A 56214-nucleotide genomic window follows, 5' to 3' on the forward strand; every position below is an offset into this window, starting at 1 on the left:
CGCGACCCGGCGCGAGGACCGGCCGCCGCTGCGCTACGCGGTCTCGGGAGGCGCCGCCCTGCCCGTCGCCGTGATCGAGCGCTTCCGCGAGGTGTTCGGTGATGCTCATCAAGGCTCCAGTCGTCGTTGACCGCCGCGGCGGATGCCGGGTGCTTCACCGTAGATCCGCCGGGCGGCCGCGTCGAGCGATCCGCACCGGATGTTCAGCACGGACGGGCGGGGAGTGCGCATCCCGGCGCCGAGCGGAAGGGGGTGCGGGAGGCGCGGGCGGCTGCCTACAGTCGGACTGCTGCGGCCCGGTTCCGCGGGTCGGACGACGGGAGGCGCGATGCGCGGCGAGGCGACGCTCTACACGGACGCGGTGGTGACGGCTCCGTTCGCCCTCGCGGTGATCGCAGAGGCGACCGGCTCGCGAGTGGTCGGCGCGCGGACCGCGGACGCGCACGTCCCGCTCTACAGCGGTCCGACGAGCGCGCGGGTCGAGATCGCGGGGTTCGGCGACAGCGTGCCGGTCACCGTCGACGTGCGCGACGAGCGCGGGATCGACGAGGCGCGCGCGGCCGCGCAGGCGCTCGGGCTGGAGCTCGCCGCCTACGCGGGCTGGGAGGTCGTGGCCGGCTTCTGAGCGTCGCGACGGACCAGGGCGAGGTAGTAGCGGCTGGGCGCCGTCCTCACGATCGCGGGCAGCAGGCGGTAGACGGCGAAGGTGCGCGAGAGCGCCCGCTCGAACCGCGCCTCCTGCCGTGCGGTCCAGTGGAAGCCGAAGGGCTCGCGGAGCGCCGCGGGGAGCAGGCCGGCGGTGATCAGGCGGAGGTAGGGGCCGAGCGGGCGCAGGTACCAGGCGGCGATGCTCGGGCCCAGCAGGTCGTGGGCGACGCGGCGGGCCGCGGGCGTGACCTCCAGGCGCTCCAGCTCCCGCTCCCAGTAGGCGTCGAACGCGGTGCGGGAGTCGGGCCAGAGGTCCGCGGGCATCTGCAGGGCCGCGCCGACGACGACGGAGCGGCGCACGATGTCGTCCGCCTCCTCCTCGCTCAGCGCGCCGAAGGCGCCCTCGTAGAGCTGCAGCATCGACTGGGTGAGCGTCGCCGCGACCCAGCGCTGCAGCTCCGGGTCGAAGGCCGTGTAGCCGGGGCCGCGCACGGGCACGTGCGCCCTGTTCACCCGGCGGCGTACGGCGCGGACGTCCTCGGGAGTGCCGTAGTGCAGGACGTAGAGGTAGGAGAGCGTCCCGTGCAGGCGGTTCACGGCCCGGTGCACGAAGTCGGAGTGGTCGGCGACGCCCTGCCCGACCGCCGGGTGCGCGATCTGGAGGAGGATCGCGCGCGCGCCCGCCAGCAGGAACACGCCCTCGCGGAAGACGTCCGGGGTGCGGGAGGCCGACGACATGGCTCCACGCTACGCGGGAGCGGCTGGCGGAGGAGGGGCCGGTGCCCCGGCGGGCGTCCGCACGGGAAGCCCGCGGCGGGTGCGGAGTAGACTCGGCGCGGCCCAGGGACAGTGCCGAGACTCCGGCGTCGTCCGGGCCACCTCGAACTCGAAACGCAAGCGCGCTCGGCGCGGAATGGGAATGCAGCGTGGATCTCTTCGAATACCAGGCCCGTGATCTGTTCGAGAAGTACGGCGTCCCCGTGCTCCCGGGCATCGTCGCCGACACGCCGGAGGAGGTGCGCGCCGCGGCGGAGAAGCTGGGCGGCGTCACCGTCGTCAAGGCGCAGGTCAAGATCGGCGGCCGCGGCAAGGCGGGCGGCGTGAAGGTCGCGAAGACCCCCGAGGACGCGTTCGCCGCGGCGCAGTCGATCCTCGGCCTCGACATCAAGGGCCACGTCGTCAAGCGCGTCATGGTCGCCGGCGGTGCGCGCATCGACCGCGAGTTCTACTTCTCGGTGCTGCTGGACCGGGCCAACCGCTCCTACCTCTCGCTCACCTCCTACGAGGGCGGCATGGAGATCGAGCAGCTCGCCGTCGAGCGCCCCGACGCCCTCGCGCGCGTCGAGGTCGTCCCCGGCCGGGGCATCGACCAGGCCAAGGCCGAGGAGATCGCCCGCGCGGCGAAGTTCCCGGAGGAGCTGATCGCCAAGGTCGCGCCCGTCCTGGTGAAGCTCTACGACGTCTACACCGGCGAGGACGCCACGCTCGTCGAGGTGAACCCGCTCGTGCTCACCGAGGAGGGCGACATCGTCGCGCTCGACGGCAAGGTCTCGCTCGACGAGAACGCCGGCTTCCGCCACGCGGACCACGCCGCGCTCGAGGACAAGGACGCCGCCGACCCGCTCGAGGCGAAGGCCAAGGAGAACGACCTCAACTACGTGAAGCTCGACGGCGAGGTCGGCATCATCGGCAACGGCGCGGGCCTGGTCATGTCGACCCTCGACGTCGTCGCCTACGCCGGAGAGAGGCACAACGGCGTGAAGCCGGCCAACTTCCTCGACATCGGCGGCGGAGCCTCCGCCCAGGTGATGGCGAACGGCCTCGACGTGATCCTCGGCGACGAGCAGGTCAAGAGCGTCTTCGTCAACGTCTTCGGAGGCATCACCGCGTGCGACGCGGTCGCCAACGGCATCCTCCAGGCGCTCGAGATCCTCGGCGACTCGGCCACGAAGCCGCTCGTCGTCCGCCTCGACGGCAACAAGGTCGAGGAGGGCCGCGCGATCCTCCAGGCCGCCGCCAACCCGCTCATCACGCTCGCCGCGACCATGGACGAGGGCGCCGACAAGGCCGCCGAACTCGCCGCCGCGTAACGGACCCGACGACTCAAGGAATCAGAGAACAAGCATGTCGATCTTCCTCACCAAGGACTCCAAGGTCATCGTCCAGGGCATCACCGGCGGCGAGGGCACCAAGCACACCGCGCTGATGCTCAAGGCCGGCACGAACGTGGTCGGCGGCGTCAACGCCCGCAAGGCCGGCACGACCGTCACCCACGGCGACGTCGAGCTCCCCGTCTTCGGCACCGTGAAGGAGGCGATGGAGGCCACCGGCGCCGACGTCTCCATCGCGTTCGTGCCGCCCGCCTTCTCGAAGGACGCCGTCATCGAGGCGATCGACGCCGAGATCGGCCTCCTCGTCGTCATCACCGAGGGCATCCCGGTGCAGGACTCCGCGGAGTTCTGGGCGTACGCGCAGGAGAAGGGGAACAAGACGCGGATCATCGGCCCGAACTGCCCCGGCATCATCACGCCGGGCGAGTCGCTCGTGGGCATCACCCCCGCGACGATCACCGGCAAGGGCCCGATCGGCCTCGTCTCGAAGTCGGGCACCCTGACCTACCAGATGATGTACGAGCTGCGCGACCTGGGCTTCTCGACCGCGATCGGCATCGGCGGCGACCCGATCATCGGCACGACCCACATCGACGCGCTCGCCGCGTTCGAGGCCGACCCCGAGACGAAGGCGATCGTGATGATCGGCGAGATCGGCGGCGACGCCGAGGAGCGCGCCGCGGACTTCATCAAGGCGAACGTCACGAAGCCCGTCGTCGGCTACGTCGCGGGCTTCACCGCCCCCGAGGGCAAGACGATGGGCCACGCCGGCGCCATCGTCTCCGGCTCGGCCGGGACCGCGCAGGCCAAGAAGGAGGCCCTCGAGGCCGCGGGCGTGAAGGTCGGCAAGACGCCGTCCGAGACGGCCGCCCTGCTCCGCGAGGTCTACGCGGCGCTCTAGCGCCCGTCCTCCCCGCACCACCGTCGGAACGGACGGTGCCCCTGCTCCGGCGGGCGGCGCCGTCCGTTCCGTCGTCGGGGCGGGCCTGACCGGAGTAGCGTCGCAGCGTGACCCGCCGCCTCGGACTCGACCTGCTGACCTTCGTGCCGTACCCGGAGGGCCCCGAGCAGCCCGGCGACGCCGCGCGGAGCCTCGAGGACGGGCTCGCTCTGCTCGAGCTCGCCGAGGAGCTCGGCTACGGCACCGGCTGGGTCCGCGTGCGGCACTTCGAGCGCTACCTCGCGTCTCCGATGACCTTCTTCGCGGCCGCCTCCCAGCGGACCCGCCGCCTCCGCCTCGGTACCGCGGTCATCGGCGCCCGCTACGAGTCGCCCGTGCGCCTCGCCGAGGATGCCGCGACCGTGGACCTGCTCTCGGGCGGACGCCTCGACCTCGGCGTCAGCAGCGGCTTCGCGCATCTCGCCTCCGTCTTCGACGGGGTGTTCGGGCAGGCCGAGCGCGACTTCCGCGAGGAGGCGCAGGAGCGCATCGCGCGACTCCGCGAGGCGCTCTCGGGCGCCGTGCTCGGCGTCGCGGAATCGGCCCTGATGTCGGTCCCGGTCGGCGCTCCGCTCGTGCAGCAGCCGCACGCGCCCGGCCTCGCCGACCGGCTCTGGTACGGGGCGGGAACGGTGTCCTCCGCGGTCCGGGCGGGCGAGCAGGGCATGCACCTGCAGGTGTCCACGCTCAACACGGAGGAGACGGGCCTGCCGTTCGCCGAGCAGCAGGCGGTGCAGATCCGCGCCTACCGCGAGGCCTTCGCCGCAGCGCACCCGGGGCGCACATCGAGGGTGACGGCGGGCCGGATCGTGCTGCCGCTGCTCGACGCCGCCGACGAGGAGGCGCACCGCCCCTTCATCGAGGGCTACCTCGCGCGGATGGACGACGAGGGCCGCCCCCGCACGGCCGACCGGTCGATCATCGCCGCCCCGATGTGCTTCAGCCCCCTCCATGTCGGGAGCCCGGAGCGGATCGTCGCATCGCTCGCCGCGGATCCGGCGCTCGCGGAGGCGGACGCGCTCACGGTGACGCTCCCGGCGGTCGGCGGGGTGGAGTCGCACCGGCGCATCCTGCGCGCCGTCGCCGAGCGCATCGCCCCGCAGCTGGGCTGGACGCCCGGCGCCTGAGGATCAGCGCCGCGCGAGCAGTGCCCGGACGGGCCGCTGCAGCAGGAGCAGGAGCAGCCACCAGAGCCCGACCGACGGGACCAGCAGCGCCAGCGCCAGTGCGACGAGGAGCAGCGCGAAGGGCAGCAGGGCTGGCGCGAGCGGCAGGGGCCCTGCGCCGGGCCGCCTGAGCTCCGGGTGCCGGGAGAGGCGCAGCTCGATCAGGACCAGCGCCCCGCTCATCGCGGCCATCGTGCCGATGTAGAGCCCGATCGTCGCCCGGGAGTCCGGGAACAGCGCCAGCGCGCTCGTCGAGAACGGGAAGAACGCCAGCGCGGCCAGCCAGAGCAGGTCCAGCCGCACCAGGGCGCCGTCGTAGTCCCCGGCGATCTCGAAGACGCGGTGGTGGGGGATCCAGAAGACGGCGATGACCGCGAAGGAGAGCGCGAAGGCGAGGACCGAGTCCAGGTGCTCCGCGAGCAGCGCCGGGACTCCGCCGCCCTCCCGGGCGACCTCGGGAGCCAGCTGCACCAGCGGCAGGACGAGGACGGTGATGGCGATGGCGGCGGTCGCGTCCGAGAAGTTGACGAGCCGGTCGAGCCCGCGCTCCGTCCGGCGGTGGGCCGCGTGTCCCCCGGGGCGCCCGCGGTGCACCAGGCGCTCGATCGGACCCGAGAGCAGGAGCAGCAGGAGCGCGAACATGTTGACGGCCGGCACCGCGACGGCGAGCACGAGGGCCGCGAGGAGGACGCTGATCACGATCAGCGACCTCGAGAGGGAGCGCCGCGGCTCCGCCCCCGGGGCCAGGAGATCCGGATCGCGGCGCACGATGAGCTGCATCGCGAGGGTCGCCGCGCTCGCCGCGATCATCGTGCCGATGTAGAGCGCGATGACGCTGCCGTCGGTGTCGAGCACGTTCGAGATCAGGTTCGCCGCGAAGGGGAGCAGGACGACCGCGGCCAGCCAGACGAAGTTCGCGACGACGAGCGCGGGCGAGTACCGGGCCACGCCCTCGAAGACGGAGTGGTGGACCGCCCAGAGCCGTCCGATCACGGCGAACGTGATGAAGAAGGCGGAGAGGGTGCCGTAGTGACCGGTGAGGAGGGACCCCAGATCGGCCGCGCGGCTCTCCTCGACCACGTCGACGAGGGGGAGGACGAGGAACGTGATGGCGATGGCGACGACGGCGTCGGAGAAGTTCACGAGGCGGTCCAGGCCGCGCTCCGTCCGTGCGTCCGAGGTCCCCGTCATGGCTCCGACACTAGAGGGCCGGGCGGCGCGCCCCTGACCCGCCTCCGAGCGCGCCGCCGCTAGGCTCGTCAGGCCCATGAACCGGATCACCGTCGCCCTCCTCGCCGCCTTCGACGCCGCGCTGTCGGCGCTGATCGGGATCGCGATCCCGCTCGTCCCGCTGACCGTCCTCTGGGCCGTGCAGTACGACACGACGGTCGACTTCGGCGTGTTCTGGCGGGTCGCCGCCGACGCCTGGCTGCTCGGCCACGGGGCCGACCTGCAGGCGGCGCTGGCCCCCGACTCCGCCCTCGCCGTCGCGCTGCCCGGAGGCGCGGACGCCTTCCCGGTGACGATCGCTCCGCTGGCCTTCGCGCTCCTCACCGTGCTGCTGGGCGCGCGCACCGGCCGCCGCGCCCAGGAGTCGCCGTTCCGGGCCATCGGCGTCCTCGTCGCGATCGCGACCTACCTGGCGATCGCGCTCCTGGTCTCGCTCGGATCCGCGGACCCGGCCGCCACCGTCGATCCCCTGCAGGGGACGCTGCTGCCGCCGCTCGTCTTCGCGCTGGGGGTGCTCGTCGGAGCAGCGCTCCACTCCGCCCGCAGCGACGAGGCCGACCCCCTCGGCGAGCTGGCCGCCTCCGCGCTCGACCGCGTCCCCGCGCCGGGGCCCGGGCTCGTCCTGGCGTCGCTGCGCGGGGGAGCGCTCGCCGCGGCGGGCGTGGTCGGCGTCGCGGCGGTGCTCGTCGCCGTGCTGCTGGTCGTGCACTACACCTCGGTCGTCGCGCTCTACGAGAGCCTGGGCGCCGAGGCGCTCGGCGGCCTGGCCCTCACTCTCGGGCAGCTGGCGTTCCTCCCGAACCTGGTGATCTGGGCGGCGAGCTGGCTGATCGGCCCGGGCTTCGCCCTCGGCACCGGCTCCTCCGTGAGCGCGGCCGGGACGCTGCTCGGACCGATCCCGTCGATCCCGGTCCTCGCCGCACTGCCCGCAGGGGACTCGGCCTTCGGATTCCTCGGGCTGCTCGTGCCGCTGCTCGCCGGGTTCGCCGCGGGATGGCGGCTGCGGCGCGGCGTGATCGAGGCGCTCGACGGACGCTCGCTTCTGCGCTGGGGCGCGGCCGCGGCCGGCGGGATCGGCGTGGTCGGCGGCCTGCTGCTCGGGCTCCTCGCCTGGTTCTCGGCGGGCGCCGCCGGGCCCGGGCGGCTCGCCCAGGTGGGCCCGGACCCGCTCGTCGTCGGGGCGGTCGCCGCCCTCGAGCTCGCGCTGGCCGCGTGCCTGGGCCTCGCCGCGGGCCGCAGCCGACGCGGCTGACGCCGGCGGAGGCGTCCCCCTAGACTTGCGCAGTGCTGAAGTTGGTCGTGCTCCTCTCCGGCGGCGGATCGAACCTCCGCGCCCTGCTGGACGCCACCGGCGACGAGGGCTTCCCCGCCCGCATCGTCGCGGTCGGCAGCGACACCGACGCCGAGGGCTTCCGTCACGCGGAGGAGCGCGGAGTCCCCGCCTTCACGGTCGCGCCGCGCGACTTCCCCTCGCGTGACGAGTGGGGCGCCGCCCTGCTCGGGTGCATCCGGGAGTGGGAGCCCGACCTCGTCGTCTGCGCGGGCTTCATGCGCATACTGCCGCCCGTGGTGGTGGACGCGCTCAGCCCGCGGATGATCAACACGCATCCCGCCCTGCTGCCGCTCTTCCCCGGCGCTCACGCCGTCCGCGACGCCCTCGCCGCCGGCGCGACCGAGACCGGCGTCACCGTGCACGTGATCGACACAGGCGTCGACACGGGCCCCGTCATCGCCCAGGAGAGCCTCGCCGTGCTCCCCGGCGAGAGCGAGGACGCGCTGCACGAGCGCATCAAGACCATCGAGCGTCGCCTGCTGGTGCAGACGGTGCTCGACATCGCCCACGGAACCGTCGACCTCGAGGAGCTCGCCCGCGCATGAGCATCACCGCCCACGACCCCAGCAGCTACGACGACCGCGACCGGGTCCCCGTCCGCCGGGCGCTGATCTCGGTCAGCGACAAGACCGGCCTGCTCGAGCTCGGAGCGGCGCTCGCCGCGGCCGGCGTCGAGCTCGTCTCCACCGGCTCGACCGCAGCGACCCTCCGCGGAGCCGGCCACGACGTCACCGACGTCTCGGCCGTCACCGGGTTCCCGGAGTCGCTCGACGGCCGCGTGAAGACGCTGCACCCGGCCGTGCACGCGGGCATCCTCGCCGATCTGAGGCTCGCCTCGCACCGCGAGCAGCTGGAGCAGCTCGACATCGCCGCGTTCGAGCTGGTCGTGGTGAACCTGTACCCGTTCCGCGAGACCGTCGCCGGCGGCGCCGACGCGGCGACCGTGGTCGAGAACATCGACATCGGGGGCCCGGCCCTCGTCCGCGCCTCCGCGAAGAACCACGCGAACGTCGCGATCGTCGTCGATCCGGCCGACTACTCCGGGATCGCGACCGCCCTCGCCGACGGCGGCACGACGCTCGCCGCGCGCCGCACCCTGGCGGCCCGCGCCTTCGCGCACACCGCCTCCTACGACTCCGCCGTCGCCGCCTGGTTCGCCGGGCAGGAGGCGGCCGAGGGCGTCGAGGGCTCGGTCGAGATCCGCGGGACCCTGCAGCAGGTCCTCCGCTACGGCGAGAACTCGCACCAGAAGGCGGCCCTCTACGTCTCGCCCGACGGCACCGGCATCGCGCAGGCGACGCAGCTGCACGGCAAGGAGATGTCCTACAACAACTACGTCGACGCCGACGCGGCCGTCCGCGCGGCCTACGACTTCGTGCTGCCCGCCGTCGCGATCATCAAGCACGCGAACCCGTGCGGCATCGCGATCGCGAGCTCGAAGGCGATCGACCCCATCGCCTCCGCCCACCGCCGCGCCCACGAGTGCGACCCGGTGTCGGCCTTCGGCGGCGTCATCGCCGCGAACCGGCCCGTCACCCTCGCCATGGCCGAGACGGTGAAGGAGATCTTCACCGAGGTGCTCGTCGCCCCCGGCTTCGAGCCCGAGGCGCTCGAGGTGCTGAAGACCAAGAAGAACCTGCGCCTGCTGCAGCTCCCCGACTTCTACGCCCCCGTCGAGCGCGAGTTCAAGCAGATCTCCGGCGGCCTGCTGCTGCAGGAGCCGGACCGCTTCATCGGCGGCCCCGGCGAGGTCAGCTCCGGCTGGCAGCTCGTCGCCGGCGAGCCCGCCGACGCCGACACGATGCTCGACCTCGAGTTCGCGTGGAAGGCCTGCCGCGCCGTCAAGTCGAACGCGATCCTCCTCGCCAAGGGCGGCGCCTCCGTCGGCGTCGGCATGGGCCAGGTCAACCGCGTCGACTCCTGCCACCTCGCCGTCACCCGCGCCGGCGACCGCGCCCCCGGCTCCGTCGCCGCCTCCGACGCGTTCTTCCCCTTCGCTGACGGCCTCGAGGTGCTCCTCGCCGCCGGCGTGAAGGCCGTCGTCCAGCCCGGCGGGTCCGTCCGCGACGCCGAGGTCATCGACGCGGCCGCCCGCGCCGGCGTCACGATGTACACGACGGGGGAGCGGCACTTCTTCCACTGAGTGACGGGCGCGGAGCGCCCGCCACTCAGGTGCTTGTCTTCCCCGCCGCTCCTTGCGCGGCGGGGCGCGGTCGGCTCGGCGACGGGGTGCGTTCCGTAGAGCGGGGTGCGTCGCCGGTCGCGGGAATCGCTTGGCACGCGATTCCCGCTGAACCGGCTCTGCCTTGCGGTGCTCGTCTTCCCCGCCGCTCCCTGCGCGGCGGGGCGCGGTCGGCTTCGCGACACTGAGCGTTCCGTGGAGCGGGTCGCGTCGCCGGTCGCGGGAATCGCTTGGCACGCGATTCCCGCTGAACCGGCTCTGCCTTGCGGTGCTCGTCTTCCCCGCCGCTCCCTGCGCAGCGGGGCGCGGTCGGCGTCGCGACACGGAGCGTTCCGCGGAGCGGGTAGCGTCGCCGACCGCGTGAATCGCTTGGCACGCGATTCCCGCTGAGTCGGCTCTGCCTTGCGGTGGGCGGTTTCCCGGCCGCTCCTCGCGCGGCGGGGCGTGGTCGGCGTCACGACGTGAGGCTTTCCATGGAGTGGGGGCGTCGCCGGTCACGGGAATCGCTGGGCACGGGACGCCGCTGAAACCGCTCTGCGGTGCGGCGGGCGGCTCTTAGGGGGCTGCTAGGGGATCGACAGGCGGGGCGCGGGTGGGGGCGCGTAGGGTCGCCGGGTGCCTTCCGACTCGACGCCCGCGTCCACTCCCGACACCCCGACCGCAGCGACCACCACCGCCCCGAACCGGGACCGCGCGCCCGGGACGGGCCGCCGGATCCTCGTCGCGCTGCTCGCCGCCGCGGCGACCGCGCTCGTGGCGCACCTCGCCAACCTGCTGGCCTTCTTCATCGGCAACCAGCTGCAGCCCGGCTCCATCCCGCAGGTCAACGCCTACTTCCTGCTCTCGAGCGTGCTCGGCTTCGTGGTCGTCCTCGTCCTCGCCGTCGCGGGGATGCTCGGACGCACCTGGAGCGCCGCCCTCGCGGGACTCGTCGCGGGTGTGGTCGGAGCCGTGTTCGGCACGCTCGTCCAGGCCAGCGCCACCGGCGAGGCCGTCACGGGCGCCGTCTGGGCCTCCATCTTCCAGACCTTCGCCGGACTCAACCTCGTCTTCCTGCTCGCGTTCACCGTCTCGGCGGCGAGCGTCGGCCGCGCACTCTGGAACCGCCTCCGCACCACGGGCGCTCCGGCCGCCGTCGTCACCGACCGCCGCATCGCGATCGTCCGGGCCCCGGCCGCCGACCTCTCGACGGGCGAGCTCACCCACCTCGAGCGCGTCCCCGTCGACCAGCAGCGCGCCCAGCAGCAGTGGGAGGCGTACGTCGACCTGCTCGAGCGGGCCGGCTGGGAGACGGTCGAGGCCGCACCGGCGCCCGGACTCGCCGACTCCGTCTTCCTCGAGGACGCGGTCGTCGTCTTCGGCGACCACGCCGTGATCGCCCGGTCCGGAGCGGAGTCCCGCCGCGGAGAGACGGCGGGCGCCGAGGAGGCCGTCCGCGCCCTCGGCCTGACGGTCGACCGCATCGAGGAGCCGGGCACGCTCGACGGCGGCGACGTCCTCAAGGTGGGATCGACGGTCTACGTCGGCCGCGGAGGCCGGACCGACGCGGCGGGGGTCGCCCAGCTGCGCGCGATCCTCCGGCCCCGCGGGTACGACGTCGTCGCGGTCCCGCTGACCAAGGTGCTGCACCTCAAGAGCGCCGTGACCGCGCTGCCCGACGGCACGGTCATCGGCTGGGAGCCGGTCGTCGACGAGCCACGCCTGTTCCCCTCCTTCCTGCCGATGCCCGAGGAGGCGGGCGCCCACGTGGTCGTCCTCGACGACGACACACTCCTGATGGCCGCCTCCGCCCCCCGGAGCGCCGAGCTGCTGCGGAGCCTGGGCTACCGCGTCCTCACCGTGGACGTCTCGGAGTTCGAGAAGCTCGAGGGCTGCGTCACCTGCCTCTCGGTCCGCGTCCGCTGACGGCGGAGGCGGGGGGAACCGCCGGATCGCGGCGGCCGCTGGACGGAGCACATAGCCGGGGTATAGCCTTCAAGGCTGCCCGGAGCTCTTCGGCCCGGTGGCACCTCCCGCCTCTCCGCCCACCCGGCAGGGGAGGCCCCGCCCTCGTCGCGAAAGCCCTCCGCCGTGTCCGCTCCCGCCCTCCCGTCTCCCGGCGCCCCCGCGCAGAAGCGCCCGAGCACGCTGCAGACCCTGCTGCGCCTCGTCCCCTTCGTCGGCGACTCCCTGCCCCGGCTGGTCGGCGGCATCGCGGTCGCGCTCGTGGCGAGCCTGGTGTCGCTGGTCATCCCGATCGTCCTGCAGCAGCTCGTCGACGGGCCGCTGGGGGACGGAGCGGCCTCCGCCGGCTCCGGCGACCTCGGGCCGCTGATCGGCCCGGTCGCCGTCATCCTCGTGCTCGGCGTCGTCGAGGCCGGTGCCATCGCGCTGCGGCGCCGGATGGTCCTCACCCCCAGCACGCGGATCGAGGCGCGCATGCGCTCGGCGCTCTACAGCCGCCTGCAGGACCTCCCCGTCTCGTTCCACGACCGCTGGCAGAGCGGGCAGCTCCTGTCGCGGGCGATGAGCGACCTCAGCCTCATCCGCCGCTGGATAGCCTTCGGCTTCGTCCTGCTCGTGGTCAACGCGCTGACGATCGTCGTCGGCTTCGGCGTCCTCGTCTACTGGAACCCGATCCTCGGCGTGCTCTTCGTCGTGTGCTCGATCCCGGTCTGGATCTACGGGTTCGCGTTCGAGAAGCGCTACTCGAGCATCGCGCGCCGCAGCCAGGACCAGGCGGGCGACCTCGCCACGACCGTCGAGCAGTCGGTGCACGGCATCCGCGTCCTCAAGGCCTTCGGCCGCCACCAGCACGCGCTGGAGAACTTCGCCGGCCAGGCCGAGAAGCTCCGCGGCACCGAGATCGACAAGGCCCGCGCCATCGCCGGGATCTGGCTCGTCCTGCTGCTGGTGCCGGACATCGCGTTCGCGCTCTGCCTGCTCGGCGGGGTCTGGCTCGCCGCGGCCGGCCAGCTGAGCGTCGGCGAGCTGTTCGCCTTCTTCGCCACCGCGACCGTGCTGCGCTGGCCGGTGGAGTCGGTCGGCTTCCTCCTCTCGATGACCTTCGACACCCGCACGGCGGTCGACCGCTACTTCGAGGTGATGGACAGCCGGAACACCATCACCGACCCGGAGGCCCCCGAGACGATCCTCGAGCCGCGCGGCCGGGTGCGCTTCCGCGACGTCCACTTCCGCTACCAGGACGCCCCCGAGCGCTACCGCGACCTCCTCGACGGCGTCGACCTCGAGGTCGAGCCGGGCGAGACGATGGCACTGGTCGGCATCACCGGCTCCGGGAAGACGACGCTCACCGCGCTGCTCCCGCGCCTCTACGACGTGACCGGCGGAGCCATCGAGCTCGACGGCGTCGACATCCGCCGGCTCCGCCGCGACGAGCTGCGCACGCACATCGGCATGGCGTTCGAGGACGCGACGCTCTTCTCCACCAGCGTGCGCGAGAACGTCCTCCTCGGCCGACCCGACGCGACCGAGGAGGAGCTGCTCGAGGCCCTCGAGATCGCGCAGGCCGACTTCGTCCACCGCCTCCCCGAGGGCCTGGACACGAAGGTGGGCGAGGAGGGGATGAGCCTCTCCGGCGGCCAGCGCCAGCGCCTGGCCCTCGCCCGCGCGGTGGCCGCGCGTCCGGCGGTGCTCGTCCTCGACGACCCGCTCTCGGCGCTCGACGTCGACACGGAGGCGCGCGTCGAGGCGGGGCTGCGCCGCGTGCTCGGCGACACCACGGCGATCATCGTCGCCCACCGCCCCTCGACGGTGGCGCTCGCCGATCGCGTGGCACTGATGGAGGAGGGCCGCATCACCGCGGTCGGCACCCACAGCGGGCTGCTCGCGAGCAGCCCGCACTACCGCTTCGTCATCTCGAGCCTCGAGGAGGACGAGCTGACCCGGCCCACCGGGACCGAGCGCATCGGCTCCCGCCCCACGACGACCCACCAGGAGACGCGATCATGAGCACGCTCGGTTCCTCCGAGGAGCGCGACGACCTCAGCAGAGCGGAGTCGGCGGCCCTGCGCTGGCGCTCGCTGCGGCTGCTCGGCTCCCTGCTGCGGCCGCTCCGGCTGCGGCTGGTGCTCACCGCGGTCGTGGTCGTCGTCGCGACCGCTGCCCAGGTCGCGGGACCGGCGCTGATCGCGGCGGGCATCGACAACGGCCTGCCCGCGGTCCTCGCGGGGAACGCGGTCCCGCTGGCGGTCACGGTCGGCGCCTACATCCTCACCGGACTCGTCGGCGCGCTCCTGGTCGCCTGGTACACCGTGCTCTCCGCGCGGGTGAGCCAGGCGATCCTGATCGACCTGCGCAAGCGGGTCTTCCTGCACACCCAGAAGCTGAGCCTGGAGTTCCACGAGAACTACACCTCCGGCCGGATCATCTCGCGCCAGACCAGCGACCTCGACTCCATCCGCGAGCTGCTCGACTCCGGCATCAACCAGCTGGTGCAGGGTGCGCTCTACATGGGCTTCGTCGCGATCGCCCTCGTCTCCCTGGACGGCGTGAGCGGCATCGTGCTCGCCTGCGCCCTGGTGCCGCTCGCGCTGCTCACCCGCTGGTTCCAGAAGCGGTCGCAGGCGCTGTTCCGCGGCACCCGCGTCGCCTCGTCGCGGCTGATCGTGCAGTTCGTGGAGTCGATGACCGGCATCCGCGCCGTGCAGACCTTCCGCACGCAGAAGCGCAACGAGTCCGTGTTCGGCGGGGTCGTCGAGCAGTACCGGCTCGCCTACAAGCGCGTCTTCGGAGTGTTCGGCACCTTCGACCCCGGGCTCGTGCTGATCGGCAACGTCACCGTCGCCGTGGTGCTGTTCATCGGCGGCGTCCGCGTGCTCGACGGCGGGCTCGAGATCGGCGCGCTGCTGGCGGTCCTGCTCTACACACGGCGCTTCTTCGACCCGGTGCAGGAGATGGCGATGTTCTACAACTCCTACCAGTCGGCGGCCGCCGCGCTCGAGAAGATCTCGGGCGTGCTGGCCGAGGAGCCGGGCGTCCCGGATCCGGCCCGCCCGGTCGACCTGCGGCAGGCGCGGGGCCACCTCGGCTTCGAGGGCGTCCGCTTCGCCTACACCGCCGACCGCGAGGTGCTGCCGCGCTTCGACCTCGACATCCCCGCCGGGCAGACCATCGCCCTCGTCGGGTCCACGGGCGCCGGCAAGACGACGCTCGCCAAGCTGATCTCGCGCTTCTACGACCCGAGCGACGGCGTGGTGACCCTCGACGGCGTGGACCTGCGGCAGCTGCACCCGAAGGACCTGCGGCGCGCGATCGTGATGGTCACCCAGGAGGCGTACCTCTTCTCCGGATCCGTCGCCGACAACATCGCGATCGGGCGGCCGACCGCGTCCTACGACGAGATCGTCCGGGCCGCGCAGGCGGTCGGCGCGCACGAGTTCATCCAGGCGCTTCCGGACGGCTACGACACCGATGTGAACAAGCGCGGCGGCCGCGTCTCGGCCGGTCAGCGCCAGCTGATCTCGTTCGCCCGCGCGTTCCTGGCCGACCCGGCGGTGCTGATCCTGGACGAGGCGACCTCCTCCCTCGACATCCCGAGCGAGCGCCTGGTGCAGCAGGGCCTGCAGACGCTCCTGGCGGACCGCACGGCGGTCATCATCGCGCACCGCCTCTCGACGGTCGCGATCGCCGACCGGGTGCTGGTGATGGAGCACGGCCGCATCGTCGAGGACGGCACCCCGGAGGCGCTCATCGCCGGCGAGGGCCGCTTCGCCACCCTGCACGCGGCCTGGCGGGACTCGCTCGTCTGAGCGGCTGCCGCTCGCGACTAACGCACTTGAGCCGATCCCGGCTCAGGGGCGCCAGCGTGCGCTGCGCACGTCGACGCGCCAGCCGCCCGGCGTGACGACGAGGGGCGTGCCCTCGCGCTCGTACTCCCGGCGGGCGCGCTCCTCGTGGCCGACCGGGGGCGCTCCCCCCGCGCGGACGACGCGCCACCAGGCGGTGTCGGAGCCGTAGCGGGCCATCACCGTGCCGACCGCGCGTGCCGCACGCGTGCCGAGGACCGCGGCGATCTCGCCGTAGGCCATCACACGGCCGGGCGGGATCGAGGCGACCACCTCGAGGACGGCGGAGACGAAGTCGGCCGGCTCCGCTGCCTCCGGCGCCGCGCTCAGAGCGTCAGCGCCCCGATGTTCTCGCCGTACTGCGTCTCGCCGACGACCTCGAAGCCGATCCAGCGGAAGAACTGCTCCGGGCCGTCCTCGCCGGACTCCCAGATCACCGTGAGGGTGTCGAAGCCGCGGGCGCGCGCCTCGTCGGCGGTGGCGCGGACGGCGAAGGTGCCCACGCCGCGGCCCTGCTTCGCCGCGTCGATGTTGATGCGCCAGATGCAGCTGCGGAACTCCTCCGCCGCCTCCGGGTCGAAGTGCGCGTGGATGAAGCCGACCAGCTCGTCGCCGTCCATCACGGCCCGCTGCCAGGAGGCGCCCGGGTCGATCACCGCGGCGGCGGCGGAGTAGGAGACCGGCGCGATGAACTGCTCCTGGCCGGGTTTGAGGCTCAGACCGTTCACGGCGGAGATGTTCGAGGCGGACAGCTCTTCCAGGCGGAGGTCACTCATGCCGTCACTGTACCGGCGGCGCAGGACGGCGGGCATCCTCCTGTCGGGCGACGTGCGCCGGCCCCGGCGCGGACGATCGAGAACTGTCTCGACATCGAGACAGTTCGGGCCTCGGGTAGGCTGGCGGAGGCCATCCGGAGCGGTGCAGAGCCGCCCGTCCCGCACAGGTGCGGGGTCATCGACACCATGGGAGAGCAATGTCCAAGATCAAGGTTGAGGGAACGGTCGTCGAGCTCGACGGCGACGAGATGACGCGCATCATCTGGCAGAAGATCAAGGACACCCTCATCCACCCGTACCTCGACGTGAACCTCGAGTACTACGACCTCGGCATCGAGTACCGCGACGAGACGGACGACCAGGTCACGATCGACGCGGCGCACGCCATCCAGAAGCACGGCGTCGGCGTGAAGTGCGCGACCATCACCCCCGACGAGGCCCGCGTCGAGGAGTTCGGCCTCAAGAAGATGTGGAAGTCGCCCAACGGCACGATCCGCAACATCCTCGGCGGCGTGATCTTCCGCGAGCCGATCATCATCTCGAACATCCCGCGCCTGGTCCCCGGCTGGAACAAGCCGATCATCATCGGCCGCCACGCGTTCGGCGACCAGTACCGCGCCACGGACTTCGTCTTCAAGGGCAAGGGCACGCTGACCGTCGAGTTCACGCCCGAGGACGGCTCCGAGCCGATGAGGTTCGAGGTCTACAAGGCCCCGGACGACGGCATCGCGCAGGTCCAGTACAACCAGGACGCGTCGATCCGCGACTTCGCCCGCTCGTCGCTGAACTACGGCCTCTCGCGCAACTACCCGGTCTACCTCTCCACCAAGAACACGATCCTCAAGGCCTACGACGGCCGCTTCAAGGACATCTTCGAGGAGATCTTCGAGACCGAGTTCAAGGAGCGCTTCGACGCCGCGGGCCTCACCTACGAGCACCGCCTCATCGACGACATGGTCGCCTCGGCCATGAAGTGGGAGGGCGGCTACGTCTGGGCCTGCAAGAACTACGACGGCGACGTCCAGTCCGACACCGTCGCGCAGGGCTTCGGCTCGCTGGGCCTGATGACCTCCGTGCTCTCCACGCCCGACGGCAGCGTCGTCGAGGCGGAGGCGGCGCACGGCACCGTCACGCGCCACTACCGCCAGCACCAGGCCGGCAAGCCCACCTCGACGAACCCGATCGCCTCGATCTACGCCTGGACGCGCGGCCTCGCGCACCGCGGCAAGCTCGACGGCAACCAGGAGCTCATCGACTTCTCGCTCACGCTTGAGGACGTGGTCATCAAGACGGTCGAGTCCGGGAAGATGACGAAGGACCTCGCCCTGCTCGTCGGCCCCGAGCAGGGCTGGCAGACGACCGAGGAGTTCCTCGCGACCCTCGACGAGAACCTGAAGGCCCGCATGTCGGCCTGATCACCGGCTTCAGCAGACGCGTCCGGCCCGCACGATCCTCGGATCCTGCGGGCCGGACGCGTCTCCGGGCCCGGTGGGACGCGCCCGGCCGAGCGCCTCAGAGCGCCCGGGCGAGCTCCTCCATCGCGTGGAGCGGATCGGGCCCCGACGGCATCAGCACGACGCTCGACGCACCGGCCTCGTGCAGCAGGCCGATGCGGCGACGAGCGTCCTCGGGAGTGCCCACGACGGCCAGCTGGTCGACCCAGGCGTCGGGCAGGTCGCGGACGAAGGCGGCGCGGTCGGCGCTCTCGGCCCGCAGGCGGGCGAAGTCCTCGGAGAAGGGGAGCGGCTCGATGTGCGGCGCCCAGTCCGGCTCGCCGATCCACTCGAGTCCCGGCCGGACCGCGTCGCGCGCGGCGGCCGCATCGTCGTCCACGGCGGCCACGTTGTAGGCGACGATCCGTCCGGTGCCGCCCAGGTGGCCGCGGGCCGCCGCGAGGTACTCCGGAGTCACGGGCTCGGCCAGGACGACCCCGTCGGCGATCCGGCCCGCGAGCGCCAGCGACTTCGGTCCGCGGACGCCGGCCAGCAGCGGCGGCACGACGGCGGGCGGCGACTCCAGGACGAGGCCGTCCACGTGCACGTAGCGGCCGGAGCGGTCGGTGCGCTCGCCGGAGAGCAGCGAGCGGATCGCGTCGAACTGCTCCTCGAGCAGGGTGAGCGGGCTGCGCGGCCAGACGCCGAGGCCGCGCATCCAGTGCGGCATCCCGTGCCCGATGCCGGCGTGGACGCGGCCGGGGAACAGCTCGGCGAGAGTGCCGAGCTCCATCGCGGTGAAGGCCGCCGTGCGCACGGCGGCGGGCAGGATGCCGATGCCGACGACGATCCGCTCGGTGGCGGCGAGCACCGCGCCGGCCTGGGCGATGCCGCCGCGGAAGCCGAGGTCCTCGACCACCCAGAGCTCGTCGAAGCCGAGCTCCTCGGCGCGGCGGGCGTAGCCGAGCACCTCGGAGGCGGGGAGATCGCGGGGGAGCAGGACGCCGACGGCGGTGTCGGAGGAGGAGGCGCGCATCCGGCCAGCCTAGGGCGTGCGGACAGGCGGAGGGCCCGCCCGCACGATCGCGGACGGGCCCTCGCTCGTCGTCCTACTCGGCGGCCGCCTCGCCGATCCGCATCTGCTCGGGGCGGGCGGTCGAGACGACCTCGATGCGGCGGGGGCGCGCCTTCTCGCTGACCGGGATGGTCACTGAGAGCACGCCGTTGTCGTAGGACGCGGCGATGCGCTCGGTGTCGACGCCCTGGCCGAGGCTCAGCTGGCGGACGAAGGTCGCCGACTGGCGCTCCCGAGTGATCCAGGTGACGTCGTCGCCGCTCGCGACGGTGCGCTGGGCGCGGATGGTGAGGAGCTGCCCGTCCACGTCGACGTCGACGGACCCGGGGTCGATGCCGGGGAGGTCGGCGGTGAGGACGTAGTGGTCGCCGTCCCGGTACAGGTCGATCGGCATCCGGCGGGGCCCCTGACCGGAGCCGAGGAGGGCGGTGGCGAGGCGGTCCAGCTCGCGGACGGGGTCGTAGGTGACAGCCATGAGATCACTCCATTCAGTCGTGCAACGAAGAGTTCCAAGAGTTGAGCCGACCCGGCTCAACACGAATAAATTAGCACTCGCGGAGGGGGAGTGCCAACGGATCGGCCCCTTTCGGTGTCAACTTCGTTACCTGTTCGTAACAAAGCTGAGCAATCGAGTTCGTAGGGTCGTTTCTGTGTGGAAACCGATCCGGTTCCCAGCGAATGTGAGTAAGGACATCGATTGCCGATCCACCTGTCCCACCGACCACCCGTCCGCCGCGCTGAGAGGCGCATCCTCGCGGGCCTCGCCGTCCTCGGAGTCGCCGCGACCGCGGCCTTCGCCACCACCGGCGCCAGTGCCGCCCCTCTCGCCGGCAGCGCCTCGCTCGTCGGCGGGCTCTCCGTCGGCCAGAGCTTCGACGACGGCGACTACGTCGTCACCCTCGTCGAGCCCTCCGCGGCCACCTACCAGGGCAGCGATGCCCGCTTCGCCCGCACCGCGCCCGTCGACGGTGCGCAGCTGCAGGCCGCCTCGGCTCCGGTGGAGGACTACTCCGCCCACCTCGAGCAGCGCCAGGAGGACGTCGCCTCCGCGGTCGACGCCGCCATCGGCTACCACTACACCGTCGCCCTCAACGGCTTCTCCGCGACCCTCTCGGGCGAGCAGGCGGGCGAGCTCGCGAGCCGCCGCGACGTCGCCCAGGTCCGCAAGGTCGAGAACCTGAAGGTCGACCGCGCCGCGCAGGCCTCGCCGCTCGCCGCGGCCGCCGCCGGCACCCCGGTGCCCGACACCGGACAGCAGCGCTCCACCGACTTCCTCGGCCTCGAGGGCGAGGCCGGCGTCTGGCAGAAGCTGGGCGGCATCGACAAGGCGGGCGAGGGCGTCGTCGTCGGCGTCATCGACTCCGGCATCGCGCCCGAGAACCCCTCCTTCGCGGGCGCGCCCCTGGCGACCTCGCCCGGAGCGGCCCCCTACACGGACGGCACCACCACCTCCTTCGTGAAGTCGGACGGCGGCACCTTCGTCGGCTCCTGCTCGCCGGGGCTCCCCGCCTCCGAGCAGTGGGACGGCGACGAGTGCAACCAGAAGCTCATCGGCGCACGCTGGTTCCTCGCGGACGAGGAGGTCGGCTCGACGGACAACCCCGAGTACCGCTCCCCGCGCGACGCCGACGGACACGGCTCGCACACCGCGAGCACGGCAGCCGGCAACAACGGCGTCGAGGCGAGCGTCGACGGCTACGACTACGGGAAGATCTCCGGAGTCGCCCCGGCCGCCAAGGTCGCCGCGTACAAGGTCTGCTGGAACGGACCCGACGAGGGCACCGACGACGACGACTTCTGCTCCGGAGCGGGCATCCTCGCGGCCATCGACGCCGCGACCAAGGACGGCGTCGACGTCATCAACTTCTCGATCGGCGGCGGCTCGGCCACCTCGACCCTGACCGCGATCGACGAGGCGTTCCTCAACGCCGCCGCCGCCGGCGTCTTCGTCGCGGCCTCGGCCGGCAACTCGGGTGCGGGCGCCTCCACGCTCGACCACGCGTCGCCCTGGTACACCACGGTCGCCGCGTCCTCCATCCCGACCTACACCGCGACCGCCGCTCTCGGCGACGGCCAGAAGTTCGTCGGAGGATCCATCTCGGTCCACGAGGACGTCACCGGACCGCTGGTGAACAGCGCCGACGTCGTCCGCTCGGGCGCCGAGAACCCCGCCATCTGCGAGACAGGCACCCTCGACCCCGACAAGGTGAAGGGCACGGTCGTCGCCTGCACCGCGGGCGTCACCGCGCGCGTCTCCAAGTCGGCCGAGGTCGAGCGGGCCGGCGGCATCGGCATGCTGCTGCTCAACCCGACCCCGAACGCCCTGCACGTCGACGACCACTCGGTCCCGAGCATCCAGATCGACTCGCAGGCCTACCAGGCGATCACGACCTACGCCGGCACCGCCGGTGCGACCGTGACCCTCTCCGAGGGCAACTCGTCCGGAGCCTCCATCCCCGTCCCGCAGGTCGCCGGCTTCTCGTCGCGCGGACCCGCTGAGGCGGACGGCGCCGACGTGCTGAAGCCCGACCTCACGGCGCCCGGCGTCGCGATCCTCGCCGACAGCTTCAACGCCGAGGGCGACGACCCCGCCTTCGCGTTCGAGTCCGGCACCTCGATGTCGTCGCCGCACGTGGCGGGCCTCGGCGCGCTGATCCTCGGCGCGACCCCGAAGGCCTCGCCGTCCGCGGTGAAGTCGGCCATGATGACCTCCGCCTACGACAGCGTCGACCAGTCGGGCGCCGCGTCCGAGGACGTCTTCGCCCAGGGCGCCGGACACGTCGACCCGGCCGCGTTCCTCGACCCCGGACTGCTCTACCAGAGCGGCACGGAGGACTGGATCGCGTTCCTCAAGGGTGCGGGCTACGTCTTCACCTCGAACCCGGTGATCGACCCGATCGCCGCGATCGACCCGTCCGACCTCAACCAGGCCTCGATCGCGATCGGCGCCCTCGCGGGCACGCAGACCGTGACCCGCACGGTCACCTCGACCGGCGCGGGCACCTACACCGCCTCGGTCGACGGCCTCGCCGGGATCGACACCGTGGTCTCGCCCTCGACCCTCTCCTTCACGGGTGCGGGCCAGACGGCGGAGTACACGGTCTCCTTCACCACCGGCTCGGCGGCGCTCAACCAGTTCGCCACCGGCTACCTGACCTGGGCGAGCGCGGAGCACGACGTCCGCAGCCCGATCGCGGTGCGCCCCGTCCTGCTGGACGCGCCCTACGAGGTCTCCGGCACCGGCTCGACCGGCACCGGCACGGTGACGGTCACGCCCGGCATCACCGGCGCGCTGCCGATCACCGCGAGCGGTCTCGCCGAGGGCGTCCTCGCCGAGGACGCCACTGCCGCGGACGGCCACTCGGCGACGCTCCCCACGGGGAAGTCGCTGACGACCACCGTCGTGGTGCCGGAGGGCGCCGAGTTCGCCCGCTTCGACCTCGACTCGCTCGACGACGCGGCCGACCTCGACCTCACCGTCACCAGCGAGAGCACCGACAAGGTCTTCACCTCGGCGACCGGCTCGGCCGACGAGCGCGTCGACATCGCCGACCCCGCTCCGGGCGAGTACACGGTCCAGGCCGATGTCTACTCGACCGCTCCGGGATCCTCGACCGTCACGTTCGACTTCCGCAGCTTCGTCATCACTCCGGAGAACGGTCTCGGCTCGCTGAGCACCGACCCCGCGGTGGTCGACGCCGTGCAGGGCGAGCCGATCGCGTACGCGGTCTCCTGGTCGAACCTGGCGGGCCCGGCCCGCTACCTCGGCCGTGTCGCCTACACCGACTCGGGACTCGCGACGCTCGTGAGCGTCGACGTCACCGAGGCGGTCACCCCCACCCCGACGCCGACCGCGACTCCGGTGCCCACGGGCACCCCGGAGCCGACCGCGACGCCGACGGCCGGCCCCACCGCCGGACCGGGGGAGCCCACCTCCACGCCGACCGCCGGACCGGGCGCGCCCGGCCACGGCGCAGGCGGCCTCCCGTCGACGGGCTTCGACGGCGGTCTCCTCGGAGCCGCCGCCCTCGCCCTCCTCGGTGCAGGTGCTGTGATCACCGGCCTCCGACGCCGCGCCCTGGCGCAGCGTGAGGCGGGCGCCGCGGAGTAGTCCTCCGCGACCGCCGCGAACGGCCGTCCCCCTGCTCCTCCCGGAGCGGCGGGGGCGGCCGTTCGCCGTTCCCGGGAGGGGAGGCGGAGACGGGGCGGCTCGTGGTGCGGGCCGGGAGCAGGACCGGCCCGGCTGCGTGGGGGAACGGCTCGAGAGCGGAGGCAGGAGCGGGTCGGGGAGAGATCGACGATCAGGCGGGGCGGAGCACCTCCGACTGGGGCCCGGCGGCGCGATCGGCCCGGGGTCCCGCTGCGGTGGCGCATCCCCGGAGGTGCATCGACGGGAGAGCGCGGTGGCGACCTGCCGCTGCGAGCCGGGACGACGCGTTCGGTTCCGGTCCGAGGCGGCGGCGAGCGCACGGGGACCGCGGTGCACCCTCGGGAACAGCGGTGGACGGCTCCGAGCGAGCGCCCCCTCGGCCTGAGCGGCCGCCGTCAGGATCAGAGGGAGCGGCGTCCCGCGATGACGCCGGAGACGACGGCGAGGACGCCGAAGACGATCGCGACGACCGGCTGGCCGAGGTCCAGCCACGCCAGCGCGGCGGCGCCCATCACGAGCAGCTCGATCAGCGAGCGGCCGTAGACGTCGATCGCGAGGACCGCGCGCGGCGAGAGGAAGAGCGCCCAGATCAGCGCGGCGACCACCGGAGCGCCGATGCCGAGGACGATGTTCCACGGCAGGTCCCACGACGCGAAGCCCCAGAGGGCGAAGGTCGCCAGCGCGACGAGCTCCAGGAGGAACCGGAGGATCGCGTTCGGGCCGATCCTGATGTCGGTGCCCGCGGTGTCCGCTCCTGCTCGATTCACGCCGACCATGCTAGCCGCCGGAGGTCAGCGGAAGATGATGGTGCGGGCCCCGTCGAGGAGCACCCGGTCCTCCGCGAACCACTTGACCGCCTGCGTGAGCGTGCGGCTCTCCTCGTCCTGCCCGATGGCCACGAGCTGGGCGACCGAGTGCGAGTGGTCCACGCGGACGACGTTCTGCTCGATGATCGGCCCCTCGTCGAGGTCGCTGGTGACGAAGTGCGCGGTCGCCCCGATCAGCTTGACGCCGCGGGCGTGCGCCTGCTTGTACGGGTTCGCGCCCTTGAAGCCCGGCAGGAACGAGTGGTGGATGTTGATGGCGCGGCCGGCCAGTCGCGCGCAGAGCTCGGGGGAGAGGATCTGCATGTAGCGCGCCAGGACCACGAGCTCGACGTCGTGCTCCTCGACGACCTCCAGCACGCGCTCCTCGAACCCGCGCTTCGACTCCGGCGAGACCACGGGGCGCGACTCGAAGGGCACGCCGTAGAACTCGGCGAGGTCGCGCAGGCTGCCGTGGTTGGACAGGATCATCGGGATGTCCACCGCGAGCTGCCCGGCGCGCTGGCGGAAGAGCAGGTCGTTGACGCAGTGCGCGGCGGTGGAGGCGAGGACGAGGGTGCGCAGCGGCCGGCCGACGACGTCGAGGCGCCAGGTCATCCCGTAGTGCTCCGTGATCGGCAGCAGGGCGGCGGCGAACTCCTCGCGGCTGATCGGCGACTCCACCTGCAGGCGCATGAAGAAGCGGCCGGTGTCGGCGCTCGAGAACTGCTGGCTCTCGGTGATGTTGCCGCGGGCCTGGACGACGGCACCGGACACGGCGTGCACGATGCCCGGCTGGTCGGGGCAGGCGAAGGTCAGGGTCCAGTGGTTTCCCGCGGGCCGGGCGCCGGACCACGCGGCGTCGCTGCCCGTCGGACGGGTGCTCGCGGAGGCGGGCCGGGGAGTCGCGGACGCGGCGGGTTCGGGCTGCATCCGCCCAGGATAACGGTGGGGCACGGGGCGGTCCGCGCGCCTCAGCCCGCGTCGACGGACACGACGGCGACGGGTCCCGTCCGCCCGTCCGGGGAGGAGTAGCGGACGCCGATCGTGTGCCTCCCAGGACCGACCTCCAGGGTCGCGGCGAGGACGGGGGCTCCGGGAGCGAGGGACCGCACCTGCCCGCCGTCGACCAGGAGGTCGAGGCCGTCCGCGTCGGGATCGGCGAGCACGAGCACGCCGACCGCGCCCCCGCTCGACGCGGCCCGGGCGAGGAGCACCGGAGCGCGCAGGTCGACCGTCTCGGGGGCGCTGACTCCTGCTGCGGTGCGCGCCAGCACCGTGGTCGTGCCCGCGGGGAGGGGGAGCGCCGGCGCGGTCCAGGAGCCGTCGGCGTCGGCGGTGGCGGAGCCCACGCGGCGTCCGTCGGAGGCGTCCTCGAGGAGCACCTCGGCGCCTGGCGCGGCGGTGCCCCGGGCATCGGGCAGCAGCCGGCCGTCGGTGTCGAGCGCGAGGGTCGGTGCGGCCGGAGCGGGAGGTGCGGCCGGAGGAGGGGTCGTGACCGGTGCGGGAGTCGAGACCGGAGCGGAGGTGCTCGGCGCCTCTGTCGGGACCGGCGCCGGAGTGCTCGGTACGTGCGTCGCTGCCGGAGCCGGAGTGTCCCGTGGGGGAGTCACGATTGGAACAGGAACCGGGACCGGAGTGCTCGGTGCGGGGGTCGGGACCGGAACGGGGGGCAGGGCCGGGCCGTTGCCGATCGGGCCCGGCACGGAGCTCCCGGTCGTGGTCCCCGGCGGCCCGGAGGGGGCCGGAGCCTCGGTGACGGCAGGGGAGGGCGCCGGTGCGGGGCCGCCGGTCACGGCAGGGCGGGACGGGGCGGGCTCGGCGGCAGGAGTCGGGGAGGCGGTCGCCTCGATCCCTCTCGACGCCGGTGCGCCGACGGGATCGTGGGACGGCTCCCGCTGCGGCGGGCGTCCCGTCCTCGCGGGGGTCGCGCGCGTCGCTCCGGCATCGTCCGACGCGGCCCGTCCGGCCACGGCCGGCACCGTGCTCCTCGGAGCGGCGCCGGAGCCGCTGGACCGCCCCGCCGGATCGCCGTCCGCTCCTGCACTCGCGCGGTCCGCGGCCTCCTGGTCCTCCGGGTCCGTCTCCGGTCGGTCGGCGCTCGCCGCCGCTCCTCCGCGCGATGCAGGCCCAACCGCCTCGGCCGTTGCGCGCTCGTCCACCCGCGCGGAGGCGTCCTCCGCCGCCACGAGCGCGCCGCCCCCGTTCCCGGACAGCAGCACCGCCGCGCTGACGACTCCCGCGACCGCGAGTGCCGCCGCAGCGGACGCGGCGACGACCACTCCTGTTCCACTGCCCGCTCTCGACGCCCTTACCGCCGATGCGCGGACCGCGCTCGACGCCCGGACCGCGCTCGGCAGCGGACCGGGGGCCGCGCCGGAGCCCCCGCCCGCCGCCCAGGCGGCCGCACCGCTCACGCCGGCCGAGAGCGGCAGCAGCACCGACGCGAGGCGGCGCGCAGTGCTCTCGGCCTCCGCCAGCGCCTCCCGGCAGGAGAGGCACCCGTCCAGGTGCCGGTCGATGCGGTGCCTGTCCCGGACGGGGACTCGTCCTCGCGCGTACGTCCCCGCCCGCTCGAGCACCCACTCGCACTCGCCCGTCGCCGAGGCGTCCGCCACGTGCTCCCGGATCCACGCGGAGCGCAGCCCCTCCCGCGCCCGCACCCCGAGCGCTGCGACCGCGTTGGGCCGCAGGCCCATCAGCGGCGCGGCGGCGGCGGGGGACAGGCCCTCCACCTCCGTGTACCAGAGCACCTCCTGCCAGCGCGGCGGCAGCGCCCGGAACGCGCGCGCGCCCAGGTCGCGCTCGAGGGCGGCGAGGGCGTGCGCCTCGGGATCGGGGCCGGCAGAGGGGAGGGCGCGGTCGGCCTCGTCGAACGGCCGCTCGTGCCGGTCCCGCCGGGCCCAGGACCCCGCTACGTTGCGGACGGCGGTGAAGAAGTAGGGGCGGAAGGCGCCCTCGGGTCCGCCGCCGCGCTCGATCGCCCGCAGGACGCGGAGGAACGCCTCCGAGACCAGGTCGTCGGGGTCGGAGCTGCTCGCCCACGCACGGGCCACGGTGCGCCCGGCCGAGGAGTGGCGGCGCCAGAGCTCGGAGACGGCGTCGGTGCGGCCCTCCCGGACCAGCGCGACGAGCTCCTCGTCGCTGCGGCTGTCGACGCGCTCGGAGCGGCGTCGAGGACCCACGGCGACGCCCTCCCTCCCGGTCCCGCGCCGGGACCGCCCGAGGGATCGTCGCACGATCGCGCGTGCCCGCCCCCGACTGGCGCGACTCCCGCGCCACCCGGCCCGCTTGCTAGAGTGAGCCCGCCGCGACTGGCGTTCGGATGGGTGACCATCAGGGAGCGGCACCTCCTCCGGGGCAGCGCCCCGGACACTTTTCCCGCCGCACGCCTGGGCTGGAACGGATACCGTAGATCGGGTCGCCCGAACGAGCCGTGTCGCGCCGCAGCGACCTGCCGGGCCCCTTCCGTTTCCCAGCCAAGGAGCGTCCGTGTCCTCTTCCCCCGCCAGCCCCGGCGTCGCCGCCTCTTTCGACCAGCCCGTGTCGGTGGTCGACCCCGAGATCGCCGCCGTGCTCCAGCAGGAGCTCGACCGCCAGCGCGGCTACCTCGAGATGATCGCGAGCGAGAACTTCGTGCCGCGCGCGATCCTCGAGTCGCAGGGCTCCGTCCTGACCAACAAGTACGCCGAGGGCTACCCCGGACGCCGCTACTACGGCGGCTGCGAGTACGTCGACATCGCCGAGCAGCTCGCGATCGACCGCGCCAAGGCCCTCTTCGGCGCCGAGTTCGCCAATGTCCAGCCGCACTCCGGAGCCTCCGCCAACGCCGCGGCGCTCGCCGCGCTCGTGCAGCCCGGAGACACCATCCTCGGCCTCGAGCTCGCGCACGGCGGCCACCTGACCCACGGCATGAAGCTGAACTTCTCGGGCAAGCTCTACAACGCGACCGCGTACGGCGTCGACCCGCAGACCTTCCGCATCGACATGGATGCGGTCCGCGAGAAGGCCCTCGAGGTCCGCCCGCAGGTGCTCATCGCCGGCTGGTCCGCCTACCCCCGTCAGCTCGACTTCGAGGCGTTCCGCGCCATCGCCGACGAGGTCGGCGCGAAGCTCTGGGTCGACATGGCCCACTTCGCAGGCCTCGTGGCGGCGGGGCTGCACCCGTCGCCGGTGCCCTACGCCGACGTCGTGACCACCACCGTCCACAAGACGCTGGCCGGCCCGCGCTCGGGGCTCATCCTCGCGAAGCAGGAGTACGCCAAGAAGCTGAACTCGGCCGTCTTCCCCGGCCAGCAGGGCGGCCCGCTCATGCACGTGATCGCCGCGAAGGCGACCGCGTTCAAGCTCGCCGGCGAGCCCGAGTTCGCCGATCGCCAGGCACGCACCATCCGCGGCGCGCAGATCCTCGCCGAGCGCCTCACGGCGGCCGACTCGAAGGCCGAGGGCATCGACGTCCTGACCGGCGGCACGGACGTCCACCTCGTCCTCGCCGACCTGCGCGACTCGCCGCTGGACGGCAAGCAGGCCGAGGACCGCCTCCACGAGGTCGGCATCACGGTCAACCGCAACGCCGTGCCGTTCGACCCCCGCCCGCCGATGGTCACCTCGGGCCTGCGCATCGGCACGCCGGCGCTCGCGACCCGCGGCTTCGGCGACACGGAGTTCACCGAGGTCGCCGACGTCATCGCCGAGGCGCTCAAGCCCTCGGCCGACCTCGAGGCGCTGCGCGGCCGTGTCGCCCGCCTCACCGACGACTTCCCGCTCTACCCCGGGCTGTAGTCGATCCGCTGCACCACCCGCGCGGCGGAGGCCGGGGCACCGCCCCCCTCCGCCGCGCCACGACCGAGGAGCCCGAGATGACGGCACAGGTACTCGACGGCGTCGCGACGGCGACGGCGGTCAAGACGGAGATCGCGGAGCGGGTCGCCGCTCTGCGCGAGCGGGGCGTCGTGCCCGGGCTCGGCACGCTGCTGGTGGGGGATGATCCCGCCTCCCGCTCGTACGTCGCGGGCAAGCACCGCGACTGCGCGGAGGTCGGGATCGAGTCGATCCGCGTGGACCTCCCCGCGACCGCGTCGGCGGACGACATCCGCGCCGCCATCCGGCAGCTCAACGACTCGGAGGCCGTGACCGGGTACATCATCCAGCTCCCGCTGCCGGAGGGCATCGACGAGAACGCGATGCTCGAGCTCATGGATCCGGACAAGGACGCCGACGGCCTGCACCCCACCAACCTCGGCCGCCTGGTTCTCGGCGTCGAGGGCGAGCTGGACAGCCCGCTGCCCTGCACGCCGAACGGGATCGTCGAGATGCTGCAGCGCCACGGCATCCCGACTTCGGGCAGGCACGTCGTCGTCGTGGGCCGCGGGCTCACCGTCGGCCGTCCGCTCGGGCTCCTGCTCACGCGGAAGGGCCTCGACGCCACCGTGACCCTCACCCACTCCCGCACGGCCGATCTCGCCGCGGAGGTGCGCCGCGCCGACATCGTGGTGGCCGCCGTGGGCGTGCCCGGGCTCATCCGCGCCGACTGGGTGAAGCCCGGCGCCGCCGTGCTCGACGTGGGCATCACGCGAGTCGAGAACCCGGAGACGGGCCGCGCGAAGCTGACGGGCGACGTCGCACCGGAGGCGGCGGAGGTCGCGGGCTGGCTCTCGCCCGTGCCCGGCGGAGTCGGCCCGATGACGCGCGCGATGCTCATCCACAACGTGGTGACGGCGGCCGAGCGCGCCCTGCGCTGACCGGTCCCGCGCGACGGGACCCGCGCCGGACCGCGCTCGGGGGCGACGTCCAGTCGCCTGCCGGTAGCGTGGCCCGGCGCTCTCGCGTCCCCCACCCCGTCGGACACGTCCTCGGAGCGCGCCCGCCCCACGAGGAGAACCCATGCTCACCGTCACCGCCTACGCCGCCCCCTCCGCGACCGAGCCGCTCGTCCCCACCACCATCGAGCGCCGCGACGTCGGACCGCACGACGTGCTCATCGAGATCGCCTACTCCGGCATCTGCCACTCCGACATCCACACCGTCCGCGGCGACTGGGGACCGGTGGCGTACCCGCTGACCGTCGGCCACGAGATCGTCGGCGTCGTGGCCGAGGTCGGCTCCGAGGTCACCAAGCACTCCGTCGGCGACCGCGTCGGCGTCGGCTGCATGGTGAACTCCTGCCGCGAGTGCGAGAACTGCCTCGCGGGCGAGGAGCAGTACTGCCTGAAGGGCAACACCGGCACCTACGCCTCCGTCGACCGTGACGGCACCATCACCCAGGGCGGCTACTCCACGCACGTCGTCGTCGTCGAGGACTTCGTGCTCCGGGTGCCGGAGTCGATCCCCTACGAGGCCGCCGCTCCGCTGCTGTGCGCGGGCATCACGACCTACTCGCCGCTCTCGCACTGGGAGGCGGGCCCCGGCAAGCGCGTGGCCGTCGTCGGCCTCGGCGGGCTCGGCCATATGGCCGTCAAGTTCGCGCACGCGATGGGCGCCGAGGTCACCGTGCTCTCGCAGACCCTCAGCAAGAAGGAGGACGGCCTCCGCCTGGGCGCCGACCACTACTACGCGACGCGCGACGAGGCGACCTTCACCGATCTCGCGAACACCTTCGACCTGATCGTCAACACGGTCAGCGCGCCCCTCGACCTCGACGCCTACCTGGGGCTCCTGCGCCGCAACGGCACGATGGTGAACGTGGGCGCTCCGGCCGAGGCACTGCCGCTGCACGTCTTCACGCTCTTCGGCGCCCGTCGCTCCTTCGCGGGCTCGGGCATCGGCGGCATCCGCGAGACCCAGGAGATGCTCGACTTCTGTGCCGAGAAGGGCATCGCGAGCGAGGTCGAGGTCGTCTCGGCCTCGCAGATCAACGAGGCCTACGAGCGCGTCCTCGCCTCGGACGTCCGCTACCGCTTCGTGATCGACGCCTCCACGTTCGAGAAGTGAGCGCGGCCGGGGCGCTAGCCTCGGCGGCATGAGCGAACGGAGCCACCCGGCCGTCGACCGCGTCCTCGCCGACCTCGACCGGCACGGCGTGCGCCCGACCGTGCGCTGGCTCGATTCGGCCGCGTCGACGGCCGCACTGGCGGCCGAGGCGCTGGGCGTCGACGTCGGTCAGATCGCCAATTCGCTCGTGTTCCTGCTCGACGGTGCGCCGCTGCTGGTCCTGACCAGCGGCGGCCACCGCGTCGACACCGCCTGGCTGGGCGTGCAGCTGGGCGGATCGATCACCCGGGCGCCGGCCGCGGAGGTGAAGTCCGCGACGGGCCAGACGATCGGCGGGATCGCGCCGGTGGGCCATCCCGCGCCGCTGCGCACCGTGGTCGACACGGCCCTCGCCGCCTACGACGTGGTCTGGGCTGCGGCCGGGCACGCGCACACCGTCTACCCGACGAGCTTCGCCGAGCTGGTCCGGGTCACCGGGGGAGAATCGCGCGCCGTCGTTCCGCCGGATCCGGCGCCGTAGCGGCTGGACGAGGAACGCCCCCTGCGACGCGAGGTCGCAGGGGGCGTCGACGGAAGCAGAGGTCAGAGCACGCGACCCGCGCCGTCGGCGGCCGTGACCAGGAAGAGCTCCGGAGTCGCGAAGCCCTTCTCGGCGAAGGCGGCGAGGACCGCGGCGCGGACCTCCTCCTCCTTCTCCACCGGCGTGAGGGCGATCGCGGAGCCGCCGAAGCCGCCTCCGGTCATCCGGGCGCCGATCGCTCCGGCGCCGCGCGCCGCCTCGACGGCGGTGTCGAGCTCGGGCACCGAGATCTCGAAGTCGTCGCGGAGTGAGACGTGGCCGGCGTCGAGCAGATCGCCGATCGCCCGGGGACCGTGCTCGCGCAGGGTGCGGACGGTCTCGAGCACGCGGACGTCCTCGGTCACGACGTGCTTCACGCGCCGGTAGGTGACGTCGTCGAGGAGCTCCTGGGCGCGCGGCAGGTCGTCGACCGTCAGCTCGCGGAGCGACGGCACGCCGAGGGTCGCGGCGCCGAGCTCGCAGGAGGCGCGCCGCTCGGCGTAGCCGCCGGTGGCGTGCGCGTGCTCGACGCGCGTGTCGACGACGAGCAGGACGAGCCCGGCCTCCTCGAAGCCGAGGGGGACGACCTCGGTGTCGAGGCTGCGGCAGTCGAGGAACACCGCGGCGTCGCGCTTTCCGAAGAGGGAGGCGGACTCGTCCATGATCCCGGTGGGGGCCCCGACCGCGACGTTCTCGGCGCGACGGCCGACGCGGGCCATCGTCGCGCGGTCGAAGCCGAGGTGCCAGAGCTCGTCGAGGGCGACGGCCATCGCGCACATCAGCGCCGCCGAGCTCGAGAGCCCCGCGCCGACCGGCACGTCGGAGTCGACGTACGCGTCGAAGCCCGAGCGGGAGCCCAGGTCGACGCCGTACTCGGTGAGCGCCCAGACCACGCCGAGCGGGTAGGCCGACCAGCCCTTCACGGCGCCGGGGCCGAGCTCGTCGAGAGCGACCTCGACCACGTCGGGGGAGAAGGCGCTGCTGATCCGGATCAGGCGGTCCTCCCTCGGAGCGACGGCCATCGCCGTGGCGCGGTCGATCGCGAAGGGGAAGACGAAGCCGTCGTTGTAGTCGGTGTGCTCGCCGATCAGGTTCACGCGGCCGGGGCCGGCCCAGACGCCCGCGGCGGGGCGGCCGAAGGTGCGCTCGAAGGCGGCGGCCGCGCTCTCGGCGACGGCGGTCAGGGAGGCGGGAGCGGCGGTCATCGGTTCTCCTCGGCGATGTCGGCGGCGGTGGTGGCGGGAGTGGCGGCGTCGCCGGGAAGCGAGTCGTCGCTGTGCGCGGCGACCGGCAGCGCCGCGTCGGGGCGCTGTGCGATCCCGGCCTCGAGCACGGCCGCGTCGGCCCGCTCGATCGCCGCGCGCAGGGCCGCGGCGCTCGTCTCGGGGGCGATGTCGCCGATCCAGGCGCCCATCGCGGCCTCGCTCCCCGCGAGGTACTTGAGCTTCGTCTCGGCGCGGCGGGGCGAGGTGATCTGGAGCATCAGGCGCACCTCGTCGCGGCGCTCGTGCACCGGGGCCTGGTGCCAGGCGGCGATGTAGGGCGTCGGGGTGTCGTAGAGGGCGTCGATGCCGCGGAGCAGGCGCTGGTACATCGCAGCCAGCTCGTCGCGCTCCTCCGGGGTGGTCGCCGCCAGGTCGGGGACGTGGCGGTGCGGCAGGAGGTGCACCTCGACGGGCCAGCGCGCGGCGAACGGCACGAACGCGGTGAAGTGCTCGCCGCGGAGGAGGACGCGCTCGCCGGCCTGCTCGAAGGCGAGGACGTCGGCGAACATCGAGGGCCCGTAGCTGTCGAGCGAGGCGAGCAGACGGGTCGTGCGCGGCGTGACGTAGGGGTAGGAGTAGATCTGCCCGTGGGGGTGGTGCAGCGTGACGCCGATCGCCTCGCCGCGGTTCTCGAACGGGAAGACCTGCTGCACGCCGGGAAGGGCCGAGAGGGCGCCCACGCGGTCGGCCCAGGCCTCGACCACGGTCCGGGCGCGGGAGGCGCTGAGCGTGGCGAACGACCCCTCGTGCTCGGGGCTGAAGCAGACGACCTCGCAGCGGCCGACGCTGGTCAGCGTCCGGCCGAGCCCGAGGGTGCGCAGGTCCTCCAGCGAGGCGGGCGCGTCCGCGTCCTCGAGGAGCGGGCCGAAGGAGGGGGAGCGGTTCTCGAAGACGGCGACGTCGTAGCGGCTGGGCACCTCCGACGGGTTCGTCGGCGACGCCGGGGCGAGCGGATCGAGCTCGGCCGGCGGCAGGAACACGCGGTTCTGGCGCGACGCGGCGATGGAGACCCACTCGCCGGTCAGCACGTCCTGGCGCATCCGCGCGGTGGCGGGGCGGGGGTCGAGGTGGCGGGCGTCGGCGGCGCGCTCCGGGGGGAGCGTCGTGTCGGCTTCGTCGAAGTAGAGGAGCTCGCGGCCGTCGGCCAGCGTGTGCGGGCGCTTGACGACGCCGGCGGAGAGGGTGATCGCTTCGTTCATGGCAGGAGTCAGACTAGGGCCGCACCTTCGAAAAGGAAAGCTCGTTTTCCCTTTGACAAGTCCACCGGCCCGCGGGCACGATGGGCGGATGAGGACGGACGGCGAGCAGGAGTCCACGTCGGCGATCGAGCGCCGGCTGCGGCTGCGTCTGGCCGCCGAGAGCTCGGGCTTCGTCGGGGTCGCCCCGATGGCCGACATGCTCGGGGTCTCGGTCGTCACGGTCCGCTCCGATCTCGCCCTGCTCGCGAGCGAGGGCGTCCTCCAGCGGGTGCGCGGAGGGGCGATCCCGGCGCCGAGGCCCACCGGTGAGCGCTCGCTCGAGGAGGGCCTCAGCGCCGCCTCCGACGAGAAGGCCGCGATCGGCGAGGAGGCCGCCGCCTCCGTCTCCTCCGGGCAGAGCATCGTGCTCGACGTGGGCACCACCCCGCTCGCCATCGCGCACGCGCTCGTGGCGCGGGAGGAGCTGCGCGACGTCACGGTGATCACGAACGGCCTCTCCACGGCGCTGGCGCTCGAGCCGGCCATCCCGCGCTTCACGGTCGTCGTCACCGGGGGCACTCTGCGGCCGCTGCAGCACTCGCTGGTCGAGCCGCTCGCGTCCGAGCTGCTCGAGCGGATCCGCGCCGACATCGCCTTCATCGGCTGCACCGGCGTGCACCCCGAGGCCGGCGTCACCAACGTCAACCTCCCGGAGGCGACCCTGAAGCGCCGGATGCTGCAGGCGGCGACCCGCCGGGTCGTGGTCGCGGACTCCTCGAAGCTCGGAGTGGTCGACCTCGGCCGGGTCGCCGCTCCCGACGAGTTCGACCGTCTGCTCACGGGGGCGGGGGCCGCCGACGGACTCGTCGCCGCTCTGGAGGAGGCGGGGCTCGCGGTCACCCGCTGCCGGACGCTCGGCGAGCGCGTCAGTCCGTAGGATCGGGGAATGGCCGACTTCACCCCCGCCCCCGCCACCGGGCGCCAGTTCTCGCTCGACCTCACCGCCGAGGGACGCACCCTGCACGCCGTCGTGACGGAGGTGGCCGCAGCGCTGCGCCACCTCTCGGTCGACGGAGTGGAGATCACCGCCTCCTACCCGGAGAGCACCGTCCCGCCGTTCGGCTCGGGCATCGTCCTGATGCCCTGGCCCAACCGCGTGAAGGACGGGCGCTGGCACCACCGCGGCGAGACGCTCCAGCTCGCGATCACCGAGCCGAAGTACCACAACGCCATCCACGGCCTCCTGGTGAGCACCCCGTACCGCCTCGTCGACCAGGGCCCGTCCTTCGTCGAGCTGGCCGCGCCGGTCGTGCCGCAGGCGGGCTACCCGTTCCACCTCGAGACCTCGGTCCGCTACGAGCTGCAGGCCGACGGGCTGAAGGTCGTCCACCGCGTCGTCAACGTCGGAGCCGACGAGGCGCCCGTCGCCATCGGCACGCACCCCTTCCTCGCCATCGGCGACGTCCCGACCGATGAGCTCGAGATCACCGTCGACGCGGCGGTGCACATCGAGGTCGACGAGCGCCTCAACCCCACCGTGCAGAACCCGGTCGAGGGCACCGAGTGGGACCTCCGCTCCGGCCGCCGAATCGGCGACCTGGAGCTCGACGACGCCTGGGCCGACGTCCGGATGGTCGACGGCGAGAGCGTGCACGGCCTCCGCGCCGCGGACGGCCGCCGCGTGCTCCTCTGGGCCGACGCCTCGCACAACTTCATCCAGGTCTTCATCACCCGGATCTTCCCCGACGGCGACGACGTGAAGACCGCGATCGCCGTGGAGCCGATGACCGCTCCCGCAGAGGCCTTCAACAGCGGGCAGGGCCTGCGCTGGCTCGAGCCGGGCGAGGAGTGGACCGTCGCGTGGGGCATCCGCCACGAGGGGTTCCCCACCGCGTCATGACCACCCTCGCGGCCGTCGGGCGCGACGACGAGGCCAAGCGCGTCGCCCTCGTCCGGATGAAGCGGCTCGCCACGGGCCTGCTCGTGGTGATGGCCGTCGTCTTCGCCGTGTCGTTCGCCCTGCAGGAGCGCTACCCGTGGCTGCAGTGGGTCCGGGCCGCGAGCGAGGGCGGGATGGTCGGCGCGCTCGCCGACTGGTTCGCCGTGACCGCGCTGTTCCGGCGGCCGCTGGGCCTGCCGATCCCGCACACCGCGATCATCCCGACCAAGAAGGACGAGATCGGCGCGAGCCTCGCGCAGTTCGTCGAGGAGAACTTCCTCCGCGGCGCCATCGTGCGCGAGAAGCTCGACTCCTTCGGGATCGCCCGGCGGGCGGGGCTGTGGCTCGCCGAGCCGGAGAACGCGCACCGGGTCGGCGGCGAGAGCGCCGCGGCCGTCCGCTCGGCGATCGCCCTGCTGGACGACTCCGACGTGCAGCGCGTGATCGAGGCGCTGGCGCGGCGCCACCTCCTCGACCCGCAGTGGGGCCCGCCGCTGGGCTCGCTGGTGGGCAGCGTGGTCGAGGCGGGCCACCACCGGCGCCTCGTGGACACGCTGGTGGAGCAGGCGGAGGCGTGGCTGACCGCGAACCCGCAGAGCTTCACCCGCATGGTCAGCGGCCGCCTGCCGAGCTGGCTGCCCTCCGCGGTCAGCCGAGCGGTGGACGAGCGGCTGTACCGCGAGGCGCTCGTCTTCGTCGCCGCGGTGCGCGAGGACCAGGTGCACCCGTTCCGGATCGCGATCGACGGCTACCTCGCCACGCTGGCGCAGGATCTGGGCACCGACCCCGACCTGATCGCCCGGGTCGAGGAGATCAAGAACCGCGCCTTCGACAGCCCGCGCGTCCGCGAGCTCGCCGGGGACGCCTGGGAGGCGACGAAGGCCTCCCTCCTCGGCGCGATGGACGACCCGTCGAGCCCCCTCCGCGGCAGCATCGAGTCGATCGTGGTCGATCTGGGCCGCCGGCTCTCGACCGACGCCGGTCTCGCGGCGACCGTCGACTCCTGGATCGGATCGGTAGCGGCCAACCTGGTCGACCGCTACCGCACCGACATCGCCAGCATCATCGGCGACACCATCCACCGCTGGGACCCGCGCGAGACGTCCGAGAAGCTCGAGCTGCAGGTCGGGAAGGACCTCCAGTTCATCCGGATCAACGGCACCGTCGTGGGCTCCCTGGCCGGGCTGGTCATCTTCACCGTCGCGCACGCGCTGCTCGGCTCGTGAAGCGGGGCGCCCGGGCCCGCTCCGCAAGCCCTCGTCGGCGTCGGTGGTCGGGCGTACGGTCGCATCATGAGCGATGACAACACCACCGATCCCGATGTCAAGACCGAGGGCGACGTCCTCGGCGCCCGTGCCGACGACGGCAGCGACACCAGCGCCAGCAAGGACCCGTCCGACTGGGTCACCGGCGACGAGCCGATGACCGGCCCGCAGCGCAGCTACCTCGACACCCTCGCGCGCGAGGCGGGCGAAACCCTGCCGGCCGACCTCACCAAGGCCCAGGCCTCCGAGCACATCGACCGCCTGCAGTCCTCCACGGGCCGTGGCGACGGCAGCAACGGGCACGACTGATCCCGTCGGGGCGCCCCGGGGCTGAGCATCAGTCCCCGTCGGCGCCCCCGTCCGGGGCGCGCACACCGCGCCCCGGCGTCCCTAGGGTTCCGTCATGGCGATCTCCCGCACCACGCGCAACGCCCTCGACCTCATCGACGCGATCCGGATCCCCGGCCGCATCGATCCCCGTCTGGCCCGGCAGGTGACCCTGTCCCTCCGCCAGCTCCTCGAATCCGGAGCCTTCGGCCCGAGCGAGCGGCTCCTCCGCCGCCGCGCGAGGAGGCTCCGCTCCCGCACCCGCGAGGCGGCGGCGTTCCGGCAGACGCGCCCGGCCGGCTGCACCGTCCAGCCCTGAGCCCGCTGAACGGAGTCGCTCCGCTGTGACCGGCGACGGGACAGACACCGTCCGCGCGGTCGTCTAGAGTTCCTGGCATCCGGTCCGCCGGATGCCCGCCGCAGTCTCCCGGCCGGTCGACAACGGAGTCGTCCCGGCGCGGGTCATCCCCCCGTTCGCGCGTCGAACGCCCCGCTGGTTCCAGCACCCCGCTCCCTCCTCGAGAAGGGACTCCCGCGATGACGACCCGCGTCTCGCACACCGCGACGACCGTCCGCCTCGTCCGCTGGTACCGGATCGACTCCGACTGGCTCTCGGAGGTCGTCACCGGCCGCCTGCTCGAGCACCAGGACGGCCGCTGGCGCCTGCTCGTCGGCGAGAAGGTCCGTGACTACCCGGACGAGGTGTGGTCGCTCTGCCACGAGTGACGCCGTCGCGGAGCACCGCGGCCCGGACGAGGCGTCAGAGGTAGAGGTAGTACGTCTTCGCGCAGTCCGTCGAGCAGAACGGGTCACGGCGGCGGGCCGGCCGGACGCGGCACGCCTCGCACAGCCGAGGCCGGCGCAGGAGGACGCGGAGGACGGTCAGCACCTCTGAACGGTAGTGCGGCGACCTGGCTGCGCCCTGGCACTGTCCGGAAAGCGCGACCAGGCGGTCGAGTGGTGGGCCCCGTCGGGCTCGAACCGACGACCCGCGGATTAAAAGTCCGCTGCTCTGCCAACTGAGCTAGAGGCCCGCGCGATCCAGGGTAGCGGGCCGTCGGCGCCCCCGGAGCAGGTGCGGCCCGGACCGCGGACGATCCCGGAGCGGACCGCGTCCTCGGCGCGGGCATACCCGCCCAGCCGCGGGCGTTACCCTCCTCGAACCCCCTACGGAGCGCGAGCGCGAGAGCGTCCGCGCGCACGACCGCGGAAGGCGGCCCCATGACAGACGGCTTCCACAAGCCGACCAAGTTCCCCTCCCACGTCTTCGAGGCGTTCCAGGGAGGAGAGGACCCGGCGCAGATCAGCCGTGTCGCCCACGAGACCGCGATCGCGCTGCTGAGCCGTGTCCGAAACGACCCCGACCCGGTGGTCATCGACCGCCTGGTCGAGTACACCGACCACAACGGCATCGACGCGCTCGCCGAGCTCTGGGCGCGTTCCAGCGCGGCGAGCCTGCCGGGCGCCCTCTGGCGGATCTACCTGCTGCGGCTGGTCATCCGGCAGGACCCGGAGAGCACGAGCTTCCTCTACCAGCGCGGAGTCGAACTGTCCGCCACGATCGACCCGGTGGTCGCCGGAGCCAGCACTCCCACGGGGCCGGCCGAGATCACCGAGCTGGCCGACCGGATCCTCCGCGGCGTCTTCGACGGCGACTTCGCGGTGGCACTGGACCGCGCCGCGGCGTTCTGCCGCGTGAGCGCCTCCGGAGCCGTCTCGGTCGCCGACGATGTGGAGCCGGTGAACCCCGCCCGGGCGAGCGAGCTGACCACCCGCGCCCTGCGCCTCTCGACCACCGCGGCCGAGCTCGTGAGCTGCGCGCGGCTGTGGCGGAGCGACTCCCTGGAGTGACGCGCAACCCGCGTTCACCCACTGCGAACGCCGCTCGCCGCCACCGCGGAGGCCTTTGGTAGACTGGCGGAAGCCGGATCGCAGTAACCCCGGGCTCCACTTATAGCCGCTTCGAGCGGCCTCGCGCCGAGAGGCGTTCCTGCGGTCCGGCCCCTTCTCTGCTCGCATCGCCGCCACGGTGCGCGAGGCGAGGGCCCAGGAGGAGTCGATCCTCGCCCGAGTCCCCACAGACAGGCGCCAGCGGAATGAAGAACAGCAGAGCTCTCCGGATCGGCGCGCGAGTCTGGGCGGGGGCGGGGCTGCTGGTCGTCGCCGCCCTCTACCTCCTCGCCGCGCCGAGCGTCGACGGCTCGGAGGGCGCCCAGTTCGCCGCGGGGGTCTCGCTCTCGCAGGGCACGGTGATGCGCGTCCTCGCGGTCCTCGACGTGCTCGCCGGGCTCTGGGTCCTCATCCGCCCGCGCAGCTACCCGGGCATCACCGCTGCGGCTGTGGCCGTGATCTCGCTCTGGCTGGCACCCCGGCTGGGCGACCCCGCGCTCGTGCCGATCGGCACGTTGGCGCTGGATGTCCGATTCGTGACGCATCCGATCGAGGTGTCGGTCGTCGTTGCAGGCCTGGCCGTGACAGCCTTCTGGATGACGCGGAATCTTTCAGCCCGGGCGCGGGCGAGGCGGGGCTGATGACGGACGACACCACAGCGGAGGCGGCTGTCCTCCTCGAGCGCATCGCCGGGGGAGAGCAGGCCGCGTTCGCCGCGCTCTACGACCAGATGGCCGGCCGGGTCCTCGGCCTGATCATCCGCGTCCTCGTCGACCGCTCCCAGTCCGAGGAGGTGGCCCAGGAGGTCTTCCTCGAGATCTGGCAAACCGCTGGGCGTTTCGCTCCGAATAAAGGAAGCGCGACGACCTGGATCCTCACGATGGCACACCGCAGGGCCATCGACAGGGTCCGCGCGGCTCAAGCCGGCCGTGATCGGGACATGCGCATCGGAATCCGAGACCTCGGACGCGACTACGACCAGGTCTCCGAGCAGGCGGAGGTGTCCCTCGAGCACGAGAAGGTCGCGGCCGCCATGGGCCGCCTGACGGAACTGCAGCGGCAGGCGCTGCAGCTCGCTTACTACGGCGGATACTCGCACAGCGAGATCGCGGGGATCCTGCAGTGCCCCGTGGGAACCGTCAAGACACGCCTGCGTGACGGAATGATCAGACTTCGAGAAGAGATGGGGGTGGCCCTGTGAACGATGTGCGACTCCCCGACGGGATGGACGACCCGCGCGATCTCGCGGCGGGTCACGCACTGGGCATCCTGACGCCCGAGGAGCAGGAGCGCTACGAGCGCTTCCTCTCCGAGCACCCGGAGGCGCGCGGCGAGGCCGACGCGTTCGCCGAGGTGGCGGAGGCGCTGGTCGCCGACGCACCCGCCGTGGAGCCCTCGCCGGGCTTCAAGGCCGACCTGATGGCGCTCATCGCCACCACTCCGCAGCTGCCGCTGGAGGAGCCCGACGAGGACCACGAGGCGCCCGCCGCGCCCCGTCTGGTCCCCGTCGCCTCCGAGGGCGAGCGGAGCGGTCCGACGGCTCGCCGGGACGGTGGCGGCAGCGCCGCGAACCGCGCCCGGAGCCGCTGGTTCGCCCGCCCCGCGGTCTACCTCTCGGCTGCCGCGGCCGCCGCGGTGATCGTGGTCGGCGGAGTGACCCTTCCGCCGCTGCTCTCGTCCGGCCCCGGCCAGACGCAGCAGCAGACGGCTCTGGAGCAGATCCGCAGCGCCCCCGACGCGCAGGAGACGACCGGCACGGTCGCCACCGGCGAGCAGGCGACGCTGGTCTGGTCGAGCTCGCTCGGCCGCTCCGCCCTCGTGGTGGACGACCTGGCGCCGCTGCCGGAGGACAAGACCTACGAGCTCTGGTACATCGGCTCGTCCGGTCCGGTCGCCGCAGGGACGTTCGACGGGGGAGAGGGCAGCACCGTGGCCCCGCTCGAGGGGAGCCTGACCGAGGGCGGAGTCGTCGCCGTGACGGTCGAGGACGCAGGCGGCTCGCCGACTCCGACCACCGATCCGATACTGGCGATCGACATCGCCTGACGGCCCGAGCACGAGAAGAGCCGCACTCCCATGACGGAGTGCGGCTCTTCTCGTTCCCGGAGGGAACGCGGTGGAACGAGAGCGAGCCGCGACCCCGGAGGGACGCGGCTCGCTCTCGTCTGCGGCTGATCAGCCGAAGCGGCCCGAGACGTAGTCCTCGGTCGCCTGGACGGACGGGCGCGAGAACATCGTCGCGGTGTCGTCGTACTCGATGAGCTTGCCCGGCTTGCCGGTGCCCGCGATGTTGAAGAACGCGGTGCGGTCCGAGACGCGCGAGGCCTGCTGCATGTTGTGGGTCACGATGACGATCGTGTAGTCGTTCTTGAGCTCCTCGATGAGGTCCTCGATCGCGAGGGTCGAGATCGGGTCGAGGGCGGAGCAGGGCTCGTCCATCAGGAGGACGTCGGGGGAGACGGCGATCGCGCGGGCGATGCACAGACGCTGCTGCTGGCCGCCGGAGAGACCGGAGCCCGGCTTGTCGAGGCGGTCCTTCACCTCGTTCCAGAGGTTCGCGCCCTGGAGCGAGCGCTCGACGAGCGCGTCCGCGTCCGACTTCGAGATGCGGCGGTTGTTGAGCTTCACGCCGGCCAGCACGTTGTCCCGGATGGACATCGTCGGGAACGGGTTGGGGCGCTGGAAGACCATGCCCACCTGCCGGCGGACCTGCACCGGGTCGACGCCCGGGCCGTACAGGTTGTTGCCGTCGATCAGGACCTCGCCCTCGACGTGCGCGCCGGGGATGACCTCGTGCATGCGGTTGAGCGTGCGGAGGAAGGTCGACTTGCCGCAGCCGGACGGGCCGATGAAGGCGGTGACCGTGCGGGGCTCGATGGCGAGCGAGACGCCCTCCACCGCGAGGAACTGGCTGTAGTAGACGTTGAGGTCGTTGACCTCGATGCGCTTGGACATTGCTTCCTTCGGGGATTCCGGCCGGAGCCGAGTGGTGGGTGTCAGCGGCCGAGCTTGGGGGCGAAGATCTTCGCGATCAGGCGGGCGACCAGGTTCAGCGCCATGACGATCAGGATGAGGGCCAGCGCGCCGGTCCAGGCCCGGTTGAGGAACGCCTCGGCGTCGGGGCCCTGGTTCGCGTACTGCGTGTAGACGAAGACCGGGAGGGTCATCATCCGCTCGCTGAAGAGGTCGTAGTTCATCGACGCGGTGAAGCCGGCGACGATGAGCAGCGGGGCGGTCTCGCCGATGACGCGGGCGATCGCGAGGGTGATGCCCGTCGTGATGCCGGCGATGGAGGTCGGCAGCACGATCTTGACGATGGTCAGCCACTTCGGCACGCCGAGGGCGTAAGACGCCTCGCGGAGCTCGTTCGGGACCAGCTTCAGCATCTCCTCCGACGAGCGGACGACCACGGGGATCATCAGCACGGCGAGGGCGATCGAGCCGGCGAAGCCCATCCGGACGCCGGGGCCGAGGAGCAGCGCGAAGAGCGCGTAGGCGAACAGGCCCGCGACGATGGAGGGGATGCCCGTCATCACGTCGACGAAGAAGGTGATCGCCCGGGCGAGGTGGCCGCGGCCGTACTCGACGAGGTAGATCGAGGTGAGCAGGCCGATCGGCACCGAGATCAGCGCGGCCATGGCCGTGATCTCGAGCGTGCCGATGATCGCGTGGAGGGCGCCGCCGCCCGCGTCGATGACGTTGCGCATCGACGAGGAGAAGAAGAGCGGATCGAACCGCGCGACTCCGTTGGAGACGACCGTGTAGAGCAGGGAGATCAGCGGGAGCAGCGCGATGATGAACGCGGTCGCGACCAGCGAGGTCACGAGGCGGTCGACAGCCTTGCGGCCGCCCTCGACCAGGCGCGAGACCACGTAGATGGCGACGTCGAAGAGGACGGTGCCCCAGAAGATCGCTCCGACGAGGCTGAAGTCGTTCATCATGCCGGCCGCCTGGAGGATCAGGAAGACGGCGGCGAACACGACCCAGCTGCCGACGAGCAGCATCCAGGGGGTGCCCTTGGGCAGCTTGCCCGCCTGCAGCGAGAAGGGCATCGACGAGGTGGCGGCGGACATCAGTTGGCTCCCGAGAAGGCCTTGCGGCGGTTGACGATGAACCGCGCGACCGAGTTCACGACGAGGGTGATGACGAAGAGGATGAGGCCCGAGGCGACGAGGACGTTGACGCCGACTCCGCTCGCCTCCGGGAACTGCAGCGCGATGTTCGCGGCGATGGTGTTCGAGTTCTGCGAGGTGAGCAGGAGGAAGGAGACGACCGTCGCGGGCGAGAGCACCATCGCGACGGCGAGCGTCTCGCCGAGGGCCCGGCCGAGGCCGAGCATGGCGGCCGAGACGATGCCCGGGGCGCCGAAGGGCAGGACGGCCATGCGGATCATCTCCCAGCGGGTCGCGCCGAGCGCGAGCGCCGCCTCCTCGTGCAGGCGCGGGGCCTGGAGGAAGATCTCGCGGCAGACCGCGGTGATGATCGGGATGACCATGACGGCCAGCACCACCGAGGCGGTGAGGATCGTCTTGCCGGTGCCCGACGCCTGGCCGCCGAAGAGCGGGAACCAGCCGATGTTCACGTTGAGGAAGAGGTAGAAGGGCTGCACCATCGGCGCCAGCACGGTCGCGCCCCAGAGGCCGAAGACCACCGAGGGGACGGCGGCGAGGAGGTCGACCACGTAGCCGAGGGCCATCGCGATGCGGCGCGGCGCGTAGTGCGAGATGAAGAGGGCGATCGCGATCGAGAGCGGCAGGGCGATCACCAGGGCGATCACCGCCGACCAGACCGTGCCGAACACCAGCGGGCCGACGTAGGCCCAGAAGCTCGTCGCGTCGCCGGGGAGGCTGCCGGCCGGCGCGGTGAACGCGGGGATCGACTGCGCGATGAGGAAGATCGCGACGGCGGCGAGGACGAGGAGGATGAGGGAGCCGGCGGCGACGGTCGAGATCGAGAAGACCCGATCTCCGACACGCACCTTCGCCTTCGGGCGGACGACGGTCTCAGTTGCCATTCCAGGGGACTCTCTTCAGACGAGGGGGTTCGGCGGGGCGCACAGGGAGATGCTAGGGCTCGGAGGGGGCGTCCGGTGGGTCGAGCCCGGCACAGGCGGGGCCCGTCCCGCGGATCGTGCTGCGAGACGGGCCCTGCCGGTGGGACTACTTGATCGACTCGATCGCGGTGGCGACGGTCGAGGCGAGCTCGGAGCTCAGGGGAGCGGAGCCGGCCTGAGCGGCGGCGGCCTCCTGGCCCTCCTCGCTCGCGACGTAGGAGGCGAAGGACTTGACGACCTCGCCCTTCTCGGCGTCCGCGTACTCCTGGCACACGATGAGGTAGCTGACCAGGACCATCGGCCAGGCGTCCGCCTCGGTGCCGGTGCGGTCGATCTTGATCGCGAGGTCGTTGTCCTCGCGGCCCTCGGCGATGGGCGAGGCGGCGACGACCGCCGCGGCTCCGTCGGCCGAGATGGTCGAGAACGCGTCGCCGACCTTCAGCTGGGCCATGTCCATGCCCTGGGCGCCGGACTCGTCGGCGTAGCCGATCGTGTTGGTGCCGTTCTTGACCGCGTCGACGACACCCGAGGTGCCCTTGGCGCCGTCACCGCTCTGGTACGGGAAGGTCTGCGCGGCAGGAGCGTCCCAGACGTCGCTCGCGGTGGCCGCGAGGTAGTCGGTGAAGTTCTGCGTGGTGCCCGAGTCGTCCGAGCGGTGCACGGAGGTGATGTTCGCCGACGGGAGGGTCGCGTCGGGGTTCAGGGCCGTGATCTCCGGGGCGTCCCAGGAGGTGATGGTGCCCTTGAAGATGCCCGCGATGGTGGCCGCGTCGAGCTTGAGCTCGTCGACGCCCTCCACGTTGAAGATGACCGCGATCGGCGAGATGTAGACCGGGAGGTCGATCGCCTTGGTGTCGGGGGCGCAGGCGGCGAAGGTGCCCGCGAGCTCCTCGTCCTTGAGCGCGGAGTCGGAGCCGGCGTAGTCGGCGGCGCCGTCGATGAAGTTGGTGCGGCCGGCGCCGGAGCCCTGCGGGTCGTAGTTGACCGTGACCTCGGGGTTCGCGGTCTGGAACGCGGCGGCCCAGGTGGTCTGCGCGGTGCCCTGAGCGGACGAGCCGATCCCGGTGATGGTGCCGGAGAGCGTGGAGGTGGTGGCGGAGCCGGAGCTGCCGCCTGCGGCCGGTGCCTCGTTGGCAGCGCAGGAGGTCAGCGTGATCGCTGCGACGGCGGCGACGACGGCCGCCTGGCCGAGACGCGAGAATCTCACAAGTATCCCTTTCGGGTAGGAAAGCGTGGAAAACAGAACAGGGCCTGGTGCAGCCCGCGAGCGAGAGTACGGAGGGGTCGTGTCCTGGCACCGACCGCTCGGTGAACGCGCGGTGAACGGGTCCGCCTCGGGGATTGCGGAGCGACGGGGCGGCGGGGAAGGCGCGGTGCGTCGGGCGCGTCCCGGCGGCGCGACCGGCCCGGTGCGGACGGACCCGTCGAGCCGGTCACGCAGCGCGCCCGGGCGGTCAGGCCAGCGGCGTGTGCGTCTCGATCGCGACGATGCCGGAGCCGGGGTGGCCGGTGGAGAGGTGCACCACGGCGAAGCCCCCGGTCGGGAGCGCTGCCGCCTCGTCGAGGTAGGCGCCGAGAGGGGTCGCCGTGGCGAGGGCGATCTCGCGCAGGATCTCGGGGATCACCGGCCGGTGGCTGCAGAGGACGGCGGTGCGGCGGGCGCGGACCCGCTTGCCGACCAGGGCGCGGACGTCGGCGGTGCCCTGCTCGTGCGCCTCCTGGCTGAGGTCGTCGCGCAGCTTGACCGGCTTCCTGACCAGACCGGACAGCGGGGCGATGGTCGACCGGCAGCGCTTGGCGGTGCTCGAGACGAGGCGGCGCGGGCGCCAGGCGGCCACGGCCTGAGCGGCGGCAGCGGCCTCGACCCGGCCGCGCCCGGTGAGGCGGCGGGTGGAGTCGCGGCCGTCCCAGGAGGAGGCGGGCACCGCCTTCGCGTGCCGCAGGACCACGATCGCGAAGGTCTCGAGCGCACCGCGTGCGGCTATCCGGGCGAACTCGTCGACGATCGTCACGTCGTGCGGATAGGTCAGGTAGCTCCGGGCCCGCTTGAGCGTCACCCACTCGAGCGCCTCGACCTCGTCGTTCGGGAGGAAGTCGGACGCCAGGACGGCCTTCTCGGTCACCTGCGCCGCCCAGTAGTAGACGGCCTTCGGGCGCCCGCTCGGCAGCGTGTACTCGGTGCACCCCAGCGGCACCCCGAGCGCCACCGAGAGCCCGGTCTCCTCGCGGATCTCGCGGACCGCGGTCTCCGGGAGGGACTCGCCCGCGTCGACCTTGCCCTTGGGCAGGCTGACGTCCCGGCGGTGCGGCCGGTGGATCACGAGGATGTGCGGGCGGCCCTCGATGATCCGCCAGCACACCGCTCCTGCTGCGTAGACGGTGCCCGTCACGGGCGTCAGCGGCTGGAGGCCCGGTTGGCGGACCGTGTCGCCGCGCGCTTGCGATGGGTGATGTGCTGCATCAGCTGGTTCTGCAGGTCGGCGAGCGGTGCGCCCTCCTCGTCGAGGTGGTGCCGCGTCCAGTCGCCGTCCGGGCCGAGCCACCAGGAGGCGGTCCGCTCGTCCATCGCCCGCTCGAACATGTCGTCGATCTCGCTGAGGTGCGCCGGCTCGACGATCCGCACCAGAGCCTCGACGCGGCGGTCGAGGTTGCGGTGCATCATGTCGGCGCTGCCGATGAAGACGTCCGGCTCGCCGCCGTTGACGAAGCTGAAGATGCGGGAGTGCTCGAGGTAGCGGCCGAGGATCGAGCGCACGCGGATGGTCTCGGAGAGCCCCTCCTGGCCGGGCTTCAGCCCGCAGATGCCGCGCACCCACACGTCGACCGGCACGCCGGCCTGGCTGGCGCGGTAGAGCGCGTCGATCACGGACTCGTCGACGATCGAGTTGACCTTGATCCGGATGCCCGAGGGGCGCCCCGCGCGGGCGTTCTCGGTCTCGGCGGCGATCCGCTTGAGCAGGCCCTTCCTCAGGTGGCGCGGCGCGACGAGCAGGCGCTTGAACTTCTTCTCGATCGCGTAGCCCGAGAGCTCGTTGAACAGACGCGTGAGGTCCTTGCCGACCTCGGGGTCGGCCGTCAGGAGTCCGAGGTCCTCGTAGATGCGCGAGGTCTTCGGGTTGTAGTTGCCGGTGCCGATGTGGGAGTAGTGGCGGAGCACTCCGCCCTTCTCCTGGCGGATGACGAGCGCGAGCTTGCAGTGGGTCTTCAGCCCGACGAGCCCGTAGACCACGTGCACGCCCGCCTTCTCGAGCTTGCGCGCCCACGAGATGTTCGCCTGCTCGTCGAAGCGCGCCTTGATCTCGACCAGGGCGAGCACCTGCTTGCCCGACTCGGCCGCGTCGATGAGCGCCTCGACGATGGGGGAGTCGCCCGAGGTGCGGTAGAGCGTCTGCTTGATCGCGAGCACGTCCGGATCGGCCGCCGCCTGCTCGAGGAACGACTGCACGCTCGTCGCGAAGGACTCGTAGGGGTGGTGAAGGAGCACGTCGCCGCGGGAGACGGCCTTGAAGACGTCCTGCCGCTGGTTGGGCTCGCTGGGCGAGAGCTGCACCGCCGTCGTCGGGACGTGGTTGGGGTACTTCAGGTCGGGGCGGTCGATCTTCTGCAGGCTGAAGAGCCCGCTGAGGTCGAGCGGGGCCGGGAGCTTGTAGACCTCCTGCGTCGTGATGTCGAGCTCGCGGACCAGCAGGCCCAGCGTCTCGTCGTCCATGTCGTCGGTGACCTCGAGGCGGATGGGCGGGCCGAACCGGCGGCGCAGCAGCTCCTTCTCGAGGGCCTTGATCAGGTTCTCGGTCTCGTCCTCGTCGACCTCGACGTCCTCGTTGCGCGTCACCCGGAACACGTGGTGGTCGAGGATCTCCATGCCGGGGAACAGGTCGTCCAGCTGGTTGGCGATCAGGTCCTCGAGCGAGATGAACCGCATCGGCTCGCCCGGCGCCGCGACTCCGGCGATCCGCACGAAGCGGGGGAGCATCTGCGGCACCTTGAGGCGCGCGAACTCGACCTTCTGCGTCTTCGGGTTCCGCACCCGCACCGAGAGGTTGAGCGAGAGGCCGGAGATGTAGGGGAACGGGTGCGCCGGGTCGACCGCGAGCGGCATCAGCACCGGGAACACCTGGGCCGAGAAGTAGTCGTCCAGCACGGTGCGCTCGGCGTCGCTCAGCTCGTCCCAGCGGACGAGGTCGATGCCGCCGTCGCGCAGGGCGGGCTCGACGAGCTCCTTGAACGCTCGGGAGTGGCGCTGCTGCAGCAGGTGCGCCTTCTCCGAGATGTCGGTCAGCACGTCGACCGGCACGCGGCCGATGTTCGTCGGCAGGGCGAGCCCCGTGAGGATGCGGCGCTTGAGGCCGGCGACCCGGACCATGAAGAACTCGTCGAGGTTGGACGAGAAGATCGCCAGGAAGTTCGCCCGCTCGAGCGCCGGAACCAGTGGATCCTCCGCGAGCTCGAGCACGCGCTGGTTGAACGCGAGCCAGCTCAGCTCCCGGTCGAGGTAGCGGTTGTCGGGGAGGAGCGGGTCCGAGTGCTCCTCCTCGTCGTCGAAGTCGTCGTCGAGGTCATCGCTGAGACCGTCTTCGAGAAGCAGGTTGTCGCCGTCCATGCGACCATCCTGGCACCGCGTCCGTCCGCTCCGCGCCGCCGCTCGTGAATGCCGGATGAACGGGGCCGGGGGAGGCCCTGTGGAGGAGTGCCGGCTCAGCGCAGCGGCGCGGCGCGCTGCAGGTACTGCACGTCGACGGAGGCGTCCGTGAACCCGAGCGAGCGGTAGAGCGCCACCGCCGACCGGTTCTCGGCCTCGACGTAGAGGTCGGCCGTGGTGCAGCCGCGCTCGAGCATCCGCGCGAGCCCGGCGTTCAGCAGGGTGCGGCCGAGTCCCCGTCCGGCCGCCTCGGGGGCGACCCCGAGGACGTAGATCTCGCCGGTCGTCGATCCGGGCTCGATCTTGAGCCAGTCGTAGCCGAGGAGCGTGCCGTCGGCGTCGCGGAGCAGGAGGAAGTCGCCCTCGTCGAACCACGGCTCGGCGCGGCGGGCCGCCAGGTCCTCCTCCGTCATCCGCCCCTGCTCGGGGTGCGCGGCGAAGATCCGCGCGTTCAGGGCGATCCACTCGGCCGGAGCGAGGTCGCGGGCGTCCGAGAGGACGACGCCCTCGGGGACGCGGACCTCGGGGGCGGCGAGCGGCTCGAGCTCGAGGTGCAGGAGGGTGCGAACCGGTGCGAAGCCGTGGGAGGCCGCGAGGGCCCGGGCGGCGGGGTGGTCGCCGTGCGCCCAGGCGAGCAGGCCCGTCCGGCCGCCCGCGAGGACCTGCTCGAGGGTCGCGGTGCCGAAGCCGACCCCGCGCCACTCCGGATCGACGACGAACTCCAGCTCGCCCTGCCCGAGGATCGCCGCCGCCACGACCACGTCGGCGCGCAGCCCCACGAGGAGGGTGCGCGAGCCGGCCCGGGCGTCGACGAGGGTCTGGTCGCTGAAGGGGGGCTGGTGGTCGAACCAGGCGGCGCGCCCGATCAGGTGCTCGAGGCCGGCCGCCACCGCGGGATCGGCCAGATCCTCAACGGACAGGTTGAGCGACTCGCTCATTGTCCTCTTCGTACACGTTGAAGCGGTATCCGACGTTGCGGACCGTGCCGATCAGCGACTCCAGGTCGCCGAGCTTCGCGCGGAGGCGCCGCACGTGCACGTCGACCGTGCGGGTGCCGCCGAAGTAGTCGTAGCCCCACACCTCGCTCAGCAGCTGCTCGCGGGTGAAGACGCGCGAGGGGTGCGTGGCGAAGAAGCGGAGGAGCTCGAACTCCTTGAAGGTGAGGTCGAGCGGGCGCCCGTGCACCTTGGCGGAGTAGCTGGCCTCGTCGATCACGACGCCCGAGGCCTGGATGCGCGAGGTCGACTGCTCCTGCGCCAGCCGGCCGATCACCAGGCGGATGCGGGCGTCGACCTCGGCGGGGCCGGCCGAGTCGAGGATGACGTCGTTGACGCCCCAGTCGGCCGAGACGGCCGTGAGCCCGCCCTCCGTGAGGATCAGGATGAGGGGGACGTTGATGCCCGTGGTCGTGAGGATCTTGCAGAGCGACTTGGCGCTGGCGAGGTCCTGCCGCGCGTCGACCAGGATCAGATCGCAGCTCGGGGCGTTCACGAGCTGGGCGGGCTCCGCGGGGATCTGCCGGGTCCGGTGGCTGAGGAGCCCCAGTGCGGGGAGCACCTCGGCGCCTCCCGCCGAGGTCAGTATCAACAACTGCGCCACGGATCCTCCAGAACTGGTCTGCCCGCAATACTAGCGGCGGGCCGGGAGGGGCGTCCGCCTGGGGCACAATTGTCGGATGGGCAGGGATCGGGTGGGCATCGGAGTCGTCTGGGCGCTCGCACTCGCGGGCTCCGTGCTGACGCTGGCGATCGCCGCTCCGGAGTCCCGGCAGCTCTGGCTCGCGCTGACGTTCGGCGGCTGCGTGCTCGCGACCTTCGCGGTGCAGCTCGCCGTGGCCCGCGCCGAGGGGTACCTCCTCCGCGCGATGACGAGCATCGTCGGAGCGATGGCCGTGGTCGCGGTCGCGAGCGGGATCGCCCTCCTCCTCCCCGCCTGAGCAGTCGCGCCCTCCCGTCCCGAGCGCCCGGATCCGCACCGCCTGAGCGGCCGCGTCCGCCCCGCCCCGGCGTCGGAGGCGGCGGGTAGGATGAGCGCATGCTTCTCGCCCTGGAACTCTTCTACCTCGGTCTGCTCGGGCTCGCCTCCCTCGCCATCGCGTGGGTCTCCGGCGTGGTCGTCTACAAGCTCTACCGCGGCCAGCGCTAGCCGCCGCCGGAGCCCGAGTGATCTCGCTTCCGTCGGGCCTGCCGCCCGAGCTCGTCCCGCTGTCCTGGCTGCTCGGCGTCTGGGAGGGCTCGGGCGTCATCGACTACACGATCGGCGACGACTCCGTCCAGGCCGAGTTCGGCCATCGCATCAGCTTCAGCTACGACGGCCTCCCGTACCTCAACTACAACTCCTACACGTGGCTGATCGAGGAGGGCGCCGAGGAGGCGCCCCGGCCCCTGGTCACCGAGACGGGCTACTGGCGCCTCAGCCGCGCGCTGACCGACTCCGACGCCGGCCCGGGAATGCTGCCCGGTCGCGGCGCACCCGCCTTCCCCGACGCCGAGTCCGTCGAGACGCTGCGCAACGCCGCCGGCGGGTTCGACATCGAGGTCTCGCTCGTGCACCCGGACGGGGTCAGCGAGCTCTACCTCGGTCAGGTCAAGGGGCCTCGGATCGACCTCGCGACCGACGCGGTGATGCGCACCGCCGCGGCGAAGGACTACGCCGCCGCCACGCGCCTCTACGGCCTGGTCGACGACCACCTGCTCTGGGCGTGGGACATCGCCGCGCTCGGCCAGGGCCTGCGGACCCACTCCTCCGGACGGCTCGCCCGTGTCGACTGACGCGCCCTCCCCGCTCCTGGCCGCCCCGGGCGCCGTCGCGACGACGAGCGCCGCCGAGCCCGGCGTCGCCGCCCACTACGGCGAGCCCTTCCGCGAGCAGCGCGCTCTCGCCGCGGGCACCGCGCTCGTCGACCTCTCCGGCCGCGGCGTCGTGACCGTGACGGGGCCGGACCGCCTCACCTGGATCGACTCGCTCACCAGCCAGGCCGTCTCGCGCCTCGCTCCCGGCGCGTCGGCCGAGACGCTCCTGCTCGACCCGACCGGCCGGATCGAGCACGTCATCCGCCTCGTCGACGACGGCGAGACCGCCTGGCTCCTGCTCGACCGCGACGAGACGGCCGGCCTGGCCGCCTGGCTCGACCGGATGCGCTTCATGCTCCGCGTCGAGGTCGCCGACCGCACCGACGACTTCGCGACCCTCGCCGCCCTCGGCGACGGGCCGGCCCTGACGCTCGCCCTGTCCCTGGCCGAGGAGCCCGTCGTCTGGAGCGACCCGTGGTCGCAGGTCCAGCCGGGCGGCTGGCAGTACGCGCTGACCACAGAGCACCCCGGGGCCTCCTGGGAGCTCCGCGAGGTCCTGGTCCCGCGAGCGGCCCTCGAGGCCCTCACGGAGACGGCCGTCGGGGTGGGAGTGGCCCTCGCCGGGGTCGACGCCCTCGAGGCCCTGCGCATCGCCGCCTGGCGCCCGCGCCACGCGACGGAGGTCGACGAGCGGTCCATCCCGCACGAGCTCGACCTCCTCCGCTCGAGCGTGCATCTCGCCAAGGGCTGCTACCGGGGCCAGGAGACGGTGGCGAAGGTGCACAACCTCGGGCACCCGCCGCGGCGCCTGGTCCTGCTGCAGCTCGACGGCTCCGACTCGGTCCTCCCCGCCCACGGCGACGTCGTCACGGCGCTCAAGGGCGGCGAGCCGGTCGAGGTCGGCACGGTCACCTCCAGCGCCTGGCACTACGAGGACGGACCGGTCGCCCTCGCGGTCGTCAAGCGGAGCGTCCCGGTGGACCTCGAGCTGACCGTGCTGGCCGGCGACTCGCGCGTGGCCGCGGCCCAGGAGGTCGTGGTCCCGCCCGGAGCCGGAGCGGAGGCGGGAGTGCCCCGCCTGCCCCGCCTCGGGGCGACGACCAGGTAGGCCACGCCGTGGTGGCCGCACGTCCCGCCGAGCGGGGCCGGGCGGCCGAGCGGCTGCGCGGTCTCGTCCGGACCCCCGAGCTGAGTCCCGCGCGCGCCCTCGCCCGCGCGGGGGCGTCGCTCCCCGCCGTGCTGCAGATCGTGCTCGCGGCGACCCTCGCCTACTCCGTCGCGCACTTCCTCCTCGGGCACCCCGCGCCGGTGCTGGCGCTGACGGCCACGATCTCGAGCCTCGGCATCGCGCGCGACACCCGCCCCAAGCAGGTGGCCGAGACAGCGACGGGGATGCTCATCGGCATCACGGCCAGCGAGGTCCTGCTCCTGCTGTGGGGGAGCGGCGTCTGGCAGCTCGCCGTCGTCCTCGCGATCGTCTTCACGCTCGGCCGGGCCCTCTCGCCCTCGCCGGGGTTCGCCGTGGCCGCCGGGACCCAGGCGATGCTGGTGATGGTCCTCCCTGCGCCGGACGGAGGCGTCTTCACCCGGAGCGTCGACGGCCTGATCGGCGGGCTCGCGGCGCTGCTCTGCACGGCGATCGTGCCCCGCCCGCCGCTGCGCACAGCGCGGGCCGAGGCGCACCGGCTCCTCACCGCGCTCAGCCGGACCGTGGAGGAGCTGGCCGAGGCGCTCCGCCGGGGCGACTCCTCGGCGTCCACCGCAGCCCTCGAGCGGATCCGCGGGACGCAGCCGGTCATCGACGGCTGGACCGCGGCGCTCGACTCCGCGACCGGCGTCGCCCGGATCTCGCCGTTCGTCCGTCGGCACCGCGGCGAGCTCTCCCGCCAGGCCGTGATGCTGTCCGCGCTGGACCTCGCGACCCGGAATCTGCGCATCGTCGCGCGCCGCACCGACTTCCTCGTCGGGGACGGCGCCCCGCGGCCGGCGCTCGCCGGAGCGGTCGCCGCCCTCGGCCCGGGCATCGCGCTGCTCGGCCGCGCGGTCGCCGATCCGTCGGTGCTCGCCCTGGCGCGTCAGGACCTCGTGCTGCTCGCGACCACGCTCGACCCCCAGCGGCTGATCCCGGAGGCGCGCCTCGCCGAGAAGACGGTGCTCGTCCTGCTTCGCCCGCTCGTCGTCGACCTGCTCACGGCGACCGGCGCCGCTCCCGCCGAGGCTCGGGCCGCCCTGCCCCCGCTCGCCTAGGGCTCAGGAGGTCCGGTGCTCAGGCCCGGCGCTCAGGAGGAGGGGGCGACCGCCTCCCACGCGACCGTCACCTCGCCCAGGCGCCAGCGCCGCGGCCCGCCGAGGACCGGCCACTCCGGCCGGAGGTCCCGGACCGCCGCGATCCAGCGCTGACCCGGACCGTAGACGGCGAGAGGGGCGTTCAGCGTCCACGCCCGCTCGAGGGCGGAGAGGAAGGCGTGCACGCCCTCGCCGGGCACGTTGCGGTGGATGAGGGCCTTCGGCAGGCGCTCGGCCGCCGTCATCGGCGAGGGGATCGCCGCGAGCCGGAGCGAGAGGGTCAGCGAGCGCGGGCCCTCCCGGCCGACCTCGATCCAGGTGCAGATGCGGCCGATCTCGTCGCAGGTGCCCTCGACCAGGACGCCGTCGGGCTGCAGGCGGTCCGTCATCGTCGCCCAGGCTCCCTCCACCGCGTCCTCGTCGTACTGGCGGAGCACGTTGAAGGCGCGGATGACGCCCGCCCGCCGCCCCGCGGGCAGGGGAACCTCGAAGCCGCCGCGCTCGAAGCGCACGCGCGCGTCCGCGGGGAACGGCGTGCCGCCCTCCCTCACCCGGGCGAGCTGGCGTCGAGCGGTGTCGACCCGGGCGGGCTCGATCTCGAGGCCGAGCACCTCGACGTCGGGCGCGGCCCGGACGAGCCGGCGGTGCAGCTCGAGCGTGGTGACCGCGCTCGCCCCGAAGCCGAGATCGACGACGAGCGGGGAGGCGGTGCTGCGCAGGACGGGCAGCTCGGCGAGCCGGCGGTCGACCCGGCGGAGGCGGTTCGTGCCCGTCGTTCCGCGGGTGACGGCTCCGATGGGCATGCTCTCCAGCGTATCCGCGGGCGAGGGGGCCGCCTCTAAGCTGGACGCATGTCCGAGACCTACACCCTCATCCTCGTGCGCCACGGCAACAGCGAGTGGAACCAGAAGAACCTCTTCACCGGCTGGGTCGACGTGCGCCTGACCGAGCAGGGAGTCGCGGAGGCCACCCGCGCCGGCGAGCTGCTGACCGAGGCGGGCCTGCACCCCGACATCGTCTACACGTCGCGCCAGACGCGTGCGATCCAGACCGCCAACATCGCCCTCGAGGTCGCCGACCGCCTGTGGATCGACGTCAAGCGCTCCTGGCGCCTCAACGAGCGCCACTACGGCGCCCTGCAGGGCAAGGACAAGGCGCAGACCCTCGCCGAGTACGGCCCCGAGCAGTTCCAGACCTGGCGCCGCTCCTTCGACGTGCCGCCGCCCCCGCTCGACGACGACGACCAGTACTCGCAGGCGCACGACGAGCGCTACGCCGACCTCGGCGACGCCCTGCCCCGCACCGAGTCGCTGAAGCTCGTGATCGAGCGGATGCTCCCGTACTGGGAGTCCGACATCAAGCCGGACCTCGCCTCGGGCAAGACCGTCATGATCACCGCGCACGGCAACTCCCTCCGCGCGCTGGTGAAGACGCTCGACGGCATCTCGGACTCGGACATCGCGGAGCTCAACATCCCGACCGGGATCCCGCTCGTCTACGAGCTGAACGAGGACTTCGAGCCGATCGGGGAGGCGCGCTACCTCGACCCCGAGGCCGCGGCCGCCGGTGCCGCCGCCGTCGCCGCCCAGGGCGCCAAGAAGTAGCACCGCCCCGCACGCGTGAACGGCCCGCCCGAGTCCTCGACTCCGCCGGGCCGTTCCCGTAGCCCCGGAGGCGGAGCGCACGGACACGTCCGGCCCGCAGGAGACGCTCGTTCCTGCGGGCCGGACGGTGAGACGGGCCGGAGCCCGAGGTGTCGACTAGGAGTAGTCGCCCGAGATCAGGTACTGGACCTTCTTGGCGATCGACACGGCGTGGTCGGCGAAGCGCTCGTGGTAGCGGCTGGCGAGGGTCGCGTCGACGGTGTCGGCGGCCTGGCCCTTCCACGCCTCGCTGAGCACCTTGTCGAAGACGCTGACGTGCAGCTCGTCGATCTTGTCGTCCTCGTCGCGGATCTCCTCGGCGATGCGCGGGTCCTGCGAGCGGAGCAGGTCGGTCAGCTTGTGCGCGACGACCACGTCGAGGCGGCCCATCTCGACGAACGTCGGACGCAGGCTCTTGGGGACCACCTTGTCGGGGAAGCGATAGCGCGAGAGCTGGGCGATGTGCTCGGCGATGTCGCCCATCCGCTCGAGCGACGCGCTGATACGCAGCGCCGAGACGACGATCCGCAGGTCGCGGGCGACCGGGTTCTGCCGGGCGAGGATGTCGATCGCGAGCTCGTCGAGGCTGATGGCCAACTCGTCGATGCGCGCGTCGCTCGCGATGACCTCCTCCGCGAGGGTGACGTCGGAGTGGTTGAACGCCTGGGTCGCCTTCTCGATGGCGATCTCGACGAGTCCGGAGATCTCGACGAGTCGTTCCTGGACCTCGGCCAGCTCCTGCTGGAAAACTTCGCGCATCTGTGTTCGACCCTCTCTACGGCGCGCGCGGACGACGGCGCCGGATCTGCGGCGAG

Annotated in this window: 53 protein-coding genes and 1 tRNA gene; 31 read left to right on the forward strand and 23 right to left on the reverse strand. The window is 72.8% G+C overall.

Annotated elements, in window-relative coordinates:
* Positions 1 to 328: 328 nt before the first annotated feature.
* Complete coding sequence (locus C5C10_RS05355; RefSeq protein ID WP_104224926.1) at positions 329 to 625, forward strand: hypothetical protein; 297 nt, start codon at positions 329 to 331, stop codon at positions 623 to 625.
* On the opposite strand, the gene C5C10_RS05360 is transcribed toward C5C10_RS05355, so the two are convergent.
* Complete coding sequence (locus C5C10_RS05360; RefSeq protein WP_104328740.1) at positions 592 to 1386, reverse strand: oxygenase MpaB family protein; 795 nt, start codon at positions 1384 to 1386, stop codon at positions 592 to 594. The genes C5C10_RS05355 and C5C10_RS05360 overlap by 34 nt on opposite strands.
* Positions 1387 to 1574: 188 nt before the next feature.
* On the opposite strand from C5C10_RS05360, the gene sucC reads away from it, so the two are divergent.
* The 3 genes from sucC (at position 1575) to C5C10_RS05375 (ending at position 4826) form a co-directional block, all read left to right on the forward strand.
* Entirely contained in the window at positions 1575 to 2738 is a 1164-nt protein-coding gene (sucC, locus tag C5C10_RS05365) for an ADP-forming succinate--CoA ligase subunit beta (protein ID WP_104227296.1), read from the forward strand.
* A 34-nt stretch (positions 2739 to 2772) separates the two neighbouring features.
* A complete protein-coding gene (sucD, locus tag C5C10_RS05370; RefSeq protein ID WP_104224929.1) occupies positions 2773 to 3660 on the forward strand; it encodes a succinate--CoA ligase subunit alpha in 888 nt (295 codons plus the stop codon).
* A gap of 107 nt (positions 3661 to 3767) precedes the next feature.
* Positions 3768 to 4826: an LLM class flavin-dependent oxidoreductase gene (locus tag C5C10_RS05375; RefSeq protein ID WP_104328741.1), complete on the forward strand. Its 1059-nt coding sequence runs from the start codon at positions 3768 to 3770 to the stop codon at positions 4824 to 4826.
* A gap of 3 nt (positions 4827 to 4829) precedes the next feature.
* Here the strand turns inward: C5C10_RS05375 and C5C10_RS05380 are convergent, their stop codons facing one another.
* Positions 4830 to 6056: a TMEM175 family protein gene (locus C5C10_RS05380; protein WP_181073402.1), complete on the reverse strand. Its 1227-nt coding sequence runs from the start codon at positions 6054 to 6056 to the stop codon at positions 4830 to 4832.
* Positions 6057 to 6132: 76 nt separating this feature from the next.
* Here C5C10_RS05380 and C5C10_RS05385 point away from each other — a divergent pair, with 76 nt between their 5' ends.
* The 6 genes from C5C10_RS05385 to C5C10_RS05410 all read left to right on the forward strand — a co-directional run bounded on the left by C5C10_RS05385 (position 6133) and on the right by C5C10_RS05410 (position 15360).
* On the forward strand, positions 6133 to 7347 hold the full coding sequence (locus C5C10_RS05385; protein WP_104328743.1) for a DUF6350 family protein: 1215 nt from the start codon (positions 6133 to 6135) through the stop codon (positions 7345 to 7347).
* Positions 7348 to 7379: 32 nt separating this feature from the next.
* Positions 7380 to 7973: a phosphoribosylglycinamide formyltransferase gene (purN, locus tag C5C10_RS05390; RefSeq protein WP_104328744.1), complete on the forward strand. Its 594-nt coding sequence runs from the start codon at positions 7380 to 7382 to the stop codon at positions 7971 to 7973.
* Complete coding sequence (purH, locus tag C5C10_RS05395) at positions 7970 to 9571, forward strand: bifunctional phosphoribosylaminoimidazolecarboxamide formyltransferase/IMP cyclohydrolase (protein WP_104328745.1); 1602 nt, start codon at positions 7970 to 7972, stop codon at positions 9569 to 9571. Before purN ends, purH begins: the two co-directional genes overlap by 4 nt.
* A gap of 654 nt (positions 9572 to 10225) precedes the next feature.
* The gene (gene ddaH / locus C5C10_RS18350) at positions 10226 to 11515 is read left to right on the forward strand and encodes a dimethylargininase (protein ID WP_104328746.1); all 1290 of its coding nucleotides are present in this window, start codon (positions 10226 to 10228) and stop codon (positions 11513 to 11515) included.
* A gap of 165 nt (positions 11516 to 11680) precedes the next feature.
* Positions 11681 to 13561, forward strand: coding sequence for an ABC transporter ATP-binding protein (locus C5C10_RS05405; protein WP_104328747.1), 1881 nt, complete (start codon positions 11681 to 11683; stop codon positions 13559 to 13561).
* On the forward strand, positions 13558 to 15360 hold the full coding sequence (locus C5C10_RS05410; RefSeq protein ID WP_104328748.1) for an ABC transporter ATP-binding protein: 1803 nt from the start codon (positions 13558 to 13560) through the stop codon (positions 15358 to 15360). The genes C5C10_RS05405 and C5C10_RS05410 overlap by 4 nt, the downstream gene beginning before the upstream one ends.
* Before the next feature lie 42 nt (positions 15361 to 15402).
* Here C5C10_RS05410 and C5C10_RS05415 read toward each other — a convergent pair whose 3' ends face one another.
* Together C5C10_RS05415 and C5C10_RS05420 are read right to left on the reverse strand one after the other, a co-directional pair.
* Positions 15403 to 15726, reverse strand: coding sequence for an MGMT family protein (locus tag C5C10_RS05415; protein ID WP_104238475.1), 324 nt, complete (start codon positions 15724 to 15726; stop codon positions 15403 to 15405).
* Positions 15723 to 16172 carry a GNAT family N-acetyltransferase gene (locus C5C10_RS05420; RefSeq protein ID WP_104224946.1) on the reverse strand — a complete coding sequence of 150 codons (450 nt, stop codon included), beginning with the start codon at positions 16170 to 16172 and terminating at the stop codon, positions 15723 to 15725. Before C5C10_RS05420 ends, C5C10_RS05415 begins: the two co-directional genes overlap by 4 nt.
* A gap of 197 nt (positions 16173 to 16369) precedes the next feature.
* On the opposite strand from C5C10_RS05420, the gene C5C10_RS05425 reads away from it, so the two are divergent.
* A complete protein-coding gene (locus C5C10_RS05425) occupies positions 16370 to 17587 on the forward strand; it encodes an NADP-dependent isocitrate dehydrogenase (protein ID WP_104224939.1) in 1218 nt (405 codons plus the stop codon).
* 97 nt (positions 17588 to 17684) lie between these two features.
* Here the strand turns inward: C5C10_RS05425 and C5C10_RS05430 are convergent, their stop codons facing one another.
* Positions 17685 to 18641, reverse strand: a complete 957-nt coding sequence (locus C5C10_RS05430; protein ID WP_104328749.1) for an LLM class flavin-dependent oxidoreductase — start codon at positions 18639 to 18641, stop codon at positions 17685 to 17687.
* 73 nt (positions 18642 to 18714) lie between these two features.
* The gene (locus tag C5C10_RS05435; RefSeq protein WP_104283259.1) at positions 18715 to 19155 is read right to left on the reverse strand and encodes an Hsp20/alpha crystallin family protein; all 441 of its coding nucleotides are present in this window, start codon (positions 19153 to 19155) and stop codon (positions 18715 to 18717) included.
* Between the two features lie 222 nt (positions 19156 to 19377).
* Between C5C10_RS05435 and C5C10_RS05440 the strand changes: the two genes are divergently transcribed.
* The gene (locus C5C10_RS05440) at positions 19378 to 22791 is read left to right on the forward strand and encodes a S8 family serine peptidase (protein WP_104328750.1); all 3414 of its coding nucleotides are present in this window, start codon (positions 19378 to 19380) and stop codon (positions 22789 to 22791) included.
* 440 nt (positions 22792 to 23231) lie between these two features.
* On the opposite strand, the gene C5C10_RS05445 is transcribed toward C5C10_RS05440, so the two are convergent.
* The 3 genes from C5C10_RS05445 to C5C10_RS05455 are packed head-to-tail and all read right to left on the reverse strand — an operon-like array spanning position 23232 to position 26818.
* Positions 23232 to 23597 (reverse strand): YrdB family protein, encoded by a 366-nt coding sequence (locus C5C10_RS05445; protein ID WP_104276971.1) that lies wholly within the window; start codon positions 23595 to 23597, stop codon positions 23232 to 23234.
* Positions 23598 to 23621: 24 nt separating this feature from the next.
* Entirely contained in the window at positions 23622 to 24566 is a 945-nt protein-coding gene (gene purU / locus C5C10_RS05450) for a formyltetrahydrofolate deformylase (protein ID WP_104227281.1), read from the reverse strand.
* 41 nt (positions 24567 to 24607) lie between these two features.
* Positions 24608 to 26818: a sigma-70 family RNA polymerase sigma factor gene (locus C5C10_RS05455; RefSeq protein ID WP_146082110.1), complete on the reverse strand. Its 2211-nt coding sequence runs from the start codon at positions 26816 to 26818 to the stop codon at positions 24608 to 24610.
* 307 nt (positions 26819 to 27125) lie between these two features.
* Here C5C10_RS05455 and glyA point away from each other — a divergent pair, with 307 nt between their 5' ends.
* From glyA to C5C10_RS05475, 4 genes are all read left to right on the forward strand, one after another.
* Positions 27126 to 28415 carry a serine hydroxymethyltransferase gene (gene glyA, locus C5C10_RS05460; RefSeq protein WP_104224723.1) on the forward strand — a complete coding sequence of 430 codons (1290 nt, stop codon included), beginning with the start codon at positions 27126 to 27128 and terminating at the stop codon, positions 28413 to 28415.
* Between the two features lie 77 nt (positions 28416 to 28492).
* Positions 28493 to 29374 carry a bifunctional methylenetetrahydrofolate dehydrogenase/methenyltetrahydrofolate cyclohydrolase gene (locus C5C10_RS05465; protein ID WP_104328752.1) on the forward strand — a complete coding sequence of 294 codons (882 nt, stop codon included), beginning with the start codon at positions 28493 to 28495 and terminating at the stop codon, positions 29372 to 29374.
* A 142-nt stretch (positions 29375 to 29516) separates the two neighbouring features.
* Positions 29517 to 30563 carry an NAD(P)-dependent alcohol dehydrogenase gene (locus C5C10_RS05470; RefSeq protein WP_104233905.1) on the forward strand — a complete coding sequence of 349 codons (1047 nt, stop codon included), beginning with the start codon at positions 29517 to 29519 and terminating at the stop codon, positions 30561 to 30563.
* Between the two features lie 28 nt (positions 30564 to 30591).
* Positions 30592 to 31083 carry a YbaK/EbsC family protein gene (locus tag C5C10_RS05475; RefSeq protein ID WP_104328753.1) on the forward strand — a complete coding sequence of 164 codons (492 nt, stop codon included), beginning with the start codon at positions 30592 to 30594 and terminating at the stop codon, positions 31081 to 31083.
* A 62-nt stretch (positions 31084 to 31145) separates the two neighbouring features.
* Here C5C10_RS05475 and galK read toward each other — a convergent pair whose 3' ends face one another.
* Positions 31146 to 32327: a galactokinase gene (gene galK, locus C5C10_RS05480; protein ID WP_104328754.1), complete on the reverse strand. Its 1182-nt coding sequence runs from the start codon at positions 32325 to 32327 to the stop codon at positions 31146 to 31148.
* On the reverse strand, positions 32324 to 33586 hold the full coding sequence (galT, locus tag C5C10_RS05485) for a galactose-1-phosphate uridylyltransferase (RefSeq protein WP_104328755.1): 1263 nt from the start codon (positions 33584 to 33586) through the stop codon (positions 32324 to 32326). The genes galK and galT overlap by 4 nt, the downstream gene beginning before the upstream one ends.
* A gap of 88 nt (positions 33587 to 33674) precedes the next feature.
* Here galT and C5C10_RS05490 point away from each other — a divergent pair, with 88 nt between their 5' ends.
* The 6 genes from C5C10_RS05490 (at position 33675) to C5C10_RS05515 (ending at position 37822) form a co-directional block, all read left to right on the forward strand.
* Entirely contained in the window at positions 33675 to 34502 is an 828-nt protein-coding gene (locus C5C10_RS05490) for a DeoR/GlpR family DNA-binding transcription regulator (protein ID WP_104256413.1), read from the forward strand.
* A gap of 9 nt (positions 34503 to 34511) precedes the next feature.
* The gene (locus C5C10_RS05495) at positions 34512 to 35465 is read left to right on the forward strand and encodes an aldose 1-epimerase family protein (protein WP_104263066.1); all 954 of its coding nucleotides are present in this window, start codon (positions 34512 to 34514) and stop codon (positions 35463 to 35465) included.
* Positions 35462 to 36730 (forward strand): DUF445 domain-containing protein, encoded by a 1269-nt coding sequence (locus tag C5C10_RS05500; protein ID WP_104224715.1) that lies wholly within the window; start codon positions 35462 to 35464, stop codon positions 36728 to 36730. The genes C5C10_RS05495 and C5C10_RS05500 overlap by 4 nt, the downstream gene beginning before the upstream one ends.
* A gap of 66 nt (positions 36731 to 36796) precedes the next feature.
* Entirely contained in the window at positions 36797 to 37078 is a 282-nt protein-coding gene (locus C5C10_RS05505; RefSeq protein ID WP_104224714.1) for a DUF3072 domain-containing protein, read from the forward strand.
* 94 nt (positions 37079 to 37172) lie between these two features.
* Positions 37173 to 37415, forward strand: coding sequence for a hypothetical protein (locus C5C10_RS05510; protein ID WP_104256416.1), 243 nt, complete (start codon positions 37173 to 37175; stop codon positions 37413 to 37415).
* Between the two features lie 218 nt (positions 37416 to 37633).
* Positions 37634 to 37822, forward strand: a complete 189-nt coding sequence (locus C5C10_RS05515) for a hypothetical protein (RefSeq protein ID WP_104224712.1) — start codon at positions 37634 to 37636, stop codon at positions 37820 to 37822.
* Between the two features lie 34 nt (positions 37823 to 37856).
* Here C5C10_RS05515 and C5C10_RS18170 read toward each other — a convergent pair whose 3' ends face one another.
* On the reverse strand, positions 37857 to 37985 hold the full coding sequence (locus C5C10_RS18170; RefSeq protein WP_258059535.1) for a hypothetical protein: 129 nt from the start codon (positions 37983 to 37985) through the stop codon (positions 37857 to 37859).
* A gap of 69 nt (positions 37986 to 38054) precedes the next feature.
* Positions 38055 to 38130 (reverse strand) — tRNA-Lys (locus tag C5C10_RS05520).
* A 187-nt stretch (positions 38131 to 38317) separates the two neighbouring features.
* Here C5C10_RS05520 and C5C10_RS05525 point away from each other — a divergent pair.
* From C5C10_RS05525 to C5C10_RS05540, 4 genes are all read left to right on the forward strand, one after another.
* Positions 38318 to 38947, forward strand: coding sequence for a DNA-directed RNA polymerase subunit beta (locus C5C10_RS05525; RefSeq protein ID WP_104227273.1), 630 nt, complete (start codon positions 38318 to 38320; stop codon positions 38945 to 38947).
* Between the two features lie 245 nt (positions 38948 to 39192).
* The gene (locus tag C5C10_RS05530) at positions 39193 to 39627 is read left to right on the forward strand and encodes a hypothetical protein (RefSeq protein WP_104328756.1); all 435 of its coding nucleotides are present in this window, start codon (positions 39193 to 39195) and stop codon (positions 39625 to 39627) included.
* Positions 39627 to 40187 carry an ECF RNA polymerase sigma factor SigK gene (gene sigK / locus C5C10_RS05535; RefSeq protein WP_104224709.1) on the forward strand — a complete coding sequence of 187 codons (561 nt, stop codon included), beginning with the start codon at positions 39627 to 39629 and terminating at the stop codon, positions 40185 to 40187. Before C5C10_RS05530 ends, sigK begins: the two co-directional genes overlap by 1 nt.
* Complete coding sequence (locus tag C5C10_RS05540; protein ID WP_146076502.1) at positions 40184 to 41032, forward strand: anti-sigma factor domain-containing protein; 849 nt, start codon at positions 40184 to 40186, stop codon at positions 41030 to 41032. Before sigK ends, C5C10_RS05540 begins: the two co-directional genes overlap by 4 nt.
* A 129-nt stretch (positions 41033 to 41161) precedes the next feature.
* On the opposite strand, the gene pstB is transcribed toward C5C10_RS05540, so the two are convergent.
* From pstB to C5C10_RS05580, 8 genes are all read right to left on the reverse strand, one after another.
* On the reverse strand, positions 41162 to 41941 hold the full coding sequence (gene pstB / locus C5C10_RS05545; RefSeq protein WP_104224707.1) for a phosphate ABC transporter ATP-binding protein PstB: 780 nt from the start codon (positions 41939 to 41941) through the stop codon (positions 41162 to 41164).
* A gap of 41 nt (positions 41942 to 41982) precedes the next feature.
* Positions 41983 to 43059 (reverse strand): phosphate ABC transporter permease PstA, encoded by a 1077-nt coding sequence (gene pstA / locus C5C10_RS05550; RefSeq protein ID WP_104224706.1) that lies wholly within the window; start codon positions 43057 to 43059, stop codon positions 41983 to 41985.
* Complete coding sequence (gene pstC, locus C5C10_RS05555) at positions 43059 to 44000, reverse strand: phosphate ABC transporter permease subunit PstC (protein ID WP_104227270.1); 942 nt, start codon at positions 43998 to 44000, stop codon at positions 43059 to 43061. The genes pstA and pstC overlap by 1 nt, the downstream gene beginning before the upstream one ends.
* Positions 44001 to 44145: 145 nt before the next feature.
* Positions 44146 to 45246, reverse strand: a complete 1101-nt coding sequence (gene pstS / locus C5C10_RS05560; protein WP_104328757.1) for a phosphate ABC transporter substrate-binding protein PstS — start codon at positions 45244 to 45246, stop codon at positions 44146 to 44148.
* 247 nt (positions 45247 to 45493) lie between these two features.
* Positions 45494 to 46429 (reverse strand): NUDIX domain-containing protein, encoded by a 936-nt coding sequence (locus tag C5C10_RS05565; protein WP_104224703.1) that lies wholly within the window; start codon positions 46427 to 46429, stop codon positions 45494 to 45496.
* Between the two features lie 5 nt (positions 46430 to 46434).
* Positions 46435 to 48639, reverse strand: coding sequence for an RNA degradosome polyphosphate kinase (locus C5C10_RS05570; protein WP_104224702.1), 2205 nt, complete (start codon positions 48637 to 48639; stop codon positions 46435 to 46437).
* A gap of 95 nt (positions 48640 to 48734) precedes the next feature.
* A complete protein-coding gene (gene mshD, locus C5C10_RS05575; protein WP_104328758.1) occupies positions 48735 to 49616 on the reverse strand; it encodes a mycothiol synthase in 882 nt (293 codons plus the stop codon).
* Complete coding sequence (locus C5C10_RS05580; protein WP_104224700.1) at positions 49588 to 50277, reverse strand: winged helix-turn-helix domain-containing protein; 690 nt, start codon at positions 50275 to 50277, stop codon at positions 49588 to 49590. The genes mshD and C5C10_RS05580 overlap by 29 nt, the downstream gene beginning before the upstream one ends.
* Before the next feature lie 76 nt (positions 50278 to 50353).
* On the opposite strand from C5C10_RS05580, the gene C5C10_RS05585 reads away from it, so the two are divergent.
* The 4 genes from C5C10_RS05585 to C5C10_RS05600 all read left to right on the forward strand — a co-directional run bounded on the left by C5C10_RS05585 (position 50354) and on the right by C5C10_RS05600 (position 53717).
* A complete protein-coding gene (locus tag C5C10_RS05585; RefSeq protein ID WP_146076503.1) occupies positions 50354 to 50614 on the forward strand; it encodes a hypothetical protein in 261 nt (86 codons plus the stop codon).
* Positions 50615 to 50840: 226 nt separating this feature from the next.
* Positions 50841 to 51449 carry an FABP family protein gene (locus tag C5C10_RS05590; RefSeq protein WP_104224698.1) on the forward strand — a complete coding sequence of 203 codons (609 nt, stop codon included), beginning with the start codon at positions 50841 to 50843 and terminating at the stop codon, positions 51447 to 51449.
* The gene (locus C5C10_RS05595; protein WP_104328759.1) at positions 51439 to 52578 is read left to right on the forward strand and encodes a folate-binding protein YgfZ; all 1140 of its coding nucleotides are present in this window, start codon (positions 51439 to 51441) and stop codon (positions 52576 to 52578) included. Before C5C10_RS05590 ends, C5C10_RS05595 begins: the two co-directional genes overlap by 11 nt.
* An 8-nt stretch (positions 52579 to 52586) precedes the next feature.
* On the forward strand, positions 52587 to 53717 hold the full coding sequence (locus tag C5C10_RS05600) for an aromatic acid exporter family protein (protein ID WP_104227265.1): 1131 nt from the start codon (positions 52587 to 52589) through the stop codon (positions 53715 to 53717).
* A 32-nt stretch (positions 53718 to 53749) separates the two neighbouring features.
* On the opposite strand, the gene C5C10_RS05605 is transcribed toward C5C10_RS05600, so the two are convergent.
* The gene (locus C5C10_RS05605) at positions 53750 to 54559 is read right to left on the reverse strand and encodes a class I SAM-dependent methyltransferase (RefSeq protein WP_104328760.1); all 810 of its coding nucleotides are present in this window, start codon (positions 54557 to 54559) and stop codon (positions 53750 to 53752) included.
* A gap of 48 nt (positions 54560 to 54607) precedes the next feature.
* Here C5C10_RS05605 and C5C10_RS05610 point away from each other — a divergent pair, with 48 nt between their 5' ends.
* Positions 54608 to 55360 (forward strand): phosphoglyceromutase, encoded by a 753-nt coding sequence (locus C5C10_RS05610; protein WP_104224694.1) that lies wholly within the window; start codon positions 54608 to 54610, stop codon positions 55358 to 55360.
* Positions 55361 to 55516: 156 nt separating this feature from the next.
* On the opposite strand, the gene phoU is transcribed toward C5C10_RS05610, so the two are convergent.
* Positions 55517 to 56158, reverse strand: a complete 642-nt coding sequence (phoU, locus tag C5C10_RS05615) for a phosphate signaling complex protein PhoU (RefSeq protein ID WP_104224693.1) — start codon at positions 56156 to 56158, stop codon at positions 55517 to 55519.
* Positions 56159 to 56214 lie beyond the last annotated feature (56 nt).

Source organism: Rathayibacter sp. AY1A3, from assembly GCF_002930975.1.
Taxonomy (GTDB): Bacteria; Actinomycetota; Actinomycetes; order Actinomycetales; family Microbacteriaceae; genus Rathayibacter.

Excerpts from the sequence above, each read along its gene's own strand:
- C5C10_RS05605 (WP_104328760.1), bottom strand. The coding sequence starts at position 54,559 with ATGCCCATCGGAGCCGTCACCCGCGGAACGACGGGCACGAACCGCCTC.
- C5C10_RS05510 (WP_104256416.1), top strand. The coding sequence starts at position 37,173 with ATGGCGATCTCCCGCACCACGCGCAACGCCCTCGACCTCATCGACGCG.
- C5C10_RS05360 (WP_104328740.1), bottom strand. The coding sequence starts at position 1,386 with ATGTCGTCGGCCTCCCGCACCCCGGACGTCTTCCGCGAGGGCGTGTTC.
- C5C10_RS05420 (WP_104224946.1), bottom strand. The coding sequence starts at position 16,172 with ATGAGTGACCTCCGCCTGGAAGAGCTGTCCGCCTCGAACATCTCCGCC.
- C5C10_RS05470 (WP_104233905.1), top strand. The coding sequence starts at position 29,517 with ATGCTCACCGTCACCGCCTACGCCGCCCCCTCCGCGACCGAGCCGCTC.
- C5C10_RS05505 (WP_104224714.1), top strand. The coding sequence starts at position 36,797 with ATGAGCGATGACAACACCACCGATCCCGATGTCAAGACCGAGGGCGAC.
- C5C10_RS05525 (WP_104227273.1), top strand. The coding sequence starts at position 38,318 with ATGACAGACGGCTTCCACAAGCCGACCAAGTTCCCCTCCCACGTCTTC.
- C5C10_RS05410 (WP_104328748.1), top strand. The coding sequence starts at position 13,558 with ATGAGCACGCTCGGTTCCTCCGAGGAGCGCGACGACCTCAGCAGAGCG.
- C5C10_RS05490 (WP_104256413.1), top strand. The coding sequence starts at position 33,675 with ATGAGGACGGACGGCGAGCAGGAGTCCACGTCGGCGATCGAGCGCCGG.
- C5C10_RS05500 (WP_104224715.1), top strand. The coding sequence starts at position 35,462 with ATGACCACCCTCGCGGCCGTCGGGCGCGACGACGAGGCCAAGCGCGTC.
- C5C10_RS05430 (WP_104328749.1), bottom strand. The coding sequence starts at position 18,641 with ATGCGCGCCTCCTCCTCCGACACCGCCGTCGGCGTCCTGCTCCCCCGC.
- C5C10_RS05475 (WP_104328753.1), top strand. The coding sequence starts at position 30,592 with ATGAGCGAACGGAGCCACCCGGCCGTCGACCGCGTCCTCGCCGACCTC.
- pstA (WP_104224706.1), bottom strand. The coding sequence starts at position 43,059 with ATGTCCGCCGCCACCTCGTCGATGCCCTTCTCGCTGCAGGCGGGCAAG.
- mshD (WP_104328758.1), bottom strand. The coding sequence starts at position 49,616 with ATGAGCGAGTCGCTCAACCTGTCCGTTGAGGATCTGGCCGATCCCGCG.
- C5C10_RS05385 (WP_104328743.1), top strand. The coding sequence starts at position 6,133 with ATGAACCGGATCACCGTCGCCCTCCTCGCCGCCTTCGACGCCGCGCTG.
- C5C10_RS05515 (WP_104224712.1), top strand. The coding sequence starts at position 37,634 with ATGACGACCCGCGTCTCGCACACCGCGACGACCGTCCGCCTCGTCCGC.
- pstC (WP_104227270.1), bottom strand. The coding sequence starts at position 44,000 with ATGGCAACTGAGACCGTCGTCCGCCCGAAGGCGAAGGTGCGTGTCGGA.
- galT (WP_104328755.1), bottom strand. The coding sequence starts at position 33,586 with ATGAACGAAGCGATCACCCTCTCCGCCGGCGTCGTCAAGCGCCCGCAC.
- C5C10_RS05585 (WP_146076503.1), top strand. The coding sequence starts at position 50,354 with ATGGGCAGGGATCGGGTGGGCATCGGAGTCGTCTGGGCGCTCGCACTC.
- C5C10_RS05355 (WP_104224926.1), top strand. The coding sequence starts at position 329 with ATGCGCGGCGAGGCGACGCTCTACACGGACGCGGTGGTGACGGCTCCG.
- galK (WP_104328754.1), bottom strand. The coding sequence starts at position 32,327 with ATGACCGCCGCTCCCGCCTCCCTGACCGCCGTCGCCGAGAGCGCGGCC.
- C5C10_RS05610 (WP_104224694.1), top strand. The coding sequence starts at position 54,608 with ATGTCCGAGACCTACACCCTCATCCTCGTGCGCCACGGCAACAGCGAG.
- phoU (WP_104224693.1), bottom strand. The coding sequence starts at position 56,158 with ATGCGCGAAGTTTTCCAGCAGGAGCTGGCCGAGGTCCAGGAACGACTC.
- C5C10_RS05425 (WP_104224939.1), top strand. The coding sequence starts at position 16,370 with ATGTCCAAGATCAAGGTTGAGGGAACGGTCGTCGAGCTCGACGGCGAC.
- pstB (WP_104224707.1), bottom strand. The coding sequence starts at position 41,941 with ATGTCCAAGCGCATCGAGGTCAACGACCTCAACGTCTACTACAGCCAG.
- C5C10_RS05530 (WP_104328756.1), top strand. The coding sequence starts at position 39,193 with ATGAAGAACAGCAGAGCTCTCCGGATCGGCGCGCGAGTCTGGGCGGGG.
- C5C10_RS05495 (WP_104263066.1), top strand. The coding sequence starts at position 34,512 with ATGGCCGACTTCACCCCCGCCCCCGCCACCGGGCGCCAGTTCTCGCTC.
- purH (WP_104328745.1), top strand. The coding sequence starts at position 7,970 with ATGAGCATCACCGCCCACGACCCCAGCAGCTACGACGACCGCGACCGG.
- C5C10_RS05570 (WP_104224702.1), bottom strand. The coding sequence starts at position 48,639 with ATGGACGGCGACAACCTGCTTCTCGAAGACGGTCTCAGCGATGACCTC.
- C5C10_RS05465 (WP_104328752.1), top strand. The coding sequence starts at position 28,493 with ATGACGGCACAGGTACTCGACGGCGTCGCGACGGCGACGGCGGTCAAG.
- purU (WP_104227281.1), bottom strand. The coding sequence starts at position 24,566 with ATGCAGCCCGAACCCGCCGCGTCCGCGACTCCCCGGCCCGCCTCCGCG.
- C5C10_RS05435 (WP_104283259.1), bottom strand. The coding sequence starts at position 19,155 with ATGGCTGTCACCTACGACCCCGTCCGCGAGCTGGACCGCCTCGCCACC.
- sucD (WP_104224929.1), top strand. The coding sequence starts at position 2,773 with ATGTCGATCTTCCTCACCAAGGACTCCAAGGTCATCGTCCAGGGCATC.
- sigK (WP_104224709.1), top strand. The coding sequence starts at position 39,627 with ATGACGGACGACACCACAGCGGAGGCGGCTGTCCTCCTCGAGCGCATC.
- C5C10_RS05380 (WP_181073402.1), bottom strand. The coding sequence starts at position 6,056 with ATGACGGGGACCTCGGACGCACGGACGGAGCGCGGCCTGGACCGCCTC.